At 66.4% G+C, this 57,671-nt stretch carries 44 protein-coding genes (1 of these 44 running past the window's edge); 13 read left to right on the top strand and 31 right to left on the bottom strand.

The window, feature by feature from the left end; genetic code table 11:
* Nucleotides 1-1,525, top strand: partial view of an AI-2E family transporter gene (locus AUL28_RS03290; RefSeq protein WP_244493399.1) — the 3' portion only. The gene continues 449 nt to the left of window position 1, outside the view; 1,525 of the gene's 1,974 nt are visible here — the last part of the coding sequence; its start codon lies off the left edge, out of view; it ends in the stop codon at nucleotides 1,523-1,525.
* A 415-nt stretch (nucleotides 1,526-1,940) separates the two neighbouring features.
* Here AUL28_RS03290 and glgX read toward each other — a convergent pair whose 3' ends face one another.
* Nucleotides 1,941-4,220 carry a glycogen debranching protein GlgX gene (glgX, locus tag AUL28_RS03285; RefSeq protein ID WP_374701405.1) on the bottom strand — a complete coding sequence of 760 codons (2,280 nt, stop codon included), beginning with the start codon at nucleotides 4,218-4,220 and terminating at the stop codon, nucleotides 1,941-1,943.
* Nucleotides 4,221-4,477: 257 nt separating this feature from the next.
* Here glgX and AUL28_RS03280 point away from each other — a divergent pair, with 257 nt between their 5' ends.
* Entirely contained in the window at nucleotides 4,478-4,906 is a 429-nt protein-coding gene (locus AUL28_RS03280; protein WP_058634661.1) for a CBS domain-containing protein, read from the top strand.
* Here the strand turns inward: AUL28_RS03280 and AUL28_RS03275 are convergent.
* From AUL28_RS03275 to AUL28_RS03265, 3 genes are read right to left on the bottom strand one after another with little or no spacing between them, the layout of a single operon-like run.
* Nucleotides 4,884-5,474 carry a DUF533 domain-containing protein gene (locus AUL28_RS03275; RefSeq protein WP_062230650.1) on the bottom strand — a complete coding sequence of 197 codons (591 nt, stop codon included), beginning with the start codon at nucleotides 5,472-5,474 and terminating at the stop codon, nucleotides 4,884-4,886. The two genes, AUL28_RS03280 and AUL28_RS03275, sit on opposite strands and share 23 nt — an antisense overlap.
* Nucleotides 5,474-5,860: a response regulator gene (locus tag AUL28_RS03270; protein ID WP_058599976.1), complete on the bottom strand. Its 387-nt coding sequence runs from the start codon at nucleotides 5,858-5,860 to the stop codon at nucleotides 5,474-5,476. The genes AUL28_RS03275 and AUL28_RS03270 overlap by 1 nt, the downstream gene beginning before the upstream one ends.
* On the bottom strand, nucleotides 5,857-9,165 hold the full coding sequence (locus AUL28_RS03265; RefSeq protein ID WP_192843387.1) for a response regulator: 3,309 nt from the start codon (nucleotides 9,163-9,165) through the stop codon (nucleotides 5,857-5,859). Before AUL28_RS03265 ends, AUL28_RS03270 begins: the two co-directional genes overlap by 4 nt.
* Before the next feature lie 186 nt (nucleotides 9,166-9,351).
* Between AUL28_RS03265 and AUL28_RS03260 the strand changes: the two genes are divergently transcribed.
* Both AUL28_RS03260 and AUL28_RS03255 read left to right on the top strand, forming a co-directional pair.
* Complete coding sequence (locus AUL28_RS03260) at nucleotides 9,352-11,127, top strand: SLC13 family permease (RefSeq protein ID WP_062230648.1); 1,776 nt, start codon at nucleotides 9,352-9,354, stop codon at nucleotides 11,125-11,127.
* A gap of 239 nt (nucleotides 11,128-11,366) precedes the next feature.
* Complete coding sequence (locus AUL28_RS03255) at nucleotides 11,367-11,996, top strand: RBBP9/YdeN family alpha/beta hydrolase (protein WP_062230647.1); 630 nt, start codon at nucleotides 11,367-11,369, stop codon at nucleotides 11,994-11,996.
* A 140-nt stretch (nucleotides 11,997-12,136) separates the two neighbouring features.
* On the opposite strand, the gene AUL28_RS03250 is transcribed toward AUL28_RS03255, so the two are convergent.
* The 9 genes from AUL28_RS03250 to fni form a co-directional block, all read right to left on the bottom strand.
* Nucleotides 12,137-13,585 (bottom strand): alkaline phosphatase D family protein, encoded by a 1,449-nt coding sequence (locus AUL28_RS03250; RefSeq protein ID WP_244493401.1) that lies wholly within the window; start codon nucleotides 13,583-13,585, stop codon nucleotides 12,137-12,139.
* Nucleotides 13,586-13,718: 133 nt separating this feature from the next.
* Complete coding sequence (locus AUL28_RS03245) at nucleotides 13,719-14,843, bottom strand: ABC transporter ATP-binding protein (RefSeq protein WP_062224136.1); 1,125 nt, start codon at nucleotides 14,841-14,843, stop codon at nucleotides 13,719-13,721.
* Nucleotides 14,840-15,664: an ABC transporter permease gene (locus tag AUL28_RS03240; RefSeq protein WP_062230645.1), complete on the bottom strand. Its 825-nt coding sequence runs from the start codon at nucleotides 15,662-15,664 to the stop codon at nucleotides 14,840-14,842. Before AUL28_RS03240 ends, AUL28_RS03245 begins: the two co-directional genes overlap by 4 nt.
* Nucleotides 15,661-16,494, bottom strand: a complete 834-nt coding sequence (locus AUL28_RS03235) for an ABC transporter permease (RefSeq protein WP_374700797.1) — start codon at nucleotides 16,492-16,494, stop codon at nucleotides 15,661-15,663. The genes AUL28_RS03240 and AUL28_RS03235 overlap by 4 nt, the downstream gene beginning before the upstream one ends.
* A gap of 257 nt (nucleotides 16,495-16,751) precedes the next feature.
* Nucleotides 16,752-17,867, bottom strand: a complete 1,116-nt coding sequence (locus tag AUL28_RS03230; protein WP_062224132.1) for an ABC transporter substrate-binding protein — start codon at nucleotides 17,865-17,867, stop codon at nucleotides 16,752-16,754.
* Nucleotides 17,868-18,136: 269 nt separating this feature from the next.
* A complete protein-coding gene (locus AUL28_RS03225; RefSeq protein ID WP_244493397.1) occupies nucleotides 18,137-19,189 on the bottom strand; it encodes a TerC family protein in 1,053 nt (350 codons plus the stop codon).
* Nucleotides 19,190-19,569: 380 nt separating this feature from the next.
* Complete coding sequence (gene rpe / locus AUL28_RS03220) at nucleotides 19,570-20,241, bottom strand: ribulose-phosphate 3-epimerase (protein ID WP_058634667.1); 672 nt, start codon at nucleotides 20,239-20,241, stop codon at nucleotides 19,570-19,572.
* A 5-nt stretch (nucleotides 20,242-20,246) separates the two neighbouring features.
* The gene (locus AUL28_RS03215) at nucleotides 20,247-21,293 is read right to left on the bottom strand and encodes a class 1 fructose-bisphosphatase (protein WP_082640222.1); all 1,047 of its coding nucleotides are present in this window, start codon (nucleotides 21,291-21,293) and stop codon (nucleotides 20,247-20,249) included.
* 86 nt (nucleotides 21,294-21,379) lie between these two features.
* Nucleotides 21,380-22,417, bottom strand: a complete 1,038-nt coding sequence (gene fni / locus AUL28_RS03210) for a type 2 isopentenyl-diphosphate Delta-isomerase (RefSeq protein WP_062230644.1) — start codon at nucleotides 22,415-22,417, stop codon at nucleotides 21,380-21,382.
* Between the two features lie 225 nt (nucleotides 22,418-22,642).
* Here fni and AUL28_RS03205 point away from each other — a divergent pair, with 225 nt between their 5' ends.
* Entirely contained in the window at nucleotides 22,643-23,581 is a 939-nt protein-coding gene (locus AUL28_RS03205; RefSeq protein WP_062230643.1) for a polyprenyl synthetase family protein, read from the top strand.
* Nucleotides 23,582-23,593: 12 nt separating this feature from the next.
* On the opposite strand, the gene AUL28_RS03200 is transcribed toward AUL28_RS03205, so the two are convergent.
* The 5 genes from AUL28_RS03200 to AUL28_RS03180 form a co-directional block, all read right to left on the bottom strand.
* A complete protein-coding gene (locus AUL28_RS03200) occupies nucleotides 23,594-24,262 on the bottom strand; it encodes an O-methyltransferase (RefSeq protein ID WP_202814878.1) in 669 nt (222 codons plus the stop codon).
* A 72-nt stretch (nucleotides 24,263-24,334) separates the two neighbouring features.
* The gene (locus AUL28_RS03195; RefSeq protein WP_062230641.1) at nucleotides 24,335-25,297 is read right to left on the bottom strand and encodes a phytoene/squalene synthase family protein; all 963 of its coding nucleotides are present in this window, start codon (nucleotides 25,295-25,297) and stop codon (nucleotides 24,335-24,337) included.
* Nucleotides 25,294-26,811 (bottom strand): phytoene desaturase, encoded by a 1,518-nt coding sequence (locus AUL28_RS03190; protein WP_062230640.1) that lies wholly within the window; start codon nucleotides 26,809-26,811, stop codon nucleotides 25,294-25,296. Before AUL28_RS03190 ends, AUL28_RS03195 begins: the two co-directional genes overlap by 4 nt.
* The gene (gene crtY / locus AUL28_RS03185) at nucleotides 26,808-27,977 is read right to left on the bottom strand and encodes a lycopene beta-cyclase CrtY (RefSeq protein WP_062230639.1); all 1,170 of its coding nucleotides are present in this window, start codon (nucleotides 27,975-27,977) and stop codon (nucleotides 26,808-26,810) included. The genes AUL28_RS03190 and crtY overlap by 4 nt, the downstream gene beginning before the upstream one ends.
* On the bottom strand, nucleotides 27,974-29,248 hold the full coding sequence (locus AUL28_RS03180; protein WP_062230638.1) for a glycosyltransferase: 1,275 nt from the start codon (nucleotides 29,246-29,248) through the stop codon (nucleotides 27,974-27,976). The genes crtY and AUL28_RS03180 overlap by 4 nt, the downstream gene beginning before the upstream one ends.
* Nucleotides 29,249-29,465: 217 nt before the next feature.
* Here AUL28_RS03180 and AUL28_RS03175 point away from each other — a divergent pair, with 217 nt between their 5' ends.
* Nucleotides 29,466-30,104 carry a DUF2585 family protein gene (locus tag AUL28_RS03175; RefSeq protein WP_082640221.1) on the top strand — a complete coding sequence of 213 codons (639 nt, stop codon included), beginning with the start codon at nucleotides 29,466-29,468 and terminating at the stop codon, nucleotides 30,102-30,104.
* Nucleotides 30,105-30,112: 8 nt separating this feature from the next.
* Here the strand turns inward: AUL28_RS03175 and AUL28_RS03170 are convergent, their stop codons facing one another.
* Together AUL28_RS03170 and AUL28_RS03165 are read right to left on the bottom strand one after the other, a co-directional pair.
* Nucleotides 30,113-30,454 carry an ATPase inhibitor subunit zeta gene (locus tag AUL28_RS03170; protein WP_062224112.1) on the bottom strand — a complete coding sequence of 114 codons (342 nt, stop codon included), beginning with the start codon at nucleotides 30,452-30,454 and terminating at the stop codon, nucleotides 30,113-30,115.
* Nucleotides 30,455-31,147: 693 nt separating this feature from the next.
* A complete protein-coding gene (locus AUL28_RS03165; protein WP_082640220.1) occupies nucleotides 31,148-32,668 on the bottom strand; it encodes a helicase HerA domain-containing protein in 1,521 nt (506 codons plus the stop codon).
* A gap of 354 nt (nucleotides 32,669-33,022) precedes the next feature.
* On the opposite strand from AUL28_RS03165, the gene AUL28_RS03160 reads away from it, so the two are divergent.
* Nucleotides 33,023-35,194, top strand: coding sequence for a HAMP domain-containing methyl-accepting chemotaxis protein (locus tag AUL28_RS03160; protein WP_082640219.1), 2,172 nt, complete (start codon nucleotides 33,023-33,025; stop codon nucleotides 35,192-35,194).
* A gap of 84 nt (nucleotides 35,195-35,278) precedes the next feature.
* Here the strand turns inward: AUL28_RS03160 and AUL28_RS03155 are convergent, their stop codons facing one another.
* The 5 genes from AUL28_RS03155 to AUL28_RS03135 all read right to left on the bottom strand — a co-directional run bounded on the left by AUL28_RS03155 (nucleotide 35,279) and on the right by AUL28_RS03135 (nucleotide 40,818).
* Complete coding sequence (locus tag AUL28_RS03155) at nucleotides 35,279-36,754, bottom strand: UdgX family uracil-DNA binding protein (protein ID WP_062230635.1); 1,476 nt, start codon at nucleotides 36,752-36,754, stop codon at nucleotides 35,279-35,281.
* A gap of 229 nt (nucleotides 36,755-36,983) precedes the next feature.
* On the bottom strand, nucleotides 36,984-37,265 hold the full coding sequence (locus AUL28_RS03150) for a hypothetical protein (protein ID WP_058599955.1): 282 nt from the start codon (nucleotides 37,263-37,265) through the stop codon (nucleotides 36,984-36,986).
* A gap of 197 nt (nucleotides 37,266-37,462) precedes the next feature.
* Complete coding sequence (locus AUL28_RS03145) at nucleotides 37,463-38,188, bottom strand: recombinase family protein (RefSeq protein WP_062230634.1); 726 nt, start codon at nucleotides 38,186-38,188, stop codon at nucleotides 37,463-37,465.
* 139 nt (nucleotides 38,189-38,327) lie between these two features.
* Nucleotides 38,328-39,650: a xylose isomerase gene (xylA, locus tag AUL28_RS03140; protein ID WP_062230665.1), complete on the bottom strand. Its 1,323-nt coding sequence runs from the start codon at nucleotides 39,648-39,650 to the stop codon at nucleotides 38,328-38,330.
* 94 nt (nucleotides 39,651-39,744) lie between these two features.
* Nucleotides 39,745-40,818 carry a LacI family DNA-binding transcriptional regulator gene (locus AUL28_RS03135; RefSeq protein WP_062230633.1) on the bottom strand — a complete coding sequence of 358 codons (1,074 nt, stop codon included), beginning with the start codon at nucleotides 40,816-40,818 and terminating at the stop codon, nucleotides 39,745-39,747.
* Nucleotides 40,819-41,244: 426 nt separating this feature from the next.
* Between AUL28_RS03135 and AUL28_RS03130 the strand changes: the two genes are divergently transcribed.
* Complete coding sequence (locus AUL28_RS03130) at nucleotides 41,245-41,862, top strand: hypothetical protein (RefSeq protein ID WP_156419873.1); 618 nt, start codon at nucleotides 41,245-41,247, stop codon at nucleotides 41,860-41,862.
* 6 nt (nucleotides 41,863-41,868) lie between these two features.
* Here the strand turns inward: AUL28_RS03130 and AUL28_RS03125 are convergent, their stop codons facing one another.
* From AUL28_RS03125 to AUL28_RS03110, 4 genes are all read right to left on the bottom strand, one after another.
* Complete coding sequence (locus tag AUL28_RS03125; protein ID WP_062230631.1) at nucleotides 41,869-43,221, bottom strand: HlyD family type I secretion periplasmic adaptor subunit; 1,353 nt, start codon at nucleotides 43,219-43,221, stop codon at nucleotides 41,869-41,871.
* A complete protein-coding gene (locus tag AUL28_RS03120) occupies nucleotides 43,218-45,101 on the bottom strand; it encodes a type I secretion system permease/ATPase (RefSeq protein ID WP_062230664.1) in 1,884 nt (627 codons plus the stop codon). Before AUL28_RS03120 ends, AUL28_RS03125 begins: the two co-directional genes overlap by 4 nt.
* 387 nt (nucleotides 45,102-45,488) lie before the next feature.
* The gene (locus tag AUL28_RS03115; RefSeq protein WP_062230630.1) at nucleotides 45,489-47,444 is read right to left on the bottom strand and encodes a hypothetical protein; all 1,956 of its coding nucleotides are present in this window, start codon (nucleotides 47,442-47,444) and stop codon (nucleotides 45,489-45,491) included.
* Nucleotides 47,445-47,584: 140 nt separating this feature from the next.
* On the bottom strand, nucleotides 47,585-48,661 hold the full coding sequence (locus tag AUL28_RS03110; RefSeq protein WP_062230629.1) for a hypothetical protein: 1,077 nt from the start codon (nucleotides 48,659-48,661) through the stop codon (nucleotides 47,585-47,587).
* 402 nt (nucleotides 48,662-49,063) lie between these two features.
* On the opposite strand from AUL28_RS03110, the gene AUL28_RS03105 reads away from it, so the two are divergent.
* The gene (locus AUL28_RS03105; RefSeq protein WP_062230663.1) at nucleotides 49,064-49,657 is read left to right on the top strand and encodes a hypothetical protein; all 594 of its coding nucleotides are present in this window, start codon (nucleotides 49,064-49,066) and stop codon (nucleotides 49,655-49,657) included.
* A gap of 90 nt (nucleotides 49,658-49,747) precedes the next feature.
* On the opposite strand, the gene AUL28_RS03100 is transcribed toward AUL28_RS03105, so the two are convergent.
* On the bottom strand, nucleotides 49,748-50,434 hold the full coding sequence (locus AUL28_RS03100; protein WP_192843385.1) for a LuxR C-terminal-related transcriptional regulator: 687 nt from the start codon (nucleotides 50,432-50,434) through the stop codon (nucleotides 49,748-49,750).
* Nucleotides 50,435-51,094: 660 nt separating this feature from the next.
* Between AUL28_RS03100 and AUL28_RS03095 the strand changes: the two genes are divergently transcribed.
* Genes AUL28_RS03095 through AUL28_RS03080 form a run of 4 tightly spaced genes read left to right on the top strand, consistent with a single transcriptional unit; the run spans nucleotide 51,095 to nucleotide 56,363 of the window.
* Entirely contained in the window at nucleotides 51,095-52,189 is a 1,095-nt protein-coding gene (locus AUL28_RS03095; protein WP_062230628.1) for a UDP-glucuronic acid decarboxylase family protein, read from the top strand.
* Nucleotides 52,186-53,649 carry a UDP-glucose dehydrogenase family protein gene (locus tag AUL28_RS03090; RefSeq protein ID WP_062230627.1) on the top strand — a complete coding sequence of 488 codons (1,464 nt, stop codon included), beginning with the start codon at nucleotides 52,186-52,188 and terminating at the stop codon, nucleotides 53,647-53,649. The genes AUL28_RS03095 and AUL28_RS03090 overlap by 4 nt, the downstream gene beginning before the upstream one ends.
* Before the next feature lie 21 nt (nucleotides 53,650-53,670).
* Entirely contained in the window at nucleotides 53,671-55,200 is a 1,530-nt protein-coding gene (locus AUL28_RS03085; protein WP_062230626.1) for a glycosyltransferase family 2 protein, read from the top strand.
* Between the two features lie 26 nt (nucleotides 55,201-55,226).
* Entirely contained in the window at nucleotides 55,227-56,363 is a 1,137-nt protein-coding gene (locus AUL28_RS03080) for an NAD-dependent epimerase/dehydratase family protein (RefSeq protein WP_058599943.1), read from the top strand.
* Nucleotides 56,364-56,468: 105 nt separating this feature from the next.
* Here the strand turns inward: AUL28_RS03080 and AUL28_RS03075 are convergent.
* On the bottom strand, nucleotides 56,469-57,671 hold a 1,203-nt coding region (locus tag AUL28_RS03075), incomplete at its 5' end, for an endo-1,4-beta-xylanase (protein WP_062230625.1).

Raw genomic sequence — 57,671 nt, 5'->3', positions numbered from 1 at the left:
CAACGCGCCCAAGCCCATCCCGGTGACGGTGGAGAATTCGGGCAGCCTGTTCGAGACGATCAGCGCGGTCGCCCTGCCGCTTCTCTCGCCCATCGCGACCTTCGGCGTCGTGATCATCTTCGCCATCTTCATCCTGCTCCAGCGCGAGGATCTTCGAAACCGCTTCATCCGACTGGCCGGCACGGACGATCTGCAACAGACGACCGCCGCAATCGACGACGCGGCCAAACGCCTGTCGAAGCTTCTCCTGTTCCAGCTTGGCGTGAACGCCGCCTTCGGTGCGATGACGGCGCTGGGTCTCTGGCTGCTCGGCGTGCCGAGCCCGGTTCTCTGGGGCATTCTCGGCGGCATCCTGCGCTTTATCCCTTATGTCGGTGGCTTCGTCGGCGCGGGCCTGCCGATGCTTCTGGCCTTCGCGGTCGATCCCGGCTGGTCCATGGTGATCTGGACGGCGGTTCTCTATCTCGGCGCGGAAGCGCTTCTCAGCAACGTGGTCGAGCCCGTGCTCTACGGCCATTCCACCGGGCTCTCGCCCGTCGCCATTCTTCTGGCGGCCACGGTCTGGGCGCTGCTCTGGGGGCCGGTCGGTCTGATTCTCGCGACCCCGCTCACCATCTGCCTCGTCGTCATGGGCCGGCATGTGCAGCGCCTCGCCTTTATCGACGTCATGTTCGGCGACCGGCCGGCGCTCTCGCCGCCGCAGATCTTCTATCAACGGATGCTGGCCGGTGCGCCGCAGGAAGCGGCCGATCAGGCGCGCGAATTCCTGCGCGAACGCGAACTGGCGACCTACTATGACGAAGTGGCGCTGGAGGGGCTTCGCATCGCGCATGAGGACGTGGCGCGCTTCGCCGTAAAGGGAGAGCGGCTAGATGTGTTGCGCGCGGCGACGCTGGAACTCACCGAAGAGGTCGGCACGCTTCGCCCCTCACGCCGGCGCAAGGCGCATCTGACGGCCGAGGCGGCGGCGGCGGTGGATGCGGTCGGCCCCGATCAGGAGGTCACGCGCATCGTCCAGCGCAAGGAAGACCTCGCGCCCGAATGGCGCGGGCCGACGCCGGTCGTCTGCCTGTCCGGCGGCAATGCGCTGGACCAGACGGTCGCGACCATGCTGACGCAGGTTCTGGAGCGCCATGGGCTCGGCGCGCGGCATCTGTCTCTGGCGGAACTGCGCCAGAACCCACCGTCCCGCAAGGATGCCGAAGGCGTGGCGCTGGTCTGCCTCTCCTTCATCGAGCCGCTTTCGACCGTGCATCTGCGACAGGCCGTGCGCGAGGTGCATCGCGTGGCACCGCGCGCGCGCATCATGATCGGCATCTGGCGCCAGCGCGACCCCGCCATGTTGCAGGAGCTGCAGCGGCGCGTTCACGCCGATGCGCTGGTGACGACGCTAAACAAGGCGCTCGCCGCAGCCCTCGAAATGTCCGGCCAGAAGCTGGCGCAGACACCCGAGCCCCGCCCGAAACAGTCTCCCGAGCGCCCCGGCAATGTGGTGGAAGCGGAGGCCTCGGCCGTCGCGATGTAGGATAGCCCATTACGCTCACGCCCGTTGTCTCGAAGGCCCGCCCGTCACGGCGGGCCTTTTGCGTTGGGCGGCGCGTGCGGCACGAAGGCCTGCCCCCCTCCCGGCGTCTCAACCAAGGCTTCATGATGCATGCAGGAGGCGGTGCCGTCTGGAGGGAGCGGGGGGATCGCCAAAGCGAAACCGAGCGCTCGCGAGAACGGGAGGCCGAGACGAGAGCCAACGTTGAAGAAGGGGCAAGCGGCCAGCGGGCGCGTGGCAAGGAACAAGCGGCAAGGTGACGGGCATCGAGATGGAGCGATGCGGCTTGCCCTTTTCGTAGCGCCGTTTGCCGCCTCCCCCTGCAGCCTGCCAAAACGAAAGGGGCCGCGTCCTTCGACGCGGCCCCTTTGTCTGTTCTCACTTGATGCGGATGCGGTCAGTCCACGCCCTCCGGGCGCATGATGTGAACGCGGTCGATCGCCGCCTGGCGGAAGGCTTCGGCCACGTGTGCGAAGGCCTGATGCGCATCGTCGGACGAGTCCGTGCCGTTTTCCGGCTCAAGCAGGAAGACGAGGAAGGAACGGCCCGTCGCCATGTAGTCCGTCTCGAACTCGAAGGGCACGAGTTCGTCGCGGTCCGGCATGTTCGTGTCGATGATGCAGGCCCAGCGCCGGCCGCCAGGAGCAGACGGCAGCTTGAAGTTCACGACGTCATGATGCGCGTTGAGAACGAGCAGCATGGTGGCGTCCGAGCCGACGCGGCGAATGCCTTCCGACTGGGCGCGGCCATCGAGCAGCACGCCGAAGCAGCGCGCGCCTGTGTCGGTCCACTCGCCATCCTGCATCTCGCCGCCCGAGGGTGACATCCAAGTGACGTCCTTGGCGCCAATCTCCTCGTCGAACGTGCCGTGCAGGAAGCGGCCTCGGCGCAGCATGGGCAGCGCCTGACGCAGGCGGATGAGCTTCTGGACGAACTCGACGAGTTGGACACCCTCCTCCGTCACGTTCCAGTCGACCCAGCCGATCTCGTTGTCCTGCGCGTAGGCGTTGTTGTTGCCGCCTTGCGTGCGGGCGAACTCGTCGCCCGCCAGGATCATCGGCGTGCCGCGCGAGAAGAGCAGCGTCGAGAAGAAGTTTCGCAGCTGGCGGAAGCGGACATTGTTGATCTCGGGATCGTCGGTCGGGCCTTCGACGCCGTGATTGTAGGAAAGATTGTGCGAGTGGCCGTCGCGATTGTCTTCGCCATTCGCCTCGTTGTGCTTGTCGTTGTAGCAAACCGTATCGTGCAGCGTGAAACCGTCATGGGCGGTCACGAAATTGACGGAGGCCCAAGGCCGGCGGCCGCGCTTGTCGAAGAGATCGGCCGAAGCCGAAATCTTGGAGGCGACGGCCGGAACCTTGCCCTCGTCGCCCTTCCAATAGGCGCGGATCGTGTCGCGATAGCCGTCGTTCCACTCCGCCCAGCCGGGCGGGAAACGGCCGACCTGATAGCCGCCGGGGCCGCAGTCCCAGGGCTCGGCGATCAGCTTGACCTGCGTCAAGAGCGGGTCCTGCATCGTGGCGTGGAGGAACGAGGACTCTTCCGAGAAGCCAGTCGGCTCGCGCGCCAGAATGGTGGCGAGGTCGAAGCGGAACCCGTCCACATGCATCTCGCCGGCCCAGTAGCGCAAGCTGTCCATGACCAGTTGCATGACGCGGGGGTGCGAGGTGTTAACGGTGTTACCCGTGCCCGTGTCGTTGATGTAGTAGCGCTTGTTGTCGGGCAAGAGGCGATAGTAGGAGGCGTTGTCGATGCCCTTGAAGGAGAGCGTCGGCCCGTTCTCGTTGCCTTCGGCCGTGTGGTTGTAGACGACGTCGAGGATCACTTCCAGCCCGGCATGGTGGAAGGTCGAGACCATCTCCTTGAATTCGTTGACGAAGGGCGTGCCCATATAGCGCGGATCGGGGGCGAAGAAGCCGAGCGTGTTATAGCCCCAGTAATTGCGCAGGCCCTTTTCCACGAGATAGCTGTCGTCCACGAAGGCGTGGATCGGCAGAAGCTCGACCGAGGTGACGCCGAGGCTCTTGATATACTGAACCACGTCGTGATGGGCGAGGCCGGCGAACTTGCCGCGATCGCGCTCCGGCACGGAGGGATGGCGCTGGGTGAAGCCCTTCACATGGGTTTCGTAGAAGATCGTCCGCTCCCACGGCACGTTCGGCCGGCGCTCGGTGCCCCAGGTGAAGGCGGGGTCGATAACCTGGCTCTTGGGCACGAAGGCCGCCGAATCGCGCTCGTCGAAGGAGAGATCGCCGTCCTTGTGGCCGATCGTGTAGCCGAACAGCGCGTGATCCCAAGTCAGTTCGCCCACATGCTGCTTGGCATAGGGATCGAGCAGGAGCTTGTTGGGGTTGAAGCGGTGGCCATTGTCGGGCTCGTAAGGGCCGTGGACGCGGTAGCCGTAGATCAGGCCGGGGCGCGCGTCGGGCAGATAGCCGTGGAACACTTCGTTCGTGTATTCCGGCAGGACGATGCGCTCGATCTCGCGCTCGCCCTTTTCATCGAAAATGCAAAGCTCGACTTTCGTCGCATGGGCCGAGAACAGAGCGAAATTGACGCCGAAGCCGTCCCATGTCGCGCCACGGGGAAAGGGCCGGCCGGCCTCGACCCGCGTGCCTTTGCGCGTGACACGGGGGAGGCTCTTCAACAGCGAAGCCGTTGGGTTCTGAATGTTCACGGAGTGAGTTCTCGCGTCAGGAGGAAGACTGCGAGCGTGAAAAGCATCGAAAGCCCCGTTTGGTTCCCGAAGAGTTGACATCACCGACGAGGATTTTGCCGACTGACGAACGGAACGCATTCCGACGTCTCGAGGGTTGTGCGTAACAACGCTTGGCAAGGTTCGACGGTTCGGTGAAGCGGGCGCACCCTGCGGCGAACTCTTCGCGACCTGCCGCGTTCAAGCGCGGCAAGGATTGCACGAGGGGATACAGGACCATGAAGATCGAAGCCGTCATGACTCGGCATGTCGAATATGCCGCGCCCGGCGACCCCGCGTCGGAGCTGGCCGTCATGATGGGCGAACTCGATGTCGGCGCCCTGCCGATCGGCTCCGACGAGGAATTGCTGGGAGTCGTGACCGACCGCGACATTCTCTACCGCGTGGTGGCGCGCGGCCTGCATCCGGCGCAGGTCGAGGCGCGCGACATTCTCTCCTCCCCCGTCATCGCCTGCCGCGAGAGCGACGACCTCCAGACCGCGATGGATCTGATGGCGGCCAATCACGTTCGCCGGCTGGCGGTGCGCAGCGAGGGCGGCAGGGTCGTCGGCTGGGTGACGCTGGCCGACCTCTCGCGCAAGCTGCTTCTGGATTCACGCACGGTGCAGGACGGGCTGGCCGAGATCAGTCGCGGTAGCGTCGGTTGACGCTGCCGACCACCTCCTGCGACAGGCCGAGCCGCGCGGCCAGATAGGTGAGGTAAAGCTGGGTCGCCGGGGCGCGGGAGCCCGCCGCGATCAGGGACACGGCATAGGCATGGGCCGCGCGGTCCATGCCCCGTGCCCGCTCCACGATGGCGTTGACCGAAGGCGGCGCGCCGGCCACCTTCGTGCGCAGTCGGGACAAAGCCGCCTCATCCGCGCCGCGCCGCGACAGCCGCTCGCAGGCGGCCGCCAGCGCGGTCTCGTTCTCACCACCCGACAGCGCGGCCGCTGCCGCCGCATCCAGAAGGAAGTTCCGCTCGTCCTCCGCCATGGAGCGGAAGTCGATCGTCAGCGGGTAGGAAATCTGATGCCGGTTGGCGAGATGCGCCCCCAGCACCTTGGCGGACAGAACCTTCAGCGCCGCGTCCCGCTGCCGGCGCATAATGGCGGAAGGGGCCTCCGCGACCGGCGGTACGGCCGCTGTGAGATCGAGCGTCTCCAGCGCCAGCCCCTGCCCGTCACGCGGGCCGGCGGCGCGGCCGGCAAAGCGCCAGAGCCAGTCCATTCCCATCAGGTGGCGGCCTGTTCGGTGGCGGCCGGCAGCAGGGCTTCGATCTGGCCGAGCAGGCGCGAGAAATCCACCGGCTTGGCGTGATAGTCGTCGCAGCCCGCGGCCAGCGTCTTTTCCCGGTCGCCGGACATGGCATGGGCCGTCAGCGCGATGATCGGAATGCGGGGGATCGACGGGTCGGCGCGGATGGTGCGCGCCGCCGTCCAGCCGTCGAGCACGGGCAGGTTCATGTCGAGAAGCACGATGTCGGGCGCGGCGACCTTGGTCTTGTCCACGCCGTCCTGCCCGTCATGGGCGAGGATGACTTCGTAGCCCCGGCGCTGAAGACGGCGCGACAGGAAGTCCCAGATTTCTTCGTGGTCTTCCACCAGCAGGATACGGGTCATCGGACATTCTCCAATTCGCTTGTCCGCCCGTCGGGCAGCGCTTCGCTCGTCTGTTTGCGTGTCATAACGCGGATCTGGCCCGCAAGCTCCCTCAGGTCCACGTCTCCCTTCATGAGAATGCGCTGGGTCTGGCCTTGGAGGCGCTCGAACTCCTCGCGCGTCAGATCCTTGGAGGTGAGCACGAGCACGGGAATGTCGCGCCATTCCTCGCGCGAGCGCAGCGCATTGAGGAAGCCGAACCCGTCCATCACGGGCATGACGAGATCGAGAAGGATCAGGCCGGGCTTCTGGACCGCGACGCGCTCCAGCCCTTCCTGCCCGTTCACCGCCGTCACCACGTCCAGCCCCTCGCGCTCCAGGAGCGTCGCGGTGCGCTGAAGCGCGTCCTCGTCGTCATCGACAGCCAGAACCAGGGAATTGTCGGGCGTGCGGTAGCGCGCCATGACGGATTTCAGCTTGCTCCATTCCACCGGCTTCAGGAGATAGTCCGAGGCACCGAGCGCGAAGCCGAGACTGTGCTCGTCGATGATCGTGATCATGATCACCGGGATTTCGGAGAGATCCGGGTCGGCCTTCAGCTCCGTCAGCACCGTCCAGCCGTCCATCTTGGGCATGGTGACGTCGAGCAAAATTACGTCCGGCTTCACCATGCGCGCGAGTTCCAGCCCGCTCATACCGTCGGCCGCCGTGCGCACGGAGAAGCCTTCCTTGGTCAGGAAGCGCATCATGAGTTCGCGCGCATGCGGGTCGTCGTCGATGGCGAGCACCAGACCGGCCGCGCCATGCGGCGTCGCCTCGCCGATGGTCACTGTGTCGGCGCCGCTCTCGACCTCGGGCGGCGTTTCCACCTCGGCCGGAATGCGGATGGTGAAGGTCGTGCCCGAGCCCTCTTCCGAGCGCACGCCGATATCGCCGCCGAGCAGGCGGCAGAAGGCGCGCGTGATGGCGAGCCCCAAGCCCGTACCGCCGAACTTGCGCGTGGTCGAACTGTCGGCCTGTGTGAAGCGCTCGAACAGGCGACCGACCTGCTCATGCGTCATGCCAATGCCGGTGTCGCTGACCTCGAAGGTGATCCAGTCGCGCCCGTCGCCTTCCGAGCGCACGGCATGCAGCGTGATGGTGCCGTTTTCGGTGAACTTCGAGGCGTTGGACAAGAGATTGATCAGGCACTGGCGCAGCTTCACCTGATCGGTGTGCATGGTGCCGAGATCGCCGTCGAGCTTCAACTCCAGCCGGTTCGACTTCTTGGCCACCAGCGAGCCCACCGTGGAAGCCACTTCATCGATCACGGCCGCGACGCCGAAGCTCTCGGCATAGATGTCCATGCGCTCGGCCTCGATCTTAGAGAGGTCGAGCACGTCGTTGATGAGGCTGAGGAGATGGCGCGCATTGCCCTCGATCTTCTTGAGATCGGTGAGAAGATGCGCTTGGCCGAGATCCTCGACCTCCTCCTCCAGCATTTCCGCATAGCCGATCACGGCCGAGAGCGGCGTGCGCAGCTCGTGGCTCATATTGGCGATGAACTGCGACTTGGCGCGATTGGCGTTCTCCGCGCTTTCCTTGGCGGCTGCAAGTTCTTCCTCGGCCGCGCGCTGGCTGGTGACATCCGTATTGGTGCCGAACCAGCGGCGGATCACGCCCATCTCGTCCCGGATCGGGATGGCCTGAGACAGGAACCAGCGATAGGACCCATCGGCCGCGCGGAGCGGGAACGTATCCTCCCACGGCAGCCCCTCGGCAAAGCGCTTCACCAGCCCCTCACGCACCCGCTCCACATGGTCGGGATGGTGGACCTTGATCCAGCCGTGGCCGCGCATCTCGTCCATGGTGGAGCCGGTATAATCGAACCACCTTTGATTGTACCAATAGATCTCGCCGTTGGGCTTGGCGGTCCAGGCGAACTGGGGAATGTTGTCGGCGATGGCGCGGAACTGCTCGTTGGTTTCGCCGAGTTCGGCGGCCGTGCGCTTCTGATCGGTGATGTCGGTGTGGGTGCCGATCCACTCCACGAGCTGGCCGTCGGCTCCCAGAATGGGCACGGCGCGCGCGATCATATCGCGCCATTCGCCATCGGCACGCCGGATTCGATGCTCGATCTTGTAGACCTCCTTCGCCTCCACCGCCGCCTTCCAGGCGTCGGCCGAGCGTTGGCGATCGTCGGGGTGGAGCACGCTGACCCAGCCGAAATCGCTGTATTCTTCCTCACTCTGCCCGGTGAACCGTGCCCAACCGGGCTGCTCGCCGCTGAACCGACCTGAGTTCGGCGCCGACCAGACGATGGCGGAGGTCGCCTCGATCAGGGAGCGGAAGCGGCTTTCGGAAGCGGCGAGCCGCGCCTCGGCGCGCACGCGCTTGGTAGCGTTGATCAGCGCGATTCCTGCGCCGACGATTTCGGAGGCGGTCTTTCGCCCTTCCGCCCGCAGCGGATAGAGGCTCGCAAGGAACACGCGCTCCTCATCCCCTTCGCCGACGCGAAGCTCCACGTCATTGTGGATCGCGCCGCGCCGGAGCGTTTCGTCGAACAGGCGCGTGAGGCGTTTCTGGTCGTTCGGAAACAGGGCCAGCGCCTCGTCGCCCGCGCGCGGCTTGCGCTCGTTCTCGGCCAAGGCCTCGCGAAACGCCTCGTTCATGCGCCCAAGCTTCAGATCGCGCGACACGAACGCGGTGCCGATCGGCGCGTTGCGCATGACCGAGTTGAGAAGGTCGGCATGGCGCCGCCCTTCAAGCTGCCGGCGGAAAGCCAGGATAGCGAGCGATCCGGCGGAGGCGACGGCCAGCAGGAACGCGAGATTGGAAATGAGATCGGTGCGCCGCCCGGCCGCTGTCGCCGCATCGACCCGCATCTGCGCGTTGCGCTGCACGGTCGCCACCTCGGCGCGGATGTCGTCCATCAGCTCGCGCCCCCGGCTGGAGCGCACGAGTTCGGCCGCCGGCTCGAAGCCGGCATCGGTGCGCAGGCGCACGACATCGGCCTCGAAGGCGCGTTCGGCCGCCGTCAAATCACGCAGGCGCTGGAGACGGGCGGGGTCCGCACCCGCCGCCTCCCAGCTCTGGGACATGCGGTTGAGCTGCGCGTCGAGCCCCGCTTCGGCCAGGCGATAGGGTTCCAGAAAGACTTCCGTCCCGCCCAGCACGAAGCCGCGTGAGGAGGTTTCGAGCGTCACGATCATCGACAGGAAGCGCTCGGTCTGCGTGCCGACCTCGGTATTGGCCTCGATGCGCGCGTCGCGCTGGCGCGACTGCCAGACCGTCCAGCCGAAAGCGGCGATCGCCAGAACCAGGAGCAGCGCGGCAAGAAGCCCCATGCGCCCCATTCCGCCGTTGTCTTTGCGCGCCGACTCATTGTCGGATGCGCTTCCGGCGCCATTCTTCATCACCATGCGTCCCCCAGGGCGCGGGCCGTCGCTCGCGCATTGGCCGGAACAACGCGCAAGCCTCCCTTTCGTTCAGCCTCCGGCTCGCGCCGGAGGCCTTTTCGTCACGAGCCCTCCATGACCCTTGATCAAGCCCTCGCGTTCGGACTGGTCGGCCTGACCGTGGCCGGGTTCGTCTGGGGGCGCCTGCCCTACGACCTGATCGCGCTCGCCGGCCTTCTGGCGGGCGTCGCAACGGGCATCGTGCCGGTCAAGGCGGCCTTTTCCGGCTTCGCGGACGATGTGGTGGTGATCGTCGTGGCGGCGCTTCTGGTGAGCGCGGCCATTGCGCGCTCGGGTGTGGTGGAAGACATCATGCGACCGTTCATGCCCTTCATGAAGACGCCGCAGCGGCAGGTCATGGTGCTGGTCGGCGCGGTCACGCTGCTGGCCATGTTCACCAAGAATGTCGGCGCGCTCGCCATGTTCATGCCTGTCGCCTCGCAGGTCGCGCGCAAGAGCGGCACGTCGATCTCCCAGCTTCTCATGCCCATGGCCTTCGGGTCGCTGATCGGCGGTCTCGTGACGCTGGTCGGCACCTCGCCCAACATCATCGTGTCCAAGATCCGGCAGGACATGACGGGCCAGCCCTTCTCCATGTTCGACTACGCGCCGGTCGGTCTCGGCGTGGTGGCGGTCGGCTTCCTGTTCCTGTGCTTTGCCTCCAACCTCATCCCCAAGCGCAAGCCGGGCGGCGCGGTCGGCGAGAGTTTCGCGCTCGACGCCTACACCGCCGAAGCGCGCGTGCCGGAGGGCTCCGGCTTTGCGGGCCGCACCGTGGCCGATCTGGAAGCGGCCGCCGATGGCGACATCGCCGTGCGCACCGTGATCCGCGAGCGCTTCCGCCGCCTGGAGCCAGCGCCGGCCCTTCTCCTGCGCGAGGACGACGATCTGCTTCTGGTCGGCGAGCCCGAGGGAATCGAGCGGGCCGTGGCGCGCGCAGGCCTCGTCCTCGTCGGCGAGCCGACCACGCAAGCGGGCGACATCGAAAGCGAAAGCGTGGTGGAAGGCGTCGTCACGCCGCAATCGCCCATCGTCGGCTCGCGCATCGGCAAGCTCTCGCTGGAAGCCGCGCATGGCGTCACCATTCTCGCCGTCAGCCGCGCCGGCACCGAAATCCGCCAGCATCTTTCGTCCGTGCGCCTGCGCGAAGGGGACGTGCTCGTGCTCAAGGGCACGAGCGAGACCGTGCCCGAAGCGCTCGGCAGCCTCAAGATCCTGCCGCTGGCCGAGCGCTCGATCGTGCTCGGGCGCAACCGGCGCTCCTTTATTCCGCTGGGCGTGCTGGCGGCCGCCATGATCCTGACGGCGACCGGTCTCGTCAGCGCCGTCGCGGCCTTTTTCGGCGCGGCCGTCGTGCTGCTTCTTCTGCGCGTCATGAGCATGCACGAGGCCTATCAGACGGTGGAAGCCTCGGTCATCGTGCTCCTGGCCGCGCTGATTCCGCTGTCGGAGGCGATCCAGACCACGGGCGGCACCGATCTCATCGCCGGCTGGCTCTCCACCGCGCTGCACGGACTCTCGCCGCTCACCTCACTTTTCATGGTGACGCTGCTCGCCATGGGCGTGACGCCCTTTCTCAACAATGCCGCGACCGTGCTAATGCTCGGCCCCATCGCGGGAAGTCTCGCGGTGCGGCTTGGGCTCAACCCCGACCCATTCCTGATGGCGGTGGCGCTGGGCGCGGCCTGCGACTTCCTCACCCCCATCGGCCACCAGTGCAACACGATCGTCATGGCGCCCGGCGGCTATCGCTTCGGCGATTACTGGCGGCTCGGCCTGCCTCTGTCGCTCATCGTGCTCTTCGTCGGCGTGCCGCTGATCGCCTTCGTCTGGCCGGTCATGCCGGGCTGATACTGCGCATCATCCCAGGCTGATGCTGCGCGTCATCCCGGGCTGATGCTGCGGGAGGCGAATTTCGGGGAACTGTCATTCGCCTCCCCGGCGGATTTCAGCATGGGTTTGTTTCGAAATGATCGACCTCGCCGGTAGATTGTCCCTCACACGCTGTTTCGAAAGCCCGACGGGCTCCCGAAAGAGTCTCTTACGAAACCGGCGCGATCGTCGCGCGCCCCAGAGGGAGAACCGAACCCATGGCTCGCATTCTCGTCATTCCCGGCTGGCGCGGCTCGGAAAACGGACATTGGCAGCGCCATCTCACCGAAAACGACCCGGACGCCCTTCTGGTCGAGCAGGAGGATTGGGAGAACCCGATCCTCAGCGAATGGCTTCACACGCTGGAAGCCCATCTCGCCGCCGCGCCGGGCGCCGTTCTCGTTGCCCATAGTCTGGGCGCCATTCTGGTGGCGCATCTGGCCTCGCGCCCTTCGGCCGAGCATGTGGCGGGCGCGCTGCTCGTCGCCCCGGCCGATTCCGCGCGCATGGCGCGCAGCGACCCGCGCTTCCTGTCCTTCGCGCCCATTCCGCGCGAGGCCCTGCCCTTTCCCTCCGTGGTCGTGGCTTCGCGCAACGATCCCTATATGAGCCTGCCGACGGCCCGCTCCTTCGCGCAGGCCTGGGGCTCGGGCTTCATCGATCTGGGCGACGCCGGCCATATCAACCGGGCGAGCGGCTTCGGGCGCTGGAGCGAGGGCGAGACCTTGGCGCGCGACCTCGCCAATGGCTGGGAGCGCAACGGCCCCGCGGCGGCAGCGCCCCATCTTTCAGCCGTCGCCCATGCGCCGATCTATTCCTTCGGCGTCAACACGGCAGGCCAGCGCTAGGGGCTGGGGAGCGCCCGAGCAGCCCCACTCAGCCGGACTGATGACCGGCTGAGGCTCCAGCCAGCGCCATGGTTGCGTCGGCGGCAGCGCTACGCTCGCCGCCCCAGCCGGCAGAAGCCGCACCCATTGCCGAGATGCTTCTAATCCAAAGCCAGCGCGGGCGTTCGCCCCCGCTCTTCCAGCTCCCACGCGGTGTGCCAGCGCCCTTCTTCACGCGTCAGCACGAGATAGTTGCGATCGGCGGTGTAGACTGCGTTCTGCCCCGGAAGCGGGCGCAGGCGAATCTTGCGGCCCTTGAGCGGCGACTCGCCCAGACGCGAGAGAAGGCCGAGGCCAAGGCCCAGCGCGCGGGGCGGTTTGGGATGGGTGATGCCGGACGCGACGAGTTGATGGATCAGGACGCCCTCCCGGCACTCCATCGTGCCGCGCGTTGCCAGATGGATTTCGCCCGACACGATCGTCACCGGCGAGCGGCGGCAGACGGCCTCGCCTTCCAGCGCAGCGAGAAAGCGCCGCCATTCCGCCCGGTGCGCCCGGCTCTGCCACTGGTCGCGCAGATCATCCTCGTATTGCTGCTGGCCGGGATAGAAATCGAGCAGCGCCTCCACGAGGCTGAGACGCGGCCCGAGCGCCGGCACGCTGGAGACGATGACCCGCCGCGCGCCGGCAGGCGCTCGCGCCAGCGCCGCGTCGAAGGCGGCCCAGCCGGCCTCGCCCATCACGCGATCGGGCCGGCGCTCGGAGCGCAGATCGGGCAGGATCACCGACAGGCCGGGGAAATGCGCGGCCTGCGTGAAGCTCCGCCCGGAGCGATCCGGGCAGGTGCCGGGCAGATGCGCTTCGCTTGCGCCTAGCTGGAACAGAAGAAACATCTCGCGCGCGGCCTTGAACAGCCCGAGCGCGACGGGGCTTTCCTGCAGCATGGGCGGATGGCTGCCCCAGCCGTCGAAAATGTCGTGATCGTCCCAGATCATCAGCGAGGGGACGTGGGCAAAGAGCGAGGCGGCGGCGGGCTGGCGCAGAAGGTCGAGATAGCGGCGGAAGAAGTAGAAACGTACGGCCTCTTCCATCTCGTCCGTCCAGACCACGGATGGTCTTTCGTCGAGGGCAAGCTCGGCCCAACGCGCGACCTCGGGATGCGCGCTCGAAGCCTCGTCGGCATAGAGCTGGTCGCCGCCATGCAGCAGCAGGGCGAAGGGCCGGCGCTGGTGCTCGCTCCAGAGCCGACGCCACATCACGTCGCGATCCTCGTGCGAGCGCGCCTCGTCGCCATTCTCCTGCCCGTTGCAGGACACGAAAGCGAGCGTGGTATCGCCTTCGAACCGCGTTACGACGGGATGGAGCCGACCGTTCACCTCATAGGACGCGCCCGCACGGGCGGGCAGCGAGAGGTCGGCGCGCCAGACGTCATGCTCGAACAGCGCGGCGAGGCGCAGCGGCGCGGTGGCCTTGCCGTCCGGCACCACAATGGTGGGAGCCGGATCGCCCGACCGCGTGACGCAAACCACGGCCGCACGACAGACGGCCTCGTCCGCCCCGCGCGCGAAAAGGAGAGGCCCCGCCGCGAGTTCGGCCGTTCCGTCATACACGTTCAATGTGAAACCTCTTAGCGCCCGACCGGCCCATGGGGCCAATCCAGTGGCCAGTTTATCATGTCGGGCGACACCGAAGGCTTACAAGGGCCTCTCAAGTCTGTGATCGCGGCGTAGATCGGCTCGCCGCTCAGCGCACCTCGGCCAGCGCCGGCGCGCTGGAAACGCCGGCCATGCCAGGCAGCGGGCGATGGCTCGCGCCGGTCGCCGCATCGAGGCACTGCACGTCATCGGGCGAGAAATAGACGCTCACCTTGTCGCCGCGCGGCGGCGGCGGCGCGGCGGGGTCGTTGAACGTGTCGATCAACAGCTCGTTCTCGCCGAAGCGCGCGCGGATGCGCACGACCGAGCCGAGAAACGCGACATCCACGATTTCGCCGTTCAGCCGGTTGCGCCGGTCGAGATTGGGCTGAAGCGACAGGGCCTCTGGCCGCAGCGCCAGCGTGACGCGGCTGCCGGGCGCGGCCCCCGGCGTTTCGGCCTGGATTTCCTGCCCGGCGACGATCACGCGGTCGCCCTGCGCGGCCTCGCCCTCCAAGAGGCCGAGCGTGCCGACGAAGGAGGCAACGAAGCGGGTGCGTGGGCGGTTGTAGATTTCGAAGGGCGTGCCGACCTGCTCCATCCGCCCCTCGCTCATGACCACGATCCGATCCGACATGGACAGGGCTTCTTCCTGATCATGCGTGACGAAGATCGTGGTGATGCCAAGCTCGCGCTGAAGCTCGCGGATTTCCTCGCGTAGCGACACGCGGATCTTGGCGTCGAGCGCCGAGAGCGGTTCGTCGAGCAGAAGCACGCGCGGCTTGGGCGCGATGGCGCGGGCGAGCGCAACGCGCTGCTGCTGGCCGCCCGACAGCTGGTAGGGATAGCGGTCTTTCAGATGCGGCAGCTTGATGAGGCGCAGCATCTCGTCCACCCGCGCGCCGATCTCCGCCTTGCCCATGCCGGCGATCTTCAAGCCGAAACCGACATTGTCCCCCACCGTCATGTTGGGAAACAGCGCATAGGCCTGAAACACCATGCCGATGCGCCGCGCGTTGGGCGGGGTCAGGGTGACATCCTCGCCGGCGATCAGCACCCTGCCCGCGCTCGGGGTCTCGAAGCCGGCGACGATGCGCAACATGGTGGTCTTGCCGCAGCCGGACGGCCCGAGGAAGGACACGAACTCGCCGCGCTCCACCGACAGGTCGAACTCGCGCAGGACCGGCGTGCCGTTGAAGCTCTTGCGAACGCCTTCGATCGTCAGAAAACTCATGCGGACGCTCGCTTGCGAGAGGGAAAGGAGAAAAGGCGCATGCGTGGCTTGCCCGGCGCCCGGCCGCCGGCCATCTGCAACAGGACCATGCAGGCCCAGGTGACGGCGAAGGAAATCACGGCGAGCGCCGCCGGCTCATAGGCGCGGTTGGCGCCGACATTCTGGAGATAGGGGCCGAAGGCCGGCCGGTTGAGAAGGCTCGCCAGAACGAACTCGCCGATCACGATGGCGAAGGTCAGGAACGCGCCCGACAGGACGGCGGGGCGGACATTGGGCAGGATGACGTTCCAGAGAATGGCCCCGCGCTTGGCGCCCAGACTTTCGGCCGCCTCCGTCAGCGTGCGGATGTCGATGGCCTGAAGTCCCGTGTCCACCGCGCGATACATGTAGGGCAGCGCCAGAACCGTATAGCCGAAGACGAGCAGCACGTTGGTACCGGCCACCGTATCGGTAAAGGGCAGCCAGGAGGAGGAATTGTAGAGCCGGAGATAGCCGAACACGAGCACGATCGGCGGGATCACCAGCGGCAGGAGCGTGATGAACTCCACCACGGGGCGAAAGCGCGGCAGTTTCAGGCGAACCCAATAGGCGGTTGGCACGACGAGGAGCGCCCCCAGCACGATCGTGGCGAGCGCCGCCACGGCCGAGAACAGGAACGTCTCCTGAAAGCGCTGGTCGGCGAAGACGACCTTGTAGGCTTGAAAGCTCCAGGTGCCGCGCAGCATGGAGAGCGAGAACTGGAAGGTCGCCCAGAGTGGCAGCAGGAAATAAAGCGCCGCCAGACAAACGACGATCGTGGCACTGACGCGATGCGGTTTCACTTGAGCCACCGTTCCGCGCGCGAGCGCAGCCAGATGTAAAGGAGGTTGGAGCAGCCGGTGATGACGATCATGCCGAAGGCCAGCGCATAGCCGAGATTGGGATTGTAGAGCACGTCGCCCCGGATCTGCGCGTAGAGCAGGATCGGCACGATGTTGAGCGAGGAGCCCGTCAGTGCATAGGCCGTGGCGATGGCGCCGAAAGCGTTGGCGAAGAGCAGCAGGAAGCAGCCGAGAAGGCTCGGGAAGAGCACGGGCAGGCCGATCATGCGCCAATATTGCCAGTTGGTCGCGCCCAGAATCGAGGAAGCCTCGCGCCATTCGCGCTTCAAACCATCCAGCGCCGGCGCGATGATGAGCACCATCAGCGGAATCTGGAAGTAGAGATAGGTGAGCGTCAGTCCCCAGAAGCTCAGGAGATTGAAGCCCATCCGGTAGATATTGAGGCCGAAGGCCTCGTTCAGGAACCAGGTGACGAGGCCGAGCCGGCCGACCGTCGCCAGAAAGGCGAAGGCGAGCGGGATGCCCGCGAAATTGGACGCGACGCCCGAAAAGGTGACCGTGCTGGAGCGCACCCAGGAGGGCAGTCCGCCATGCACGATGGCATAGGCGACGAAGAAGCCGATCAAAGCGCCGAGCCCGGCGGAGGCCAGGCTGATGCGGATCGAGATCCAGTAGGCCGCCAGAATCTGCGGCTGAAACAGGGCGGTCAGATTGGCGAAGGTGAACTCGCCGGCCGGATTCTGAAAAGCGCCGATGATGAGGTAGAGCGTCGGCCCGATCAGAAACAGAAGCGCGAACAGGAGAAACGGCACGACGCCGAGCCACGCCATGGAAAGCTTGGCTCGCCGCTCCGCCAAAGGGCCGGCCGTACCAGCCCCACTCTCGCTCGCTTGAAGAATTCCGACGCTTGACGACAAGCTCACCTCACAGCGCTGCCGAGACGCTCGCGCCTGGGACGCCATCCTGAGGAGATAGCGAGGCGGTAACGTTCCCTTTCGTGTTCAGTCGCACGCCCGCCCCGAGGGGGCCGGACGGGCGGGGTATGCGAAAAGGCCGCCCATGGATCGAGCGGCCTTTCGAGATGGTCTTACTGGACCTTGGCGCCGACGACTTCGTCCCACTTGGTGGTGATCTCGGCCTTGGCGGCGTTCTGATCGGCCAGCGTCGGGAACTTGGCCTTCTCGTAGTCGGCGGCCGGGGGCAGCTTGTCGAGCAGATCCTGCGGGATCTTGCCGGCCTTGGCCATCGCGTTGAAGCGGATCGGGTGGCAATAGCCCTTGAGGTAGTTGAGCTGGCCCTCGTCGGAATAGATATATTCCATCCAGAGCTTGGCGGCGTTCGGATGCGGCGCGAAGGCGCTGATCGCCTGAACGTAGACGCCGGCGACGACGCCCGTCTTGGGCACGATGACCTCGACCTGCGGGTTACCGTTCAGCGTGTCGCGGCCGGCCAGGGCGTTGTAGTCCCAGCGGATCATGATGGGCGTCGTGCCCTGCGCCAGCGAGGCGGGCTTGCCGATGACGGGGACGAAATTGCCTTCGGCGTTCAGCTTCTTGAAGAAGTCGAGGCCAGCATCGGCGATTTCCGTCGCGGTACCGTTCGGCTTGGCCGAAAGACCGGCGGCATAGACCGCCTGGATCGCCTGCGAGGAGGCGCGCGGATCGCCGGCCAGCGCGATGGAGTTGGAATAGTCGGACTTCAGAAGATCGGACCAATCCTTGGGCGCGTCCTTCACGATGTCCTTGTTCACCTCGAAGGTGAGAACGCCATAGTAGTCGCCATACCAGTAGCCCTCGGCATCCTTGGCGTCGTCCGGGATCTCGCTCCAGGTCGCAACCTTGTAGGGCTGAACGAGCTGGTCGGTCTTGGCCTGCGGGCCGAAGGACAGGCCGACATCGATCACGTCGGGCGCCTGGGGGCCGGTATTGCCCTTGTTGGCCTTGATGGCCTCGATCTCGTCGGCCGAGCCGGCATCGGGGTTCAGTTCGTTGACCTGAAGGCCGTACTTGGCCTTGAAGCCCGAAATCATCGCGCCGTAGTTGCACCAGTCATGCGGCAGGGCGATCGTGGTGAGCTGCCCTTCTTTCTTGGCGGCGGCGACCAGTTCGTCCATCGACTGGGCGCGGGCGGCCGGAATGGCGGCGGAAAACGCGAAAGCCGCGACGGCCAAAATGGAAACGCCGTGGTTCAATGTCCGGATCATGTCGGGCCCTCTCCCTCGATTGCCGCAGTGTCGGCCGGTTCCCTGCTTGTGCGAACCGTGCGCGGCCTGCCGGCTATCATGGTCGCATGACAGTTGCATGTCGACTGAACGCGCTTTCAACACCTCGCGGCGATGAGGGTATGTGAGGGGCTTATCGAAAAACAGGCAAGCAAAAAGAAGAGGCAGCCTCTCCTTATCCCAACTCATTTTTAACGAAGAAGGCCGGCGTGGTGCCGGCCTTCCTCAATTCATCACAGAAAGGTGTGTTTCTACCGCAACTTGCGGGCGTCTGACCGGCTCTTCAGCAAGCTCGCCACCGTGGTGACGACGAGGATGCCGACAATCACCGACAGAGAGAAGCCCGTCTCGATATGCGGCAGTCCCTCGATCGGCTGACCACCGTTCAGGAAAGGCAGCGTGTTGGCTTCCATCGCATGGATGATGAGCTTCACGCCAATGAAGGCGAGGATCAGCGACAGGCCGATGCCCAGATAGACCAGACGATCGAGCAGGCCGCCCAGCAGGAAGTAGAGTTGCAGCAGGCCAAGCAGCGCGAAGGCGTTCGCCGTGAAGACGATATAAGGCGCGTCGGTCAGGCCGTAGATCGCGGGGATCGAGTCCAGCGCGAAGAGCAGATCCGTCATGCCGAGCGCCAGGATGACGATCGCCATCGGCGTGAACATGCGCTTGCCGTTCTCGATCACCGTCAGCGCGTTGCCACGGTAATCGTCGGTGGTCGGCATATGGCGCTGGAACCACTTCACCACGCCGTTGGGCTCGTAGTCCTCGTCCGTGGACTTGGTGTGCTTGAGGCTTTCCACCACGAGCTTCCACGCCGTCCAAAGAAGGAACAGGCCGAAGAGGTAGAACACCCAGGAGAAGCGTTCGATGGCGGCGGCGCCGAGCGCGATGAAAATGCCGCGCATGATAAGCGCGATCACGATACCGATTAGCAGGGCCTTCTGCTGGTAGGCCGCCGGAACGCGGAAGCTCTTCATGATGATGACGAACACGAAGAGATTGTCGACCGACAGCGACTTCTCGGTGATGAAGCCGGCGAAATACTCGACGCCGTGCTCGCGGTCCCAGAAATGCCAGACGCCCCAGCCGAACAGGAGGGCCAGCGCCACGTAGAAGGTGGACCAGAGAGCCGCTTCCTTGAAGGTCGGCTCATGCGGCTTTCGGACATGGGTCAGGAAGTCGAAGATGAACAGGGCCGCGATCGCCCCGAGCGTCGCGAGCCAGACCCAGGTCGGCACGGTGTCGGGCGCAATGCCCGTCAGCGCGGTGTCCGCGGCTGCATTCGATAATGTCTGGTCCAACGACCCCTCCTTGGCGGCGGACGATCCGTCCGCGTGTTTCCTTCCGTCTCGCGAGGACCATCTCCGGACCCAGTGCGGGGCTTCCGATGGCCTGTCCGCGAGACGGCCGTTCGCAACCGTCCCCACGACGCGACGCGGCAGATAGGTGTGTTGTTTTCAGCCAGACGCAACGGGGCGTCCGAGGATTTCGAACGCACCTGCGAAGAAAATCATCGGCCGATCAGGCCGGGGTCACAGTTTAAATCGGTACAAGCGCGCCGGGACCGGGTGTTTCGACTGTGAAAAGCCTTTCGATCAGGCAGCATTATCACGTCGAGTTGAGAAGGACTTGAAGCCAGATGGCACTGCTTCAAATCCTCCTGTCGCGAAACCCAGTCTCGTCAGCCGCGCCCGGCAGCTTTCCGCAGCGCATCCATGTTGGCGCGATAGGCGTCCTCGTTGCCGCCCTTGTAGACGGCCGAGCCAGCCACGAACGTATCGGCTCCGGCAGCCACGATCTCCCCGATCGTATCGGGCGCGACGCCACCATCCACCTGAAGCCGAATGGGCCGGTCGCCGATCATGGCGCGCACGCGCCCGATCTTGTCCAGTGTCGAGCGGATGAAGCTCTGCCCGCCGAAGCCGGGATTGACCGTCATCACCAGAACGAGATCGACGCGGTCGAGCACGTATTGGATCGCCGTTTCGGGCGTGGCCGGGTTGATGGCGACGCCCGCCTTGCAGCCGAGCGCGCGGATCGCCTGCAGCGAGCGGTCGAGATGGCGCGTTGCTTCGGCATGGACGGTGATGCCGTCGCAGCCCGCCTTGGCGAAGGCTTCGAGATAGGGATCGGCCGGTTCGATCATGAGATGGGCGTCGAAGAACTTCTTCGACGCGCCCCGCACGGCCGCCACGACCGGTGGGCCGAAGGTGATGTTGGGCACGAAGTGCCCGTCCATCACGTCGAGATGGATCCAGTCCGCCCCGGCGCGATCGACCGCCGCGATTTCTTCGCCTAGGCGCGAGAAGTCGGAGGAAAGGATGGACGGGGCGATAACGAGGTCTGCGGCCATGATGCTCAGATTCCGCCGGTCGGGCGATGCAGGAGAAGCGGGGATTCGGTGGCGAGGCTGTCGGGGTCCGCCATGATACGGCCGATCTCCAGAATCTCGTTGCGCGAGCCGAAGACGACGGGCGTGCGCTGGTGCAGCCCTTCGGGCACGATGTCGAGGATCGGATGGATGCCGTCCGTCGCCGCACCGCCGGCCTGCTCGGCGCAGAAGGCCACCGGGCTCGCCTCGTAGAGAAGGCGGATGCGCCCCTGCGCATAGCCCTTGCGGCTGTCGCCCGGATAAAGATAGACGCCGCCGCGCACGAAGATGCGATAGGCGTCCGCCACCATGGAGGCGACCCAGCGCATGTTGAAGTCGCGCCCGCGCGGGCCGTCCTTGCCGGCCAGGCACCGATCGACATAAAGGCGCACCGGCGCGTCCCAATGGCGAACGTTCGAGGCGTTGATCGAATATTCCTTGGCGTCTTCGGGAATGCGCAGCGTCTGCGCGAAGGTGAAGCGCCGCGTCTCGGGCGACCAGCCGAAGACATGTGTCCCCTCGCCGACCGTCGCGACCAGCAGCAGCTGCGGCCCATAGACGAAGAAACCGGCGGCCAGCTGACGGCGGCCGGGCTGGCGGAAGACGCTGGCGGGATCGGCCCGGTGCTCGGCCTCGACCGGCAGCACGGAAAAGATCGTGCCGATGGAGACATTGGTCTCGATATTGGACGAGCCGTCGAGCGGGTCGATCGCCAGCGCGAGCGTGCCCTCGGGCTGCATCGCCACGGCCTCGTCCTGTTCCTCGGAGCCGTAGAAGGCCACCGGCGCGGCGCGAGCGGCCGCCACGAAGAGGCGATCGGCTTCGAGGTCCAAGACCTTCTGCACATCGCCGCCGCCATTGGCCGCGCCCTCGGGAGAGGTCGCGCTGGCCCCGCCCATCGCACCGCCCGAGCTGATCAGCGTCTGGAGGCTCGCGGCCGCCCCGGCCAGCTCCGTCAGCAGCGCGGCGACGTCGCGCCCGATCGGGCTCCTGGCGGCAAAGGGAGCGAAAAACTCCTCGAGCGTGGCGGTCATGCATCCTCCCATGGGAACCCGTCGGATGGCGTTTGGATAAAGGAAGCCGGCCGCAGCGCAAACCGGAAAAATCGGCCGGCTTCGTTTCAGCCCTCGTCGGACAGGAGCGGTGCTTGCCGCAGCGCTGCGAGATCGCGCGAGCCGGTGCAGAAGCAGCTGATGCGCAATTGCTGGATCACCTCCCGGAAATGCGCCACGACCGCCTCGGTCGAATGATCGGCCCCCGGCAGAGCGGCCGCCGCCTGGCCGGCGAGGTCGGCGCCGAGGCGAATGGCCTTCGCCACATCCAGCCCATGGCGCACGCCGCCCGAGCCGATCACCACGGCCTCCGGGCAGGCTGCGCGCACGTCCCGAATGGCGCGCGCGGTCGGAATGCCCCAGTCGGCGAAGAGCAGGGCCGTCGCCCTCGCGACAGGGTCCTGAAGCCGCTCGGCCTCGATGGCCGCCCAGCTCGTGCCCCCTGCCCCGGCGACATCCAGCGCATGAACGCCCGCATCCATCAGCCTGCGGCCAAGTCGGCCCGACAGGCCGTTACCGACCTCCTTGGCGACGATGGGGCGTCCAAGGTCTCGCGCCAGCGCCTCGATGGCGGGCAGAAGCCCACGCCAGCGCCGGTCGCCTTCCGGCTGCACCGCTTCCTGCAGCGGGTTCAGATGGACGATCAGCGCATCGGCCTCGATCATCTCCACGGCGCGGCGCGCCTCGTCGAGGCCCCAGCCGGCCAGAAGCTGCGCGCCGCCGATATTGGCGAGGATCGGCACATCGGGCGCGGCGCGGCGCAGCGAGCCGTCGAGCCCGCCCTGCCCGCGCCCCTCGATGGCGATGCGCTGCGAGCCCACAGCCAGCGCCAGACCCAGCACCTGCGCAGCTTCCGCCAGCCTCAGGTTGATGCGCGCGGCGCGCTCCATACCACCCGTCATCGAGGAGATGAGGATAGGCGCGCCGAGCCGGCGACCCAGGAACTGCGTCGACAGATCGATCTCGTCCAGATCGACCTCCGGCAGAGCGGCATGTTCGAAACGCACTGCGTCGAAGCCTGCGTTGACGCGCGCCGAGACGAGGGCCGGGCGCAAGACGATGTCGAGATGATCACCCTTGCGTGAACGAATATCGGCCTCTGGCACGGAGGACTCCTTCTGGCAGTCGCGATTCGGCGCGGCAGCGCTTCGATTTATGTCGCCTTGCGCTCGCGAACAGCAAGCGGCGCTCTATGTCCTATCGTCGCAGACATAGGTCGTAAGGCTGATAACGCACTTCCCGAACACTTTTGGAGTGCTACTAATTTACATCGAGTTTTGTGTGCAGGCGACGGGCTGCCCTCGACGATTGAAGAAGGTTGCGACGCGACGATGACAGCCGGACCGCAGACGACCCGCGACCTTCTCGCCGAGGTGGATCACCGATTGGCCGAACTCATGCCCTGCGTGGTGGAGGGCCAGTCCTCTCTGGACATCGCGCTGCGGGACGGGGTCCTGGCGCCCGGCAAGCGGCTGCGCCCGCTCGTGACGCTGCTGGTGGCCGAGGCTCTGGGCGGCCCGCGCGAGGCGGCGATGGACGCCGGCTGCGCGCTGGAAATGGTGCACGCCGCCTCCTTGATCCTCGACGACCTGCCCTGCATGGACGATGCCGAGCTTCGGCGCGGACGCCCGACCCTGCACCGCGCCCATGGCGAGGATGTCGCGGTGCTCTGCGCCATCGCCATTCTTTCGCAGGCCTATGGCACGCTGGCCCGGCTGGAAGGCGCCGACAGCGCGCAGCGGGGCGAATGCGTCGCGGTTCTGGCGGATGCGGTGGGCGCGCGCGGGCTCGTCGCCGGCCAGTATCAGGATTTGCGCGGCGGGCGCGGGCCGCGTCCGGTCAGCGAGATCGATGCGGCCAACGGCCTTAAGACCGGTTCGCTCTTTACCGCCGCTGTGGAACTGGGTGCCGTTCTCTGCCGCGCCAAACCCGAGGTCCGAGCCGCCCTACAGGGCTTCGCGCGCGAGCTGGGCCTTGCCTTCCAGCTCCTGGACGACCTTCTGGATGCCGCCGGCCCCAGCGCCGTCGTGATCGGCAAGGACACCGGCAAGGATTCGCTGAAGTCCACCATCGTTTCCATCATCGGCCCCGAGCAGGTGGGACGGCGAATCGACCGGCATGTGGACGAAGCGCGCGCTTATCTCGTCAGCGCGCTCGGCCCCGCCTCGCGACTGGAAGCCCTTCTCGTGCAGGTGTTCGACCGATCCATCGGCCCGCGTCATCTCGTGGAGGCCGAAAAGCGACGCGAACTGGAACTCGGCGCCGTCTGAGGGCGCAGCGGGTCAGGCGACCACCGCCAGCGCGAACCCGTCCCAGCCCTTGGAGCCGACCGTTTGCAGGGCCGTCGCCTTGAGGCGCGGATCGCTGCCCAAGAGCCGGATGGCCACCCGCGCGCCCTGAACGTTCGCGTCGAGACTGGCCTCGTCCACCACCGCGCCCTTGCGGATCACATTGTCGAAGATAATCACCGTGCCGGGCTTCGACAGGCGCATGGCCCATTCGAAATAGAAGGGATTGCTGGGCTTGTCGGCGTCGATGAAGACGAGATCGAACGGCCCTTCGAGGTCCGGCAGCACGTCCAGCGCCGCGCCCAGACGCAGGTCGATTCGCTCCTGTAATCCGGCGCGTTCGAAATTGGCACGGGCGACTTCGGCATGGACCGACTCCCGCTCGATCGTGACGATACGACCCGCTTCCGGCAGGGCGCGGGCCATGCAGATCGTGCTGAAACCGCCGAGCGTGCCGATTTCCAAAATGCGCTCGGCCTTCGCCATCGCCACGAAGAGAGCGAGCATCTGCCCTTGCGCGGGCGAGACATCGATGGCCGGCAGCCCTGCCACGGCATTGGCCGCGAGAACCGCCTCCAGCACGGGGTCGGTCAGGTGCAGTTCCCGGCCGAGATAGGCATCGACCTCCGCCCAGACCGTCTCTTGATCCGCTTCCTGAATCATTCGCGACATGCCGCTTCCCTCTCCACTGGCTCAGCGAAGCTTAGGAGTCTCGTCTGTCATGGAAAAGGCCGATCACATTGCAGCGGAATGCAGGCTCATAGTGGGCCGCTGCCAGAGCGTCCTGTCGCGGGCCGGCCCGCCGGGGCGGCGGGGGGCAAAGGCGATGCGCGCGCCTGAAACGATGGCTGCGAGCTTCTCCGGCCCGCTCGTGGAGATTCTGATGCCATGCGCGGCCGGGCCCCGCGCGACGAGCTTCAGCCCGATACGGCGATACACGAGCGCGGCCGTAGCGATGGCCCAGGCCGAGCGGCGGGGCAGATGGTCGATGCCGATGCGGGCCGAGGCGTAATAGGGCTCGGCGGCCGAGACGAGCCGGGCGCGCAGCCGGGCGACGACCTCCGCCTTGGCCGGGTCGAGGAGATCGTCCGGCGAAAGCCCTTCTTCGCGCAGCCAGGAGAGCGGCAGGTAGACGCGTCCCTCGCCGGCATCGGCCACCACATCCCGCGCGATATTGGTGAGCTGGAAGGCAAGGCCGAGATCGGCCGCGCGGTCGAGCACGGCCTCGTCCCTCGCGCCCATGACACGCGCCATCATGACGCCGACGACGCCCGCCACATGCCAGCAATAGGTGAGAAGCTCGTCCAGCGTCTCGTAGCGCCGTCCCTCCACGTCGAGCGCGAAGCCGTTCAGGTGCTCCTCGAAGAGGCTAGCGGGCATGGCGTGACGCCGGGCGACCGCGCCCAGCGCACGAAAGCTCAACGGAAGGCCGTTCGCCTCGCCCGCCAGAGCGCGCGCGGTGTCGCGCCGGAGCCCGGCAATGCGGGCTTCGGGCGGCTCGGGCGAGGCGACATGACCCTGCCCGCCCTCCTGCCCGTCCACCACGTCGTCGCAATGGCGGCACCAGCTGTAGAGGCGCATGACATCGCGCCGCGTCTCCGCGTCGAACAGGCGCGCGGCGGCGGCGAAGCTCTTCGACCCTTGAGCGATCGACGCTTCTGCGAACCGATCGAGTTCTCCCGCTTCCTTTGTGCTCATGCCGCCTGGTTCAGGATCAGGCCGGCCGTCGCCTTGGCCGAGCCGACGACGCCCGGAACACCCGCGCCCGGATGCGTGCCGGCGCCCACGAAGAAGAGATTGCGGATCGCATCGTCCTGATTGTGGGCTCGGAAATAGGCCGATTGCGTCAGCACGGGGTCGAGCGAGAAGGCCGAGCCGTGATGAGCGTTCAGCTCGCTCTGGAAATCGTTCGGCGTGAAGATACGCTGCGTCACGAGATCGGCGCGCAGGCCCGGCATGTAGCGCGCTTCCAGATAGTCGAGAATGCGGTCGGCATAGCGCGGCCCTTCCACGCTCCAGTCGAGCGGCGCATTGCCGAGATGAGGCACGGGCGAGAGCACGTAATAGCTGCCCGCACCATCAGGCGCGAGCGAAGGGTCGGTCGCGCAGGGGCTGTGCAGATAGAGCGAGAAGTCGGTGGCCAGCGTGTTCGCCTTGAAGATCTCGTTGATCAGCGGGCGATAGCGCGGGCCGAACAGGACCGTGTGGTGCTGAAGCTGCGGCTGGTGCCGCTTGAGTCCGAAATAGAGGACGAAGAGCGACATGGAGAAGCGCTTGCCCTTAAGCCGTTTGCCCTCCTTTTCGCCGCGCGGCGTGTGGCCGAGCAGCCCAGCATAGGTGTGCACGACATCCGCGTTGGAGGCGACGAGATCGGCCGCGAAGCGCCGGCCGTCTTTCAGGACGACGCCCGTCGCGCGCGCCCCTTCCGTCTCGATCCGCTCCGCCTCGGCCGAAAGCTCGACGCGCCCGCCGATATCCTCGAACAGCTGGACCATGCCGCGCACCAGCGCGCCCGTGCCCCCCTTGGGGAACCACACGCCCCATTCGCGCTCCAGCGCATGGATCAGCGCATAGATGGAGGAGGTCGCGAAGGGATTGCCGCCGACCAGCAGCGAATGGAAGGAGAAGGCCTGCCGCAACTGCTCGTCCGTGATGAACTCGGACACTTTGGCATAGACCGAGCGCCACGCCTGGAGCTTGGCAAGTTGCGGCCCGGCGCGGATCATGTCGCGAAAATGCAGGAAGGGCACGGTGCCGAGCTTGAGATAGCCTTCCTCGAACACGGCCCGCGAATAGGCCAGAAAGCGGCGATAGCCCTCGACATCGGCCGGGTTCTTGGCGGCGATCTGCCGGTCCAGCTCGGCCTGATCGTTGGCATAGTCGAACTGGTATCCGTCCTCCCAGCAGAGCCGGTAGAAGGGGCTGACGGGCAGGAGCGTCACATAGTCTTCCATCCGCCGCCCGGCTGCCGCCCAAAGCTCCTGCAGCGCGCTCGGATCGGTGATGACGGTCGGCCCCGCGTCGAAGACGAAGCCCTGATCCTCATAGACATAGGCGCGCCCGCCCGGCTTGTCGCGCTTCTCCAGAAGCGTCGTCTGGATGCCGGCCGCCTGCAGGCGGATGGCCAGCGACAGCCCTCCGAAGCCCGATCCGATCACGATGGCCGTTTGCGGCCGGGAGCCGGACAGGGCGACGGGTGTGGGAGCGATCATGCACTGTCCTTGAGACGGGTGGGCGCGGCCAGAATGCGAAGCGCGCCGCGCACCGAGACGGGTGGTTTGCCGACGAAGATGCGTAACTTGTCGGAAAATTCCAGACGTGCGGCGTAGAACCGCGCCACGAGCGGATCGGGCAGCCGGTAGAAATGCTCCAGGATGCGATAGCGCTCGGTCGGCTCGCCCGCGCCGAAGAGCAGTCGGTTGAGCATACGGAAATAGGCCCGGTCGCTCCAGAGATTGCGCGCGTGCTGCGAGAGGATGCGCTCCAGCGCCCCGGCCGATAGATCGGGCGCGGCCGACACGAGATCGGCGACATGCACGGCGTCGGGCAGCGAATAGCCGGTGGTCGGGTGAAACAGCGCGCGGGCGAGGCCGACGGTCGGCACGCCCTGCGCTTCCTCGATCAGCCGCCCCATGTCGCCGCCGAGCGCGATGGGCAGGATGCCGTCCTCCTCGCGCACCAGCGTCTTCAGCTGCCAGCCGCGTCGGTTCGCATAGGCTGCGATCTCGCGGCGCAGGACCTCGCGCTCCAGCGCCGCGCCATCGGCGTAATAGGTGTCCTCGATCAGGAGCCGCGTCGGCGAGAAGGGCAGGACATAGACGAAGCGATAGCCGTCCGCCTGCGGCACGGTCGCGTCCATGACGATGGGCTGCGTCAGGCCGTGCGGTGCGTCCGTTTCCCATTCCTGCCCCAGAAACTTCTGGAAGCCGAGCGTCAGATGCGCGCTCCGGCGCTGGCCACGCCCGTCGATCACGGCGCGCGCCTGAAGCACTCGCCCGTCCTCCAGCGTGACACTTTGCGCCGTCAGCGCGCGGATCGGCGTGCCCATGAGAAGCCGCTCGCCGAGTGCCGGCGTCAGGATATCGGCGAAGCGTTCGGACGAGACGGAGGCATAGCCGGTGTCGACCGGGCGTGCGCGGCGAGGAAAGTGCACGTCATAGGCCGGCCAGCGGCGCGCGACGAACGGGTCGATCCATTGATGCTCGACATAGGAGAGATCGCCGTCGTGAAAGCTCCAGGTGTGGTTGCCGCCGAGGCGCGGCGCGGCCTCCACCACGAGAAGCCGAAGCTCGGGCCGGCGCTCCAGCAGGCGATGGGCGATCAGCCCGTTGGCGAGACCACCGCCGGCGAGAATCAGATCATAGGTTTCTGCGCTCATGCGGGCTCGGGCTGTTTGAGACGGCGGGACCGGCTGATGCCATCGAGCGTCTCGGCGACGAGGCGCTCGGCCAATTCAGCGCCCCGCGTCGCGCCGCCGGCCGAGGCGATCTCGCGGCCAAGACGCTCGGCCTCGCGCCGAAAGCCGGGCTCCCGCGTCAAGCGTTGCAGCGCGCGCGCGAGATCGGATGGCGATAGGAGGCGATGGGACAGGCTGAGGCCCGCGCCCTGATGGACGAGACGCGCGGCGACGCCCGGCTGATCATAAGCGATCGGCAAGGCCAACACGGGAACGCCGGCTTCCAGCGCATCCAGCACCGTGTTGAGGCCCGCATGGCAGATGCAGAGATCGGCCTCTGCCAGAATCGCGCGCTGGGGCAGGAAGTCGGTCACGAGTTCGGCGTCGAGCGTTGCCGCCTCGGCCGGCGACAAACGCCCGCAATGGGCGATCGCCAGCCGCGCGCCGACCTGCCGGCAGGCGCGGGCGATCGTCTGGAACAGGCCGAGCCTGTGCCCTTGCAAGGTGCCGAGCGAGGCAAAGACGAGGGGCCGGATTCCGTCGCTTCGCAGCGGCGAGACGCCCACATTATCCTTGGTGCTGCGAAAGGGACCGAGCGCGGCGATGCGCGCGGCGGGCGCGCGTGGATAGTCGAAGCCCGCCACGGTCTGCGACAGGCTGGCCAGCGGCGACAGACAATCCTCCATCCGCTCGCGGAGCGGCAGTCCGAGGCGAGAGCACGCCGCGCGAATCGTCTCGCGCTGGCGGCGCAGAAGCAGCCGGGCGACGCGCTCGCCGCCTCGGTTGCGCTTCAGCCCCTCGGGACTCGGATCATAGGGCCAGCCGAGATAGGGCGCGGGAATGGCGGGGTCGGGGTCGATCGGTAAGGCGGCGGCGGCTGACAGGAAGGGAAGTTCCAGATGCTCGGCCAGAAGCGCGCCGGCCGGTTCCATCTGATCGACCAGAACCGCCTCGGCGCCCCAGCGGGCGGCAAGGCGCGGGCCTTCCGTGACCAGCGCCTCTGTGCGCCACGCCCCCTCGCGCACCGTGCGCAGGATGCCGAAGAGCCCGGTCGGCCGGTCGGTCAGCTGCGCCGGTCCCGCGCCGGGGCCAACTTCGAACCGGTCGATACAGGGCGAGCGCACCAGCGCCGCGCCACCGGCATTGAGCAGAATCGCCGCCCTGTGCCCGCGCGCGACCAGCGCCTCGCCCAGCGCCTCGAAGGCGCGGACATGGCTGAGAAGCGGCGGGGTCACGAGAAGAAAGCGGGTCATCGAGCATCGCGGGCGGGAGCGGCCCGCGAAGACCGGGACCTTGCCCGATCATATGGCGCGTCGACGCGTGTGTTCCATCGGCAAGCGGAACGAATTCTGACGCCCGGCCCATCGTCCAGCAGCTCTTCCGAGCCCACCTTGCGTCGCCCCGTCGCGCGGGCGACCGTGCAACTTCGCGCCCGAACGCGGCGTTTGATGCAAGCGAGGAACGCTGCGCATGGCGAGGCACAGTGGGCCGGACGACCCGGACGATCGGCCCATGGGATGCCCGACGATGAGTGACATGATCCATCACGACCGCTCACGAAGCGGATTCGTGGGGCCGACAAGCCTTCCCGTGCAGGTGGCGATCGGGCTCGCGATCCTGACCGCGATGGCGGCTTGGCTCGGCTGGATGGGTCGGCCACTCACCTGCACCTGCGGCACGCTGGCGCTTTGGGACGGCGACCCGTATTCACCGGGCGCCTCGCAGCAATTCGCGGATTGGTATTCCGCGCTGCATGTCATGTTCGGAATGGGTCTGGCGGTCTTCATCGGGCGCATGGCGCCGCATTGGCCGCTCAGCTGGATGGTTCTCGCGACCCTCGCGTCCAGCGCGATCTGGGAGGCGATGGAGAACACGCCTGTCATCATCGCCCTGTTCGGCAATGCACCGGGCACGCCCAGCTACGAGGGCGACAGCATTCTCAATGCCTTCGGCGACACGCTGTTCGTCGCCGTGGGCTTCCTCCTGGCGCGCGGGCTTCCTGCTCCGCTCGCCCTTATCACCGCTCTCGCCTTGGAGGGAGCCATCGCGTTTGCGATCAACGACGGCTTCATCCTGGGGAGCCTGCGCCTTTTCGGCGTCTCGGTCTAAAGGAGGGTCTAGGCGTAAAGCGAATTGGCGTTGGCGATCGCGACCGAGCGACCGATCATGACGCCCTCGTCCATGGCCATGGCGTAGCGGGCGCGCACCGTGTCGGCCGAGATGCCGAGGGCCACCAGATCGGCCGCGACCTTGTCGAACCCGCCGCGACCACCCGGGCGGGCGACGCCCGCGCCGATCACCGAACCCGTATAGGCATCGATGGCCTGCCCCTTGAGACCCAGCTGCTCGGCCGCCCAAAGGCCGACGATCCGGTCGGCACGGGCGCGGTCCTCGAAGGAGCGGCGCTCACGAGCGACGAAGAGCTTTTCCTGCATGTCACGGCGGCGATCGATCGTCATAGGCTGGTCCCTTTTCCCCTCGCCGCGCTCTCTTTCGCGGCATGGGAGGACTATGCACCCCACGCGTCAAAACCGGCTTGTTGGAATAGGTCCAATTGAATCGAACTCCAATAAGTTATTGCTGAAGCGTAAACTTAACCGTCAGTTGACCTCACGTTCGCGCGACGAGGAGCCGGCTTCCCGCACTATATCGGCGCTGATCGCCGCCAGCGTTCTCGATCCTTGCGAAACTATTGGCCACAAGACATGGGCACAGGGGAGGGAATCCATCCGATTCGGCCAGCACGCCTACAAAGACTGCCGAATTCTCGAGCATGAAGCTTTTAAACTGAGCAGATTGCCCGACCAGAGGGATCTTATCGTCAGGGAAGCAGAACATACCCCGTCGTAGCGCGACAGAAATTAGGTGGTTTCACAATGCTCAGGGGAAGAAGAGCGCCTACCAAGACCGCCGGGTGGAGGCTGGTCGAGGGATTTTCGTCACTCCGCGCGGAGCGACGCACAGTCGATGCTAGGTCAGCATCGGCAACCATTCGCCGCAGTCCGAAGGATGGGCGAGATCAGTGGCTCGCCCATGGATGGCGTAAAGACCCGACCAGCCGACCGCACGAGGTTTTGTCCGGTGCTCTCACCGCTCAGTTCTTGGCTGGTGATAGAGACCACCAGCCACCCCTCCAAGCTCTGCGGGCGGACCTAGGCCCGGCGCATGCGCGGCGTCGTGCCCGGCACGCGCTTGCCCGACAGACCCGCCCCCGTGCGCCAGTCCGTGCCCGCGATGGAGACGACGCGGTTGCCGCGAAAGTCCGTCTCGGCGGCGATATAGAAGCGCTCCGACATATAGGTGAGCAGGAAGCGCCCGCGCGAGGGCGAATGGCTGCCATAGGCGCGGGCCAGCACCTCGTCGCTCGGGCAGGGCTCGCCGTCGCGCGCCGCCTTAGCCAGCAGAAGATAGACACCCTGCATATCCTCCGGCAGTTCTTCGGAGCGGCGCACGACCTCCGCCCAGCCCTCGTCCTCGCCGCCCGCGCCGACACCGGCGCGCGCCAGCGCCAGACGGCGGCGAAAACCCGCCATATCGAGCCCGCCATCGCCCACGCGCTTTAGCCGGCAATGGGTGACGAAGTCCTGATAGAGCATCTGGACGGGGCGGAAGGCGGCCTCGGGATCGGCCATCAGATCGGCGAAGATCGCATCCACCACGGCCTGCCGCTCGGCCTCGGCCACCGGATCGGGCTCGACCGCCTCTTCCTCGCGTAGGGGCGCGGGCGCGCTCGCGCGGTTGGCCGCCACACGTTCCAGAAGCTCGCGCGTCGGCAGCGGCTCGCGCCGGACGGGCGCTGGCAGGATGTCGGGCTCATTCTCGCCCGCCGTGAAGATCAGGTCCGCCATAGCCTCGGGGCTGGCCTCGGGAAGCGCAATCAGGACCGGCCGCCCCGACCGGCCGGCGGTCTCGACCGGGCCGATGCGCACGGGGATCGGCTTGCGCGACAAGGCCGGCCCCAGCGCCACGAAATGGCCGGGCTCCAGATCGCGGAAGCGCTCGGCCTGCCGGCGGTCGAGACCCAGAAGATCGGCCGCGCGCGCCATGTCGATGTCGAGAAAGGTGCGCCCCATCAGGAAGTTCGACGCTTCGGCGGCGACGTTCTTGGCGAGCTTGGCGAGTCGCTGGGTCGCGATCATGCCCGCCAGACCGCGCTTGCGGCCGCGACACATGAGATTGGTCATGGCGCCGAGCGAGATGCGCCGCGCCTCGTCGGCCACTTCGCCCGCCATGGAGGGCGCGAAGATCTGCGCCTCGTCCACGGCGATCAGCATGGGAAACCAGTGATGCCGGTCGGCGTCGAACAGCCCGTTCAGAAATGCGGCGGCGCAGCTCATCTGCACCTCGGCGTCGAGCCCTTCCAGATTGAGAACCACGGAGGCGCGATGCTGGCGAATGCGCGCGGCGATGCGCCCCAGCTCGGACGGCGTGCGATCGGCATCCACCACGACATGGCCGAAGCGATCGGAGAAGGACACGAAGTCCCCCTCGGGATCGATGATCGCCTGCTGCACCCAGCCCGCGCTCTGCTCCAGAATGCGGCGGAAGAGATGCGACTTGCCGGAGCCCGAATTGCCCTGCACCAGAAGGCGGGTCGAGAGAAGCTCCTCCAGATCCATCTCCGCCGGCTCGCCCGTGGCGGTGGTTCCGAGATCGACCGCGACCTTGGTCAAAGCTAAACCTCTGCGGCAAACGGGTCAGGAGCGCGGCACGCCACGATCAGAAAAGCCCAACCCTTTCAGGATCATTTTATCTAGCGGATCGGGATGGGCTTTCAAAGCGCACCGGCGCGCTCGTCCACAATGTTTTCATGGACATGATCAAAACCGCTCCGCCGCCCATCACCGGACGGCCTCGACGGTCGAGAGATTCAAGACTCGAGATAGACGACCAAAGATAAAAATTCCCATGCTTAAGAATTCATTGCATCCATTATAGCTGCACAAACATGCGCGCATTCACCGCACATTAATGGGCCGATGCCACACTGTATTGAAGCCTTATATAAATTTAAATTCTGAGGTCGAATGTCTATGCGCATCTCCGTTAAGACAAAGCTTGCAGCAAGCTTTGGAGCTGTCCTCGTCTTGACGGGTGGCATTGGTTACTTCGGGCTTGCCAGCCTCGAGCGATCCAATCAAACGCTTGGCGAATTCGTCAATGGACCTTTCGTGCAGGTCAGCGCCGCGAAAGACTTCAAAGCCGCCTTGGCGGACATCTCGTTGAACATGCGCCAGTTGATGGACAGCAGCGACCCCGCCTTCGTGGATAAGATGAAGACGCTGTTCGACGGAAATTGGGACAAGTTGAACGAGGCGCAGCAGCGTCTGCTGACCTCCATGCAGCCGCAGGATCGGCAGTCTTTCCAGACCGTCGAACCGGATCTGCAGAAGTTCCGCACCATCACGCAGAAGCTCTTCCCGATTTCGGCGGATGCGGATGTCGCTTTGGCCTCGAAGGCCGTCAACGCCTACCAGCCTCTTGCGGCCTCCCTCGAACGCTCCTTCGCAACGCTGCAGGCTCGTATGAAGGCCGTGAGCGCGGACGAGACGGCGCGCGAGATCCTCGATGCCGTGAAGCTGGCGGCGAAAACGGCGCAGCTTGAAGCCCTGCAGACGGTCGCACTCACCCAAGATGCGGCGATGGACGCGGCGAGCGGCGCCCTGAATGCGGCTGGTGCTGACTTCGAACGGCTGTCACGCGAACTGGCGACCGCCCTGCCCGCTTCCCTTGCGCCCGATGTGGAGGACATGCGCGCGCAATGGAGGAACCTGGCGCAGGTGCTGCGCCAGCAAGCCGATCTCGGCCTGCAGAACTGGATGCAGAAAAGCCAGGATATGACGGTGAACGAGATGGTGCCGGTCGCCGATGTCTTGTTGGCGCGCCTCGACAAGGCTGTGGAGCAGGCCAATCGGATCACGCAGGACTCCTTGGCCGAGGCCAAGGCCTCTTACAGCGCGACCAGCTTCTGGCTCCTGTCGATGCTGGTGGGCGCGATTCTGATCGGCGCGGCCGCCGCGACCTGGATCGCGGTCTCCATCTCGCGTGGTCTTGGTCGATCCGTCACGCTCGCCAACGCCATCGCGCAGGGCGACCTGACGCAGCGTCTCGATCCCAAGGGAACGGACGAGATCGCCGATCTCCAGCGCGCCATGGGCCAGATGGTGGAGAACCTCTCCGAGATCGCGTCCGACGTGAACAATTCCGCCGCGCAGGTGGCCGCTGGCTCGACCCAGGCCGCCGTCACGGCCGAGCAGCTTTCGGCCGGCTCCACCCAGCAGGCCGCGACCACGCAGCGCCTGTCGTCGGGGGCCAGCGAGCAGGCCGCCGCCACCGAACAGGCTTCGGCCGCCATGGAAGAGATGGCCGCCAATATTCGCCAGAACGCCGAGAACGCCACGCAGACCGAGAAGATCGCCACCATGGCGGCCACCAATGCCGCGCGCAGCGGCGAGGCCGTGCAGAAGTCGGTCGTGGCCATGCGCACCATCGCGGCGAAGATTTCCGTGGTGCAGGAAATCGCCCGCCAGACCGATCTTCTGGCCTTGAACGCGGCCATCGAGGCGGCCCGCGCCGGACAGCACGGCAAGGGATTCGCCGTGGTCGCTTCGGAAGTGCGCAAGCTCGCCGAGCGCTCGCAACTGGCCGCGCAGGAGATCGGCACTTTGTCCGGCGACACGCTGGGCGTTGCCGAAGAAGCGGGCACGATGCTGGGCAATCTCGTGCCCGACATCCGGCGCACGGCCGAACTCGTCGCCGAAATCTCCGCCGCCTGCCGCGAGCAGAATATCGGCGCGGAGCAGATCAACCAAGCGATCACGCAGCTCGACCAGGTGACGCAGCAGACGGTTGCGGCCGTGACGCAGCTCGACGAGGTGACGCAGGCTTCCAGCGGCGCGGCCAACGAAATGTCCGTGACGGCCGAGCAGTTGTCGGGCGAAGCGCGCCGACTGGCCGAGCGGGCCAGTTTCTTCCGCATCGCCGGTCACCCGGCCGCGCCCCGCGCCGACCATCCGGCCATCCAGCCGCGCGCCAAGGCTCCGACTCGCGCCAAGGCCAATGTGCGGGAGCTTCAGGCCATGGCGCAGGGCTTCACCCCGCCCGCCACGGTCAAGGCCGCTCCCGCCGCCGCCCAGGCTCCGACGAAGGAAGGCTTCAACCTCGAACTCGACTCCAGCTTCGAGCGGATGAGCGGCTGAAGCTCAGCCTCGCGCGGCCGGACGAACGGAACATGAAACGCGGCGGGCGAGCGATCGTCCGCCGCATCTCGTTTGGGGCGCCTCTCAGCCGAGGGCGATTTCCGGGACCTCGGCCTTCACGCGCCCCATATCCTCTTCGAAAGCCAGCGTTTCGCGGCGTTGCGCCTCGGGGTCCGGCAGACGCAGGATATAGGCGGGGTGGACGGTGACGAGCAGTTTCGTCGCGCCATCTGGCAGGTCGATGAGGCGCGAGCGCGTGTCGCGGATCGTCACGCTATGGCCGAGCACGGAGGCCGCCGCCGTCGCGCCGAGCGCCACGATCAGGCGGGGGCGGATCAGCTCGCGCTCCTGCTCCAGCCACCAGCGGCAGACCTTGACCTCGCCCATGTTCGGCTTGGCATGGATGCGCCGCTTGCCGCGCGGCTCGAACTTGAAATGCTTCACGGCATTGGTGACATAGGCTTGGGCCCGGTCGATGCCGGCAGCGGCGAGCGCGGCGTCGAAGACCTTGCCGGCCGGGCCGATGAAGGGCTCACCCGCCAGATCCTCCTGATCGCCCGGCTGCTCGCCGACGAAGATGACGGGCGCATCGGCCGGCCCCTTGCCGAAAACGGTTTGCGTCGCGGGCTCCCAGAGCGGGCAGGCCTTGCAATGGCGCGCCTGTTCGCGCGCTTCGTCCAGATCCTCCGGCGGCTTGTTGAAGCCGTTGAAGGCGGGCACCTTCGCTGTTCTTGCCATCTCGCCACGCTCCATCGCTCTCTCGTGACGCAAACTCGGCAAGGTCGGCGCGGTTTCGATCATGCGGCGCGATGCCTCTTCCGCGCCCCGGATCAAGGGTTCGATCAACACGGCCTCGGGCAGGTTGTGCCAGTATTTCTTCGGCATCTCGGCCTGCATGGCCTTCACCTTCAGCCGCGCGGGGTTGAAGATCGAGCGGTAATAGGTGAGCCACAGTGCTTCCACCGCATCCTCGGCCGGCTTCTGCGAGGGGTCCGCGCCGGGGGCAAAGGTCATCTCCGCCCCGTCCCAATGCACCGAGCGCTGCGGCGTCAGGATGGTCCAGATCATGCTGGGGAAGCGGCGCATGAAGAAGGGCGCGGTCAGTTCCACCACATGATGGAAGGGCTCGAACCAGGCGATATAGACAGGCCTCCCCTCTTCCGTTCCGACCTCGCGAAAGCGCAGGAAGGCCTTCATCTTGTGGCTGTCGCGGCGCACCGCCTTTTCCATCTCGTGCGCGCGGGCGATGTCGGGGTCGGCGGCGATCTCCAGAAGCCCCTTTTCGCGCTGCAGGCGCCAGAGCAGGCGATAGGTGAAGGCGAACCGCTCCGGGTCGGCATGGCAGACGAGCTTCACCGCCAGATCGGGGAAGCTGCGGGGCACGGAGAAACCCGGCGCATCAGCGGGCGAGTCGGGCAAGGGCTCGGCGAAGAGACCGGCCGGCCCCTCGCCCACCGTGAAGCTCAACTCTTCGGGCGGCACACCCAGCGCCAGGGCGCGACGCGCGGCTTCGCGCCAGCCATCGAAATCGGCGGGGTGGTCGAGCCGAACCTCGTACATCGCGTCCATCCTCCCGAGAGCATGAAGCAAAAGCCCGCACTCGGCGCGGCGGTTCCCTCGCGCGGCGGGAAGCCTCCGCATCCGTTTCGCTGAGGCTTGGCCGAAACGCAAAACGGGACGGCTCTATGGGCCGCCCCGTTTGAAATCTTATGGCTCGAAAGAACTCGACACTTCACCGCCAGAGCCGCGCAGTCCGGCCTCCGGCGAGCGCGTCGGGCGGCGCGCGGCCTCAGTTGGCCGAAGGCTTGCCGTCCTTGTCGTCGTCTTCGTCTTCTTCGTCTTCCTCATCCTCGTCCCCTTCTTCGCCGAAGGGGAAGGACTCGACCATCTGCTCGACGTCCTCATAGATTTCGTCGAGGAATTCCATGGCGGCGTCGGCGTCGTCGGTGCCCTGCGTCACCAGCATCGCGAGCTGGATCTTCAGGATGCCGGCCACATCGTCCAGTTCCATCCCCTGAAAGATCGCGGCGATCTTTTCGGAGATTTCGTCGGTCTTGGCTTCGGTCAGCATGGTCGCGTCTCCTTGGGTTCGCTGGAGAGAAGAAAGCTGCGGACGGCCGGATGTTCCGGGGTTCGTACCATCAGGCGCTCTTCAGGCGGTCGGGGCTCCGCTCGCCTGACGCGCCCTCTAGCAGAAAGCGCGGATGCGCACCGGCCTTTTTTGTAGCACCATCAACGGCAAACTGCGCGAGGTCTGCGAGACCGCGCCTATTTCGATGATCGCGACGCAGGCCGGCGCATGCTTCGGGTGGCCGGCCTGCCCGCCGCGCGGGACTTGGCGGTCTCGGGTTTGGCCTTGGCGCTCGGAACCTCAGTCTTCGGCTTGCCCGATTTTGGCGCGGCGACAGCGGGCTGCTCCGCTGGATCGGCAGTGGGCGCCTCTGCCCCGTCGCCTGGCGACAGCGCGCGATAGACCGTCATGCGCGAGACCTTCAGCGCGCGGGCGATCTCCGTCACGCCCATGCCGGTAGCGCGGCGGCGGCGGATTTCCTCGTTGGGCGCGGTGCGCGGGCGGCCCTTGTAGACGCCGCGCCCCTTGGCCGCCTCGATGCCGGCGCGCTGGCGCTCCAGAATGAAGCGATGCTCCATCTCGGCCACCATGCCGAGCACGGTGACCACCAGCCGGCCGAGATCGCCGCTCGTGGTGAGTTCGGGGTCGAGCACGCGCAAGGACGCGCCGGCCTGGTCGAGATCGTGGACGATGTTGAGAACGTCGCGTGTCGATCGGCCCAGCCGGTCGAGACGCACCACGACCAGCTCATCGCCCTCGCGCAGGAACTGGAGGATCGTTTCCAGCTCGTCGCGCCCCGTTCGGGATTTGCCGGACTGCTTTTCCGACCGGATGATCATGCAGCCGGCCGCCTTCAGCCGCTCGACCTGAAGCGTCAGGTCCTGATCGGCGGTGCTGACACGTGCATATCCGATTCGAGCCATGAGGGTCCGTCGCGCTGGGTTGGCTTCGATGTGGGCCCGGTCAGCCGCCATCGTCAAGCGGCGCGTGGGCACACCTCCCAAACGCGGAAAGGCCGGGCGGAAAGTCCGCCCGGCCCGATACGCTCACCCGAAGGCGGGATCAGTAGACGTAGCGGTTCACGACGCCTTCGAGATATTCCTGGCGGCCCGAACGGGGCTGCGGCTGGAGGCCGAGGCCGCGCTCGGCCACCGCCTCGAAGCTCGACTGGCCGGCGAGGATCGCCTGGTTCTCGGCGCTGTCCCAGCCGGCATAGCGATCCGCCAGCGGCTTCTCCAGCGCGCCGTCGGTGAGCATCCGCTCGGCCGAGAGAAGCGCGCGGGCGCAGGCGTCCATCGAGGCGACATGCGCGATCACGAGATCCTGCGGGTCGATCGACTGGCGGCGGATCTTGGCGTCGAAGTTGAGACCGCCCGTCGAGAAGCCGCCATGCTTCAGCATCTCATGGAAGACGAGCGTCATTTCCTTGACGTCCATCGCGAACTGATCGGTGTCCCAGCCCAGGAGATCGTCGCCACGGTTGATGTCGAGCGAGCCGAACAGGTCGTTGGCATAGGCCAGCTTCACTTCGTGGTCGAAGGAATGGCCCGCCAGGATCGCGTGGTTCTGCTCCAGATTGAGCTTCACGTCCTTCACGAGATCGTACTTCTGGAGGAAGCCGAAGACGGTCGCCGTGTCGAAGTCGTACTGGTGCTTCGAAGGCTCCTTGGGCTTGGGCTCGATCAGGATCGGGCCCTTGAAGCCGATCTTGTGCTTGTACTCGACCAGCATGGAGAGGAAGCGGCCGAGCTGGTCCAGCTCGCGCTTCATGTCGGTGTTGAGGAGCGTCTCGTAGCCTTCGCGCCCGCCCCAGCAGACATAGTTCTCGCCGCCCAGACGATGCGTGACGTCGATCGCCGCCTTCACCTGACCGCAGGCATAGGCGAAGACATCCGGGTCGGGGTTCGTCGCCGCGCCCGCCATATAGCGGCGGTTCGAGAAGAGGTTCGCCGTGCCCCAGAGAAGGCGCGTGCGATGCGTCTTCATCTTCTCTTCGAAGATGTCGGCGATCTCGTTGAGATTCTTGATGGACTCGGCCAGCGTCTCGCCTTCGGGCGCCACGTCCACGTCATGGAAGGAGAAGAAGGGCGCGTCGAGAATGCGGAACAGCTCGAAGGCGACCTCGGCCTTTTCCTTGGCTTTGGCCAGCGGATCGCCGCCCTGGCGCATCCAGGGGCGGTTGAAGGTCTCGCCGCCGAACGGATCGCCGCCCGGCCAGGTGAAGGAGTGCCAGTAGCAGATCGCGAAGCGGAGCTGGTCTTCCATGGACCGGCCCATCACCTGACGGTTCTTGTCGTAGAAGCGGAAGGCCAGAGGATTGGTGCTCCCCTCCCCTTCGAAACGCACGCTGGAATCAAGCCCGAAGAAACCGTTGCCCTGGGTCATGGCGGTCCTCACCTCCGGCGTCGGCGAAAGGCCGCGCCCCATGGCTGAGCTACGTACCTCAACTATGGGCGCAAGCGCAATCGCTTTGGGTGGGTCAGGGCAGATTGTCCTTGAGCAGGATTTCGATGCGGATGCGCTCCTGCGCCTCGTCCAGCCTCGTGCCGGTCAAGGCCGCCGAGAGCGCGCGCAGGGCCGAGCGCGCCTCGTGGCCGGGGTCCTGCACGATCAAGGCGTCGATCGCGCCGCTTTCGATCAAGGGGCGCGTTTCGGCCGTCAGCTCATGGGCGATCACGAGCGGGCGCAGGTCGAAGTCCGACAGGGCCGCGACCAGCCCCGCATTGCCCGCCCCGGCGCTATAGACGGCGGCGGGCAGGGGCGAACGGCCCAAGAAGCGGCGCATGGCAGCGTGCACCGCGTCCGGGTCGTCCTGCCCTTCCAGGACGGCCGAAAGGGTCAGTGCGGGAAAGCGGGCGGCGAGCGTTTCCTGAAACCCGTCCAGCCGGTCGTGATGATCCCGCAGCGCGCGCGAGCCGAGCAGAACGGCGACCGAGCGCGGCTCCGGCCCGGCGAAGCGCCCGGTGAGCGCGGCGGCGACGCGGCCGGCGGCGCGATTGTCGATGCCGACATAGCGCGCGCGGCTGGAACCCGGCACGTCGGAAACGAGCGTGACGACCGGCACGCCGCGCGCCGTGGCCGCGTCGATGGCCTCCCCCACGGCCGGATCGTCGAGGCCGACAGCGAGGATCGCGTCATGGCTTTGGCTGGCGCGGGCGATCTCGCCGGCAAAGCCATGGGCGTCGAACGTATCGACATCGGCGGGCTCCAGCGCCAGCGCGCGGTTGGCGGGCCGGCGCGCGGCGCGCTCCAGCTCGTCCCGAAGGCAGCGGATGAACGGGTTGCCGCCGCGCGGCAGGAGCGCAGCCACGCGAAAGCGCGCCCGGCGCGCCAAGGCGGCCGCGCCCGGATGGCGCTCGAAACGCAGCGCCGCCATGGCCGCCTCGACTTTCTCGACGGTGGCGAGGCGCACACCCGGCCGGCGGTTGAGAACACGGTCGGCCGTGGCGAGGCTGACGCCGGCGGCGCGCGCCACATCGCTCAAGGTCGGCGCGCCCTGCCGACTCGCTTCCTCGTCGCGGGCCGGATCGCCCACGGCCTCCCCCTCGCTCATCTGCGCCCCCGCATCGTCCCCGATGCGCCTCAATATGCACGGGCGAGCGTGAAAGTCGCCGGGTTTCGCGCGTCTGCGTTCGCTGCCGCGCGCCGAGGGCGTGATCGTCAGGCTCGGCCGACGAAGCCGCGAGTTGGCCCTGCTCCGCGTGGCCTCGCGTTGGGAAGCCAAGGTTCCAAAGCGGCGGAGAGCATGATCGCGCGAGGGCAAGATCGAGGTTGGAGAGCGAGCATGGGCTCGCCCGCCCGAAATACTCGGCGGCAGTTGGACGCCTTCGAGAGAGGTGCCTTGGACGGCGCTGCTCCCGAAAACGTCTCCCGGCTAAGAAGCGGCGTCTGGACGAGATAGTTAGGCTGACATACTAAGTGCGCTGGATCACGTCGAGGCGTATCGTCTCGGCGCGGCATCGCATCAGAGTGCCCGCCCATGTCCCTTGCCCGAAGCGTCCTGCCCTCATGGCCCGGAACGCCTCGCCCCGCGCCGCTTCCCTGGTTGAGTTCCGCCTGCCTGATCGGCCTTCTGTCCCCGCTTCTGGGGCGTGGTCTTCTCACGCTATCCTCGTCCCTCTTCGCCGAGAACGGCGCGATCGAAAGCGCACAAGCCTGGCTTCTCGTGGCGGCGGCCGGCGTGTTTTTGATGGCCTATCGGCGCGCGGGCGATGCGCGGGCGCTGTTCTGCGTCTCCATGGCCGCGCTGTCGCTTCTGGCCTTGCAGCGGGAAATTCCAGCCTGCGAAAGCGCGTTCTACGACAGCGGTCTGTGCCTGCACCGCGCGATGAAGTTTCCCTTCGCGGGCGCGGTCCTCCTGGGCGCGGGCGTGCTTGCCCTCATCAAGCAGCCGCGCTGGCGCAGCTTCCTCGACTGGCGCAACCTCGCCTGGGTCTGGCCGGTCGGCATCGCCGCGCTGCTTCTGGGTCTGGCCGAAGCCGCCGAGCACTGGATGCATCAGGAGATGGAGGAGACGATGGAGTTCGGCGCCTATGCCTATCTCCTGAGCTTCGGTCTCTGGACCACCCGCGCGCCGTCGGCCGACGCGCGGGGCTGAGGCCGTTTACCGCTCCAGAAAGGCGCGGTTCATGCTGTCCTGCACCGGCTTCACGAGATAGTTCAGGAAGGTGCGGTGCGAGGTCTCGATGAAGATGTCGGCCGGCATGCCGGGATTGATGCGCAGGCCCGGTACGCGCTCCACCTCATGCTCGGCCAAGGTGACGCGCACGACATAGACATCCCCCGCCCGGCCCGGCCGGGGGTCGGGCACCGTGTCGGCCGAAACATAGGTGACGAGGCCGCGCATCTGGGGCGTCGTGCGCTGGTTGAAGCTGGTGAGGCGCACGCCCGCCGGCTGGCCGGCGCGCACGCCATTGATGTCGGTCGGGTTCACCAGCGTCTCGATCATCAGCTTTTCGTCGCGCGGCAGAATTTCGGCGATCTGCCGTCCGCTTTCCACGACGCCGCCCGCCGTGTGGTAGTTGAGCTTGACGAGCGTGCCGGACACCGGCGCGCGGATCTCGGTGCGGCCGAGCACGCTGCGGGCGGCCAGAAGCTGCTCACGCATGTCGTCCATGTCGGCCTCGACGCCCTGCAACTCCTGCGTCGCCCCCTGCTGATACTCCTGTCGCGCCTGCGCGATCTGTCCGTCGAGCCGGGCGATCTGCGAGCGCATGTCCCCCAGCTCGCCTTCGATGCGCCCGAGCGCGCCCTCGGCCTCGGCCGCCGCGCGCTCCACGGTGAAGAGATCGGAGCGGCGATAGAGCCCCTGCTTGAAGAGAATGGTCTTGGCGGCGAGTTCCTGCCGGATCAGCCCGCTTTGGCGCTCCACCGCCTGGCGCTGGGCCTGCGAGCCCTCCATGCGCCGGCGCAGCGAATCCTGATTGCGCGAGAGCACGGCGACCTGCCCCTCCAGCGCCCGGCGCGCGGCGGCGAAGACGTTTCGCTGCCCCTCGAAAATGCGGTCGGCCTCCTTGCGGTCTTCCTCGTCCACCTCGATCGTGCCGAAGTCGAGCGTCTCGCGGCCCGAGATCATGGCTTGGAGCCGGCTGGCGCGCGCCTCGTAGCTGGCGAGGCGCAGAAGCAGCCGGCGCACATTGGTGCGCGCGGCCGTCTCGTCCAGGAGGACGAGCGGCTGGCCCTTCTCCACCCGGTCGCCCTCCTGCACCAGAATAGCGCGGATGATGCCGCCCTCGAAATGCTGCACCTGCTTGTTCTTGCCGGTGGCGACGAACGTGCCGTGCGAGACCACGGCGGCAGCGAGCGGGGCCGTGCTCGCCCAGGTACCGAAACCGCCGAAGATCACCACGGACAGGCAGAGCCCGCCCACCACCATGCCCCGGATCGAGCGAGGCACGCCGACATACCATTCCTCGATCGCCTCGCCCGAGTGCATCGCGCCGTGACGGGAGCTCATGGGACTCTCCTCTGCACCGGAACATTGCTCTCGCCGGCGGTCTGACCGGAGATCATCGCCAGGATCTGGTTGCGCTCGCCAATGGCGGAGATCGCGCCCTTGTCCATCACCATGATGCGATCGACGCAGCGCAGGAGCGAATGGCGCTGCGTGATGGCGACGACCGTGGTGCCATTGGCCTTCGCCCGCGTCATGGCGAGCGCCAGCGCTTTTTCGCCGTCCGTGTCGAGATTGGAATTGGGCTCGTCCAGCACCACAAGGCGCGGATTGCCGAAGAAGGCGCGCGCGAGACCGATGCGCTGCTTCTGCCCGCCCGACAGCGGCGCGCCGTCGGCGGCGATCACGGTCTCGTAGCCCTGCGGAAAGGAGGCGACGAGTTCGTGGATGTCGGCCAGCATGGCCGCCTCGAACACGTCTTCGTCCAGCGCGTCCTCGCGCATTCGCGCGATATTGACCTTGATGGAGGCAGGGAAGAGCTGCACGTCCTGCGGGAGATAGCCGATGCTCTCGCCGAGCTGGCGCGGGTCCCAGTTCTTGAGGTCCATGAGGTCGAGCCGGACATTGCCGGCCGTCGGCATGATGGAGCCCACCAGCATGCGCCCGATCGTGGATTTGCCCGCGCCGGACGAGCCGATGATGCCGAGCGCCTCGCCGGGCTTCAGCGAGAAGGAAATGCCGTTGAGAATCACCTTCTTGTTGGGCGGCGGCACATAGAGCACGCGGTCCACGTCGAGCCGCCCCTGCGGCCGGGGCAGGCGCAGGCGCTCCACATTGAGCGGCGAGTTGAGGAGAAGCTGCGAGATGCGCCCATAGGCGGCGCGCGATTGGATATAGGAGCGCCAGCCCTCGATCGTGCCCTCCACCGGGGCCAGCGCGCGGCTGGCGATGATGGAGGAGGCGATCACCATGCCGCCCGTCAGCTGACCTTCGAGCGAGAGATAGGCGCCCCAGCCGAGCATCCCGACCTGCGCGAACAGGCGCAGGGCCTTGGAAATGGAGGAGAAGAAGACGTTGCGATCCTGCGCCGCCACCTGGGAGCGAAGCGAGGCAGCATTGTCCTTGCCCCAAAGGCGCACGGCCTCGGGGATCATGCCGAGCGCGTTGATGATCTGCGCGTTGCGCGACAGCGCGTCGAGCGTCAGATTCGAGCGCGCATTGTGGCCGCTCGCCTCGGCGAAATGAACCGCCGTCGCGCGCTTGTTGAAGAAGGCGACGGTAAGAAGCACCACGACCGAGGTAACGACGATGGCGCCCAGATGCGGGTGCACCAGCCAGACCGCGACGATGAAAAGCGGGGCGAGCGGCGCATCCAGCATGGCTAGAAGCGTCGAGCCCGTCAGAAAGGCGCGGATATGCTGGAGATCGGCCAGGATCTGGTAGTCCTTGCCCGAGCCCGACAGGGCCGAGCGCGAAGCCGCCGAAAGGATGGGCGAGCCGAGCCGCGTTTCCACCTCGACCGCCGTGCGCATCAGGATGGAGCGGCGGATGAGGTCGAGCGCCACCTGCCCGACAATGGCCCCGACCACGATCAGCGTCAGCATGACCAGCGTGTCGAGCGAGCGGGAGGTGAGCACGCGGTCCGAAATCTGGAAGAGGTAGATCGGCACCGCCAGCACGAGAACGTTGATGAGAATGGTGAAGGCGAAAATCCAGGCGAGGTTTCGCCGCACGCGCGCCTTGGTCTGCTCCAGAGCGACGCGGAAATTCACCTGCGGGCTCTTGCGGGTGATCTGCGAGCCCGCGTCATTGGCCGCCGCGCGCCCTTCCGGCAGAAGCGGGCCGCCCGCCTCGCCCTCGATCACAGTGCCGCGCAGCGAGGGAGCGACGCGGCCAGGCTCGTTGGCGACGCTCGCCTGAGGCACGGGGGCGGCTTGCGCCATGGCAGGTTGCGGCATGGGGGCTTGAGGGATCGGGGCCGCCTGCGGAGCCGCGCGTTCGGGAATTTGCATCTCGATCGGAGGCGCGGCGGCGGCGGGCGCGCGGGGCGCCGGCTCGGCCGGCCGGGGGGCCATGGCAGGCGCGGTCGCCGTCATGGGCTCGGGTGCTGATGGTGCCGGGGCTGCTGTCGCAGGCGCTGCTGTCGCAGGCGCTGCCGCCCCCTCCCCTTCGGCCCGCATGGCGCTGACGGCCGCCTGCATGGAGGCGAAGATGTCCCGCTCGCGCGCGTCCCGTTCGGGGTCGCTGAGGCGCGGGCCCGGCTTGTCCTCGTTCATGGCGTCTTTCCCCTCATGTCGTCTTCTTCTGGTTCTGTTTTTTGGTTCTGCCGGTCACGACAGGATGCCCGCCACACCATCGCCCGGCGCGTCATGGCCGAGGCTCGAAGCGGAATGGGACAGCGTGTCGGACAGGTGGTTGGCGCCGTCGCCCTGAATGTCGGAGACGAAGGCGATCAGTTCGGGCACGAGCCTGCCCGTGTCGAAGGTCTGGATGTCCGGGCCGCTCGCCACGAGATCGGCCTGAAGCAGCATGGAGCCCGAGTAATATTCGCCGCCGAGAAAGCGGACATGGCCGGCATCGTCGAGATCGACGATCTTCGCCTCGTTGAGGAGCGCGTTGCCGCCCGTCGTCACCGTCCATTGCGCCTCCGGGGCCAGCACATTGGCAAGGCGCGCCAGCGTGCCGTCGGCCATGCGCACCGTGTCGGCATCGTCCAGAATGTTGATCTGCGAGATGACGTTCGTCTCGATCACGTCGCCCGAGATGTAAAGAACTCGGATGTTGCGCCCGGCGAGAAAGGCGAGATCGGCGCCCAGGTCCGGGTCGCCATGCCCTTGGCCCTTCTCGAAGGCCGAGACGAGATCGCGCATCTCGGCCGAGAAGCCGGTGAAGTCCGACAGGCCGCCGACATTCACGATCGAAGCATGGTTGACGAGAAGATTGCCCGAGGTCGAGAGCGATCCACCCGTGCCGGCCACATCGGACACGATCCGGTCGCTGTCGTTCAGAATGTTGATCTGCTGGATGAAGTTGCCCTCGTAGACGCTGCCGCCGACGATCACGAGATCGTAGGAGCCGAGCAGCTTGGAGAGCGAGGCGATGTTGAAGCTCTCGTTGCCGCCGGTCGTGGCGCGCACGGTGGACTCCATCGCCGAGAGCACGACCTGATCGCCATCCAGCGTCAGCTTCACCTGCCGCAGGAAATTGGCGATCTCCAGATTGCCCTCGATCACATCCACCTTGTAATGCGCCGGCAGGCTGTCACGCGGGTCGAAGGCGGGGCGGCCGTTCGGCGTGGCGTCGATGCGCTCGAAGCTCGCGATATTGTAGCTCTTCGTCGTGTCGGCGATCGCGACATTCACCGCCTCGCCCAGACCTTCGACCGAGTCTTGATCGGCATGGATGTTGAGCTGGCGGATGGAGTTGACCTCATACCAGTCGCCCTTCACCACCGTGACCGCGCCGAGATGCCCGACATTGAGAAGCCCGGCCTGATTGGCCGACAGGTTGCCGCCCGTCTGAAGCAGCGGTTGGTCTTCGCTTAAGTCGGGGCCTGAGCGTGTGTCCTCAATGAGCTTGGCGATGTCGGGAGCGCTGTCGGCCCGCTCGCCATTGATGAAGATGCCCTCATGGCCGGTCGGCGCACCGGCGGCGGAGGGCTCGGCGCCCTCCTGCATCGCGTTGGTTACAAGGAGCCCCTTCAGGTCGGCGGGCGTGTGGGGAATACCGGGCAGCGAGCGGAAGCTCACGGCGGCGTCCAGCATGGCCTCGAACTGCTGGGTGACGTGATTCACCACGGCGAGCGGGTCGGCGTCGGGATCGAGGATCAGCGTGTCGCGATCGTCGATCAGGCCGACCTGATCCTGAATGGCGAAGAGCGAGTCCGAGGGGACGTGGCGATAGAGAATATCGGCCTCGAATGTCCGCACGCCCATCGTCTCCAGGCCCATCGAGCTGTCCGGCAGGCTGGCATGGGCGGGGCCGTGGCCAAGGGCGGGATGCAGCGGGTGGAGCGTGACCTCGATATGGGGTGGGGCGAGAAGCCGGCTCGCCGCCTCTTCGATCTCGAACCGATCGTTGGCGAGGCGGATATGCGGGTCGTAAACGGGAGAGGAGAGGCCGGCGCTTCGCGGGTCGAGGTCTTCGGCGCCATGCGAGCGAGGCGCGACATGCGAGAGATGCGGCGTGCCGGTGGCTAGGCGGGCGTGAATACCGGCATCCACCGTATCGACACGGAACAGCCCGATGAAGCGGGCGATGGTCTCCTGGGCCTCGAGAATGAGCATCGCTCCGCTCCTGTCGAAACCATGATTTCGAAGAAGAAAAGGCTCACGCCGCTCGCTGGCCTGTCAGGGACAACCGGCGAGACGACGCGAGCCTAGGAAACGGAGCGCCCGTGAGGGTTTGACGGGCGCTCCGGTCTGCGTCAGGCGTCGCCGAAGTCGGCACCGCCGGCGTCACCGCCGACCACGGCCATGTCGACGCTGGTGTACTGGACGTTGGCGCCCATCGCGATGTCCATGTTGAGGGCCGAATGGCCGCCCGAAATGCCCGCCGCGGCGCTGTTGCCGGCCGAGAGGGTCGAGCTGGCGCCGGCCGAGAGCGAACCGTCGTGGGTGGCCGTTGCCGTGCCGCCATGGAGGTCCGAGGCGTTCATCGAGAAGTCGCCGCTGCCGCCCTGCATCTGGAGGCTGGTGCTCGGCTGATTGAGCCAGTCGCCGTCGTTGAGTGTCGCGATCTGCTGGATGGAGAAGACGTTGCCGTCTCCGAGCAGCGCCTGCCCACCTTCCGCATTCAAGGCGTCGCCGCCGATCGTGCCGATGATGCCGTCGAGCTTGTTGCACAGACCGGCCACGTCGATCAGGTCGTCGTCGGAGTTGAACGAGTCCGAGATCGACGTGCTGTAGTCGTTGAGCGAGTCCTGCAACGAGACGTTCAGGCTGCTGTCGTTGTGCGAGTTGGTGTTGCTCGCATCCGAACTGTAATGGCTGTTGTCGTTGTAGGAGTCGTTGGTGCTGCTGTTGCTCGAATCATTGTTCTGGTTCGAGTTGTTGGAATTGTCGTTGCCCGAATCGTTCGTGCTCTTGTCGTTGGCGACATCCGACACGCCGCCGACATCCAGATTGGTCGAGTTGTCGTTGTTGGAATCCGCAACTTGGCTGTAGTCGTTGTTCTGGTTCGTGTTGTCGGAATTGTCGTTGCCCGAATCGTTCGTGCTCTTGTCGTTGGCGACATCCGACACGCCGCCGACATCGAGGTTGGTCGAGTTGTCGTTGCCCGAGTCGTTCGTGCTGGAATTCGAGTTGTCGCTGTAATTGTTGCCCTGGTTCGAATTGTTCGAGCTGTCATTACCGGAGTCGGAAACGCTGTTGTCCGACAGGTCGCTATGGACGTTCGAACCATCGGCCGACTGGTCGTTGCCCTGGTTCTCGAAGCTCGGCGAATTGACATAGGCTTCCGCGACGGAGCCGGCCAAAGCGGTGGCGTTGCGATCGACGCTCATTGTAGTCTCCCTTTGAGATGAAAGGGCCGCCGTCGCTCCTCTTCTGCGGGAGACGGACATCCGGCCTTGTGTTTTCGAAAAGTGTTCTTTGGTCTTTCTGGCCCGCCGACCCGATACGATTGCGGCGATCCGGGACGTCGGCAGAAAGATGACGCAACAGATAGACTGTGCGGCTCGACGCCGCTCAGGCTGTCTTTCAGAGGGTTTACTTGGTTTCCCCTGAGGTCTTTCGAACCTTCCGGGTTCGTTAAGACTTCGTTAACATTGCCGATGCCAGTCGCTTTGTCTTGCGGGGAAGAATCCTTCACCCTGTCGGGGGTTTTCCGTCAGGACAGGCCGAGCGGGCGGTGAGATGCTGCCTCACACGAGGTCCAAGCGTTGGAAAAATCCGAGGAGACGGGCATGTCGCCGACCAGCCAACTACCGCCCACGCCCGATTTCGACGCGATCGAAACGGCGGCGCGCGACGCTGCCGCCACGGCCGCGCGGGGCGACGTCTTCACCCTGATCGGCCAGATGTCCTATAGTTGGTCCAACAACGAAAGCCTGCTGGTTTACTTCATCATGCTGCTTCTGCGCTGCGACCGAGCCTCGGCGCTGATCGTCTTCGGCACGCTGAACACCAGCCGGGCGCGGGTGGATCTGGTGCAGCGTCTGGCGCGCGTGAAGCTCGCCGACCGCGCCTTGTCGGGCGAGCTGAAGCGGCTGATGGCGCGGTTCGAATCGGGCACGCGCCTGCGCAACGATCTCCTGCACGCCATGTTCACGGTAAACGAGGCGGGCGAGATCACGCAGACCCATGCGATGCGACTGGAGGAGCGGGCCAAGGGGCTGCGCTTCGGCGCGGCCAAGCCCATGGACGGCGCGCGGATCGAGGCGATCCGCCATGAAATCCAGGCGATGAACGAGTTGAACCGCGATCTCTGGCGCTTCCTGCAGGGCCTCGAAGCCCATCTCAGAACGGCGGAGGCGCGCGGGCCTCGGCCGGGCGCATGACAAGCGCTTGAGGGAACCTCGAAAGCGAGGTTCCCTCAAGCGCTGAAGACTCCGTCATTGCTGCGGTAGCCGAGCCCACGTCCTCTTGTATCAGTGGGGGCGGCGTTCCTCGCCGCCATCGAATTCGAGGATCGAGTTGAACCAGCCGGCGCGATGGGCATAGCGGATGATGTCGGAGCGCGAGGCGAGGCCGAGCTTGGCGATGGCGCGGGCCTTGTAGGTCTCGACCGACTTTTGGCTGATGTCGAGATCCCTGGCGATCTCCTTGGCGCTGTAGCCATAGGCCGTGCGCCGCAGCACCGACAATTCGCGCGCCGAGACGCGTCCGCAGGTCGTGTCGAGTCGGGTCAGAACGGCGGCATGGTCGTTCCGGTTGATCTGGGGCGCCATCATGACGGGCACCAGACGCGGATCAAGATAGGTTTCGCCCCGCGCCACGCGGCGCACGGCATCGAACAGGTCGGCCTCGCCCGCCGATTTCAGGATATAGCCCCGCGCCCCGGCCGCGAAGGCAGCCTCCACCGACTCGCGCTGGCGCGCCTGTTCTAGAACAAGAAGCCCTGAACGCGCATTCAAGGCGCGATGGAAAGCCGCCAGTGCGTCGGCGTCGAACCCCGCCATGGCGACATCCAGCGCCACCACATCCGCCTGCGTGGCGCGCACGGTTTCCATGGCTTCGGACAGGTCGGTCACGCAGGTTGCAACCCGCAGTTCGCCGAAGTCCTGCCGCTCCAGCACGCTCACGAAACCAGCGGCAAAACACGGCTCGTCCGTCACCAGTAAGACGTTACACATAACACCCCCGATCGTGGGTTTTTATTGCGTCAGGAAAATCCCCACTTTACATTCCCAAAGCGTATATTCGGACAAGCCCGAAGACTGCTTACATAAAGATATTACGTTGCGGAAAAATCAAGCATCTTCAATGCCCATACGGGGTGTATATGCGTTCAGGTCCACAGTCTTGATCGTTTTCCATTTGCAGCGCACAGAATGTCTCACCCATTTGGGTTAGTTCCGAGGATACGACCTGCGAGGGTAATACTTCCCGTCGGCTTGCCGCTCTGACCTTTGAGGGCCGCCCACCGCCTCGGCGGCAATTGTCGGAATGGCAGGGACAGGTCTCCAGACACAATCTCGAAGAGAAGGATCCGGTTTGTGTTGATAGTCTCGCCGTCGTCCTGCGCTTCGCAACGCGACAAACTGGAGGTTACGAGAGGCCGCGCTGAAAGCGCCGTCAACAGACCTCGGTTGGTGGACTGCGAATCGCTGGCCTTGTGCGAGGCTTGCACCCCTCCATCGGCTGTGTAAGTAATCGGAAGACGATTGCGGCGTTCGACTGCCTTTTCTCTGATTCCACGTCACAGAATCGGCATTTCTTGAAGTTCATGTCGGGAATATCCCGACAATCCTTCCTCGAAACGTCGGCGGTTCATCATGAAAATTCAGCATCGGCCGGCTCGCCCGGCTCGTTCCATGCCGCGATCATCTTCCAGCAAAGTCGTCGCCGTGACAGGTGGCGCCGGATTTCTCGGCACGCATTTGTGCGAAGCCTTGCTCGCACGCGGGCATCACGTCGTGTGCCTCGACAATTACGCCACGGGCAGCCGGGAGAACCTGCGCCCGCTCGTGGCGACAAATCGCCTCACCCTCATCGAGCATGACGTGGTCGAACCCTTCCCGGCCGGCCTGCCGCGCTTCGACGAGATCTGGAACCTCGCCTGCCCGGCCTCCCCGCCGCATTACCAGCGCGACCCCGTACGCACGCTCTTCATCTGCGCGGATGGGGCGCGGCGGGTTCTGGAGCGCGCGGCCGAGGATGGGGCGCGGATCTTCCACGCCTCGACCTCCGAGGTCTATGGCGATCCGGACATCCACCCCCAGCCCGAAACCTATGCCGGCCATGTGAATCCGGTCGGCCCCCGCGCCTGCTACGACGAGGGCAAGCGCTTTGCCGAAGCCGTGTTCACCGATGGCTGCGCACGCGCCGGGCTGGAGCTGCGCATGGCGCGCATCTTCAACACCTACGGCCCTTTCATGCACCCGGACGACGGGCGCGTCGTCTCCAACTTCGTGGTGCAGGCGCTGCGCGGCGAGGACATCACCGTCTATGGCGACGGATCGCAGACGCGCTCCTTCTGCTATGCCGACGATCTGATCGCCGGCTTCCTCGCGCTGATGGCGCTGGACGGCGATCCATCCGGCCCGGTCAATCTCGGCAATCCGGTGGAAACGCGGATGGACGAACTGGCCGAACTGGTGGTGGAACTCACCGGCTCGCGCTCGCGCATCGTGCGCCACCCCTTGCCGGTGGACGATCCACGCCGCCGCAGGCCCGATATCGCCAAGGCGAGGGCCCTTCTGAACTGGGAGCCCAAGGTTTCCCTGCGCACGGGGCTGGCCCGCACGATCGGCTATTTCGCAGGGCGCATCGCGGCCGAGCCGCCGGTGCGCCTCCTGCCAGGCTTCCTCGCCGCCGCCACTCGCCCTCAAGCGGCCCGCCCGCAAGCCGAGGGAGTGTTGGTGTCATGAGGATCGTCGTTATCGGAACCGGCTATGTCGGCCTCGTCACCGGCGCGTGCCTCGCCGAACTCGGCCACGACATCACCTGCTATGACACGGATGCGGGCAAGATCGCCCGTCTCCAGCGCGGCGAGATGCCGATCTTCGAGCCGGGGCTCGAAGAGTTGGTCAAGGCCGAGGTCGCGGCGGGGCACTTGAGCTTTGCGTCGGGCGCGCTGCCGCTCGACCGGCGCGTGCGCGCCGTCTTCGTCGCTGTCGGCACGCCGCCCTCGGCGATCGATCATTCGGCCGATCTGTCGGCCGTTCATGCCGTGGCCGAGGCGATCGGCCGCGCGGCGGTGCGCCCGCTCGCCGTGATCGTGAAATCCACCGTCCCGGTCGGCACGGGCGAGGCGGTGGAGCGCATCCTGCGCGATGTCAGACCCGGCATCGCCTTCGATGTCGTGTCCAATCCCGAATTCCTGCGCGAGGGCTCGGCGCTGGCCGATTTCCGCGCGCCGGATCGGATCGTGGTGGGCACAAGCGCCAAGCCGGCGCGCCGTCTTCTGGCGGATATCTACCGCCCGCTGACGGAGCGGGGCGCGCCTCTCGTCTTCACCGAGCGCGCCTCGGCGGAGATGATCAAATATGCTGCCAACGCCTTTCTGGCTGCCAAGATCGCCTTCATCAACGAGATCGCCGATCTCTGCGAGGTGGCGGATGCCGATGTCGAGGAAGTCTCGCTCGGCATGGGGCTGGACCGGCGCATCGGGGCCGCCTTCCTGCGGCCGGGGCCGGGCTATGGCGGCTCGTGCTTTCCCAAGGACACGGAGGCGCTGCTCGCCGCCGCCCAGGGGCATGGCGTCCAGCTGCGCCTTGTGGAAAGCACGGTCGCGGCCAACGAGGGGCGCAAGCGGGCCATGGGCCGGCGCGTCATCCGCGCGCTCGGCGAAGCGCGCGGGCGCACGATCGCCGTGCTCGGCGTCACCTTCAAGGCGGGCACGGACGACATGCGCCAGGCCCCTTCGCTGCCGATTCTGGCCGCGCTTCGGGCGGCGGGGGCAAGGCTGCGCATCTTCGACCCCGAAGGCATGGCCCATGCCCGCTCGCTCCTGCCGGAGGCGGAGTATATGGGAAGCGCCTATGAATGCCTGGACGGGGCGGACGCGGCCCTGCTTCTGACCGACTGGCCGGAATTCGCCGCGCTGGACCTTGCCCGCGTCAAGGCCTCGATGCGCGGCGACGTATTCGTGGACCTGCGCAACATGCTCTCGCCCGAGCGCCTTCGCGCCGTGGGTCTGCGCGCCTTTGGCATCGGGCGGCGCGAAAGGCTGGCCATGCCCGCGCCCCTCCCCGCACCCTTGCCGCCCGTCCCGGCGGTGCGGCCGAGCGAGGCCATGCCGGCGCTGGGGCCGGCCGACCTGCCGCCGCTGGAGCTCGTCGCGGCGGCAAAGGCGGCCAAGACCGGCCTCAACGGCCACGCCACCTGACGCGAGGGGAGACACAAAGCCATGTCCTCGCTCGCCATGGCGGGAGGCGCGGACACGATTCTCGTGTCCGTCTTCCTCCTGTCCCAGATCCTCTATGCCCTCTCGCTGGGGCTCGGCCTGTTCTTCCTGCGTCTGCCGGTGGACTGGGTGAACCCAAGCGAGGCGGAGGGCCGCCAGCCGGAAGAGCACCCCTATATCGTGCTCTTCTACCCCGTGCTGCGCGAACTCGAATCCACGATGCGGACGACCTTCCTGTCGCTCGCCCGCATCGACTATCCCGCCGCGCGCTACCGTGTGGTCGCCATTCCCAATGCCAACGACACGGCGACCGTGGAAAGCCTGCGGCGGCTCGCGCAGGAATTCGCCTTTCTGCAGATCGTCGAGGTGCCCGCCACGACCGATCCGTCCTGGCAGGTGGTCTGGCGCAGCTGGGACGAGAACCCGAAGGCCTACTGGTGGCACAAGGGCAAGCGGGCGGGCGTTCGCGCCCTACCGCCCAAGAAGACGCGTCAGCTCGTCTATGCCTTTTACACCCTGGCCGAGGAGATGGCGGGCGGCGAGGATTTCCTCGTCAATTATATCGACGCCGATTCCTGCCCGCCGCCGGACCATTTCCTCGCGGCCTCGGCCGGGATGCGCCATTACGACGTTCTGCAAGCCCAGAATATCGCCGGCAATCTCCTCTCCACCCTGCCCGCTTCCTGGCACGCCTTCGACCACATGGCCTGGGACGGGTTTCTCTATCCCCATCTCTCGGCGCGTGGCCGGCAGCCCTATTGGGTGCTCGGCAAGGGCCTGTTCTTCCGCGCGTCCGATCTCCTGGCGCTCGGCGGCTTCCATCCCTGGATCACGATCGAGGACCCGGAAGTGGGGATGCGCTTCTGGACCCATGGCAAGCGCATCGGCATCATCCAGAACCCCTTGATCGAGGAAGTGCCCTCGACGCTCGGCCACGGCATCACGCAGCGCAAGCGCTGGGTCTGCGGCTTCTTCCAGAGCCTCGCCCAGCCCTTGAAGGACATGGGCATGACGCCCTGGCAGCGCTTCCGGGCGCGGCTGAACTTCGGGCCCTGCCTGTCGCTGTCAGTCAACGCGATCGGCCTGCCGCTCGGCCTTTGGGCGCTGGCCGAGTGGAAGGCGGGGGTCAGTCCGGTGCCGGACTGGTCGCTGGCGCTCGCCGCCTTCAACATCGCCACCTTCGCGGTGACGCTGGGGGCGATCTATGTCTCGGTCTGGCGGCGGGCGAAGCTCATCCTGCCGCAGCGGGTGGACCGGCTGCGCTATCTCCTGCGCGTCAATCCGGCCTCCCTCGTTCTCTGGTGGCTCATCTGGTTGGTGCCGCTCGCCATCGGCTTCTGGATGTTCCTGCGCGATCGCGGGCTCGTCTGGGAGCGCACGGTGAAGATCGACGCCAATCACGAGCTGGTGCGCACCGTCGCCGGCTCGCAGCCGGCCGTGGTGCGCCTGGGCGCAGACCTGCCGATCCCCATCCCCGCCAATCGCAATCTCACCGGCGAACCGCAGGCCTCCGCCGGCGGCCTCGCTCTCTGATCCCTCGTTTCCCAAGGAAGACACCCATGTCCAAAGGTCATGTTCTCGTCACGGGCGGCGCCGGCTTCATCGGCTCGCATCTGATCGACCAGCTTCTCGAACGCGATTTCGAGGTGAGCGTGCTCGACTGCCTGAAACCGCAGGTCCATGCCGATGCGGAGGTCGATGCCGATGGCTGGCCCGTCTATCTCGACCGCCGCGCCCGGCGCATCCGGGGTGATATCCTGGACGACGGCGTGTTCGAAAGCGCGCTCACGGGCGTCACGCATCTGGCCCATCTCGCCGCTTCGGTGGGCGTCGGCCAGTCCATGACGAATATCGTCGATTACTGCCGCAACAATGTCATGACGGCGGCGATCATGCTCGAAACGCTGTCGCGCCGGCCGCACAAGGTGCAGCGCATCGCGGTCGCCTCCTCCATGTCGATCTATGGCGAAGGGGCCTATAGCGGGCGCTGCGGCACCGTCGCCCCCGCCCTTCGCCCGCACGAACAGCTCGCTGCCCATGAATGGGAGCTGGCGGACGAGGACGGCAGCCCGCTCGTTCCCGTGCCGACGGCCGAGGACAAGCTGCTTCAGCCCGCCTCGATCTATGCCGTCAACAAGCGCGACCATGAGGAGATGTTTCTCTCGGTCGGCCGGGCGCTCGGCATCCCGACCGTGGCGCTGCGCCTGTTCAACGCCTATGGCTCGCGCCAGGCGCTGTCGAACCCCTATACGGGGGTGGCGGCCATCTTCATCTCGCGCCTTCTGAACGACCAGCCCCCGCTCGTTTTCGAGGACGGGTCGCAGCGGCGCGACTTCGTGCATGTGCATGACGTCGCGCGCGCCTTCGCCACCGTGCTCGACAGCGATATGTCCGTCTGGGACTATTACAATGTCGGCTCCGGGCGCTCGATCACGGTGCGCGAGATCGCCGCCGTGCTCGCCCGTCTCCTGCACAAGAATATCGGCCCGGAGATTCTCGGCCAGCACCGGGTCGGCGACATCAGGCACTGCTTCGCCGACATTTCCAAGCTGGAGCGCGATTTCGGCCTCACGCCCCGGCGCGGGTTCGAAGAGGGCATGGGCGAGCTGATCGAATGGGTTTCCCGCGCCCGCCGCCCGGTGGACCGGGCGCAGACCTGCCTGGGCGAATTGCAGGGCTCGCGGCTCGTGGTCTAGAGCATTTCCAGCGAAAGCCGGGTCGGCTTTCGCGCCCGGACAATGCGAGAAACAAGGGACTAGAGCCCATTTAGCGAACCTATGTTCGATGGATGGGCTCTAGCCTCAGAGAGACAATGGCCGCCTTTCGAAGGCGGCCAGGATCGCCTCGCGCATCGGCGCGGGGCGCATGTTGGAATCATAGGGCAGGCCCCGGTTGAAGCCGGGGCCTGGGCCTTGGTTGCCGACGAGACGCCAATAGAAATCGAGATCCTCCGGCTCGATCGCGAGCCAGGAATGGCGGGTGGACAGGCCCCAGGTGGAGACGGCCGAAACGCTCGGGCAGTCCAGCGCCACGTCGAGATAGCGCTTGGCGATCTCGGCCACGAGCTGGTCGCGCAGGGCGGGCGGAGCCGTCAGATCGCGCTCGCGCACATCGAGTTCGGTGATGTGGATGTCGAGCCCGAAGCCCCGGATCTCCTCCAGAAAGCGGGCGAGAACGGGCTCGGAGAAGGGCCCCTTGCGCAGGTCCAGATGCGCCTGGAGCCCGATGCCGCCGAGCGGCGCGCCTCGCACCTTCAGCTTCTCGATCAGCTTCAGGAGGAGATAGCGCCGGTCGGTCTCGACGGGAATGTCGTAGTCCAGCCCGTATTCGTTGAGAAAGAGCACGGCTTGGGGCGCATGAGCGCGCGCCTCCACAAAGGCGCGCTCCACATAATCCTCCCCGAAGGCGGCGAGGAAGACGCTGGTCCGCAAGCCGTCCATACGCTGGCCGGTGTCGATCGGCTCGTTCACGACATCCCATGTCGCGATGTCCGCGCCGTAGCGCGACAGGACCGCTTCGAAATGCGCCGAGATCAGCCCCCAATCGGGCGTCTCGCGCAGCGCCGCTTCCGCCCAAGGAGGCACGCTGCGGTGCCAGAGCAGCGTGTGGCCATGCAGGGCGCGGCCGTTGTCTTGCGCGAACCGCACCAGCCCGTCCGCGCGCGAAAAATCGCGCCGGCCGGGCTCGGGCTCGATCGCATCCCATTTCATCGCGATTTCGGGCGTCAGCGCGTCGCAGTCGGCGAGCACCGCATCCCGGAGATCGGGCTCGGCCGCGATCTGTTCGATACGCACCGCCGCGCCGAAGCGCCGGCCGGTGCGCGCGGCCGCCTGCCGCAAGGACGGGCGCTCCGGCGCGCTGGAGGGCTCGGCCGAGGCGAGCACGAAGCCGCCCACCCCCAGAAGCAGAAGCGCGCGCCGGTTGAGCGGATGGCCAGCGGCGGGCGCGGGCGCGAGATGGCCGCGCCGCCCCAGGCCGTCTCGCCGTCGCGCGGGTCTATCGCC

Source organism: Aureimonas sp. N4, assembly GCF_001463925.1.
Lineage (GTDB): Bacteria > Pseudomonadota > Alphaproteobacteria > Rhizobiales > Rhizobiaceae > Aureimonas > Aureimonas ureilytica_A.
Note: the sequence above shows the minus strand (reverse complement) of the source record. Positions and strands in the feature narration are given on the sequence as shown.

What these genes read in the sequence shown, in the direction of transcription:
- AUL28_RS03280 (WP_058634661.1), top strand. Translation starts at nt 4,478, where the DNA reads ATGAAGATCGAAGCCGTCATGACTCGGCATGTCGAATATGCCGCGCCC.
- AUL28_RS03275 (WP_062230650.1), bottom strand. Translation starts at nt 5,474, where the DNA reads ATGGGAATGGACTGGCTCTGGCGCTTTGCCGGCCGCGCCGCCGGCCCG.
- AUL28_RS03270 (WP_058599976.1), bottom strand. Translation starts at nt 5,860, where the DNA reads ATGACCCGTATCCTGCTGGTGGAAGACCACGAAGAAATCTGGGACTTC.
- AUL28_RS03265 (WP_192843387.1), bottom strand. Translation starts at nt 9,165, where the DNA reads ATGGGGCTTCTTGCCGCGCTGCTCCTGGTTCTGGCGATCGCCGCTTTC.
- AUL28_RS03260 (WP_062230648.1), top strand. Translation starts at nt 9,352, where the DNA reads ATGACCCTTGATCAAGCCCTCGCGTTCGGACTGGTCGGCCTGACCGTG.
- AUL28_RS03255 (WP_062230647.1), top strand. Translation starts at nt 11,367, where the DNA reads ATGGCTCGCATTCTCGTCATTCCCGGCTGGCGCGGCTCGGAAAACGGA.
- AUL28_RS03245 (WP_062224136.1), bottom strand. Translation starts at nt 14,843, where the DNA reads ATGAGTTTTCTGACGATCGAAGGCGTTCGCAAGAGCTTCAACGGCACG.
- AUL28_RS03235 (WP_374700797.1), bottom strand. Translation starts at nt 16,494, where the DNA reads ATGGCGTGGCTCGGCGTCGTGCCGTTTCTCCTGTTCGCGCTTCTGTTT.
- AUL28_RS03230 (WP_062224132.1), bottom strand. Translation starts at nt 17,867, where the DNA reads ATGATCCGGACATTGAACCACGGCGTTTCCATTTTGGCCGTCGCGGCT.
- rpe (WP_058634667.1), bottom strand. Translation starts at nt 20,241, where the DNA reads ATGGCCGCAGACCTCGTTATCGCCCCGTCCATCCTTTCCTCCGACTTC.
- AUL28_RS03215 (WP_082640222.1), bottom strand. Translation starts at nt 21,293, where the DNA reads ATGACCGCCACGCTCGAGGAGTTTTTCGCTCCCTTTGCCGCCAGGAGC.
- AUL28_RS03205 (WP_062230643.1), top strand. Translation starts at nt 22,643, where the DNA reads ATGACAGCCGGACCGCAGACGACCCGCGACCTTCTCGCCGAGGTGGAT.
- AUL28_RS03200 (WP_202814878.1), bottom strand. Translation starts at nt 24,262, where the DNA reads ATGATTCAGGAAGCGGATCAAGAGACGGTCTGGGCGGAGGTCGATGCC.
- AUL28_RS03195 (WP_062230641.1), bottom strand. Translation starts at nt 25,297, where the DNA reads ATGAGCACAAAGGAAGCGGGAGAACTCGATCGGTTCGCAGAAGCGTCG.
- AUL28_RS03190 (WP_062230640.1), bottom strand. Translation starts at nt 26,811, where the DNA reads ATGATCGCTCCCACACCCGTCGCCCTGTCCGGCTCCCGGCCGCAAACG.
- crtY (WP_062230639.1), bottom strand. Translation starts at nt 27,977, where the DNA reads ATGAGCGCAGAAACCTATGATCTGATTCTCGCCGGCGGTGGTCTCGCC.
- AUL28_RS03180 (WP_062230638.1), bottom strand. Translation starts at nt 29,248, where the DNA reads ATGACCCGCTTTCTTCTCGTGACCCCGCCGCTTCTCAGCCATGTCCGC.
- AUL28_RS03175 (WP_082640221.1), top strand. Translation starts at nt 29,466, where the DNA reads ATGGCGAGGCACAGTGGGCCGGACGACCCGGACGATCGGCCCATGGGA.
- AUL28_RS03170 (WP_062224112.1), bottom strand. Translation starts at nt 30,454, where the DNA reads ATGACGATCGATCGCCGCCGTGACATGCAGGAAAAGCTCTTCGTCGCT.
- AUL28_RS03160 (WP_082640219.1), top strand. Translation starts at nt 33,023, where the DNA reads ATGTCTATGCGCATCTCCGTTAAGACAAAGCTTGCAGCAAGCTTTGGA.
- AUL28_RS03155 (WP_062230635.1), bottom strand. Translation starts at nt 36,754, where the DNA reads ATGTACGAGGTTCGGCTCGACCACCCCGCCGATTTCGATGGCTGGCGC.
- AUL28_RS03150 (WP_058599955.1), bottom strand. Translation starts at nt 37,265, where the DNA reads ATGCTGACCGAAGCCAAGACCGACGAAATCTCCGAAAAGATCGCCGCG.
- AUL28_RS03145 (WP_062230634.1), bottom strand. Translation starts at nt 38,188, where the DNA reads ATGGCTCGAATCGGATATGCACGTGTCAGCACCGCCGATCAGGACCTG.
- xylA (WP_062230665.1), bottom strand. Translation starts at nt 39,650, where the DNA reads ATGACCCAGGGCAACGGTTTCTTCGGGCTTGATTCCAGCGTGCGTTTC.
- AUL28_RS03135 (WP_062230633.1), bottom strand. Translation starts at nt 40,818, where the DNA reads ATGAGCGAGGGGGAGGCCGTGGGCGATCCGGCCCGCGACGAGGAAGCG.
- AUL28_RS03130 (WP_156419873.1), top strand. Translation starts at nt 41,245, where the DNA reads ATGTCCCTTGCCCGAAGCGTCCTGCCCTCATGGCCCGGAACGCCTCGC.
- AUL28_RS03125 (WP_062230631.1), bottom strand. Translation starts at nt 43,221, where the DNA reads ATGAGCTCCCGTCACGGCGCGATGCACTCGGGCGAGGCGATCGAGGAA.
- AUL28_RS03120 (WP_062230664.1), bottom strand. Translation starts at nt 45,101, where the DNA reads ATGGCGCAAGCCGCCCCCGTGCCTCAGGCGAGCGTCGCCAACGAGCCT.
- AUL28_RS03115 (WP_062230630.1), bottom strand. Translation starts at nt 47,444, where the DNA reads ATGCTCATTCTCGAGGCCCAGGAGACCATCGCCCGCTTCATCGGGCTG.
- AUL28_RS03110 (WP_062230629.1), bottom strand. Translation starts at nt 48,661, where the DNA reads ATGAGCGTCGATCGCAACGCCACCGCTTTGGCCGGCTCCGTCGCGGAA.
- AUL28_RS03105 (WP_062230663.1), top strand. Translation starts at nt 49,064, where the DNA reads ATGTCGCCGACCAGCCAACTACCGCCCACGCCCGATTTCGACGCGATC.
- AUL28_RS03095 (WP_062230628.1), top strand. Translation starts at nt 51,095, where the DNA reads ATGAAAATTCAGCATCGGCCGGCTCGCCCGGCTCGTTCCATGCCGCGA.
- AUL28_RS03090 (WP_062230627.1), top strand. Translation starts at nt 52,186, where the DNA reads ATGAGGATCGTCGTTATCGGAACCGGCTATGTCGGCCTCGTCACCGGC.
- AUL28_RS03085 (WP_062230626.1), top strand. Translation starts at nt 53,671, where the DNA reads ATGTCCTCGCTCGCCATGGCGGGAGGCGCGGACACGATTCTCGTGTCC.
- AUL28_RS03080 (WP_058599943.1), top strand. Translation starts at nt 55,227, where the DNA reads ATGTCCAAAGGTCATGTTCTCGTCACGGGCGGCGCCGGCTTCATCGGC.